General features: G+C 69.5%; 51 protein-coding genes, 1 tRNA gene and 3 rRNA genes (1 of these 55 cut by a window edge). 15 read left to right on the top strand and 40 right to left on the bottom strand.

Going from position 1 to position 56,747, the window contains the following annotated elements; translation table 11 throughout:
- Positions 1–177: 177 nt before the first annotated feature.
- On the top strand, positions 178–1,215 hold the full coding sequence (locus tag OOJ98_RS20790) for an LLM class flavin-dependent oxidoreductase (protein ID WP_267056432.1): 1,038 nt from the start codon (positions 178–180) through the stop codon (positions 1,213–1,215).
- A 94-nt stretch (positions 1,216–1,309) separates the two neighbouring features.
- Here OOJ98_RS20790 and OOJ98_RS20785 read toward each other — a convergent pair whose 3' ends face one another.
- Positions 1,310–1,702, bottom strand: a complete 393-nt coding sequence (locus OOJ98_RS20785) for an SCO5389 family protein (RefSeq protein ID WP_100577461.1) — start codon at positions 1,700–1,702, stop codon at positions 1,310–1,312.
- Positions 1,703–1,930: 228 nt separating this feature from the next.
- Here OOJ98_RS20785 and nucS point away from each other — a divergent pair, with 228 nt between their 5' ends.
- Complete coding sequence (gene nucS, locus OOJ98_RS20780) at positions 1,931–2,602, top strand: endonuclease NucS (protein WP_267056431.1); 672 nt, start codon at positions 1,931–1,933, stop codon at positions 2,600–2,602.
- Positions 2,603–2,719: 117 nt separating this feature from the next.
- On the opposite strand, the gene OOJ98_RS20775 is transcribed toward nucS, so the two are convergent.
- The 4 genes from OOJ98_RS20775 to OOJ98_RS20760 all read right to left on the bottom strand — a co-directional run bounded on the left by OOJ98_RS20775 (position 2,720) and on the right by OOJ98_RS20760 (position 7,688).
- Complete coding sequence (locus tag OOJ98_RS20775) at positions 2,720–5,305, bottom strand: ATP-binding protein (protein ID WP_267056430.1); 2,586 nt, start codon at positions 5,303–5,305, stop codon at positions 2,720–2,722.
- Between the two features lie 295 nt (positions 5,306–5,600).
- A complete protein-coding gene (locus OOJ98_RS20770) occupies positions 5,601–5,924 on the bottom strand; it encodes an STAS domain-containing protein (RefSeq protein WP_100577458.1) in 324 nt (107 codons plus the stop codon).
- Between the two features lie 138 nt (positions 5,925–6,062).
- Positions 6,063–6,911, bottom strand: coding sequence for a 3-hydroxyacyl-CoA dehydrogenase family protein (locus OOJ98_RS20765; protein WP_267056429.1), 849 nt, complete (start codon positions 6,909–6,911; stop codon positions 6,063–6,065).
- 135 nt (positions 6,912–7,046) lie between these two features.
- Complete coding sequence (locus OOJ98_RS20760) at positions 7,047–7,688, bottom strand: TetR/AcrR family transcriptional regulator (protein WP_267056428.1); 642 nt, start codon at positions 7,686–7,688, stop codon at positions 7,047–7,049.
- A gap of 82 nt (positions 7,689–7,770) precedes the next feature.
- Here OOJ98_RS20760 and OOJ98_RS20755 point away from each other — a divergent pair, with 82 nt between their 5' ends.
- Genes OOJ98_RS20755 through OOJ98_RS20745 form a run of 3 tightly spaced genes read left to right on the top strand, consistent with a single transcriptional unit; the run spans position 7,771 to position 9,910 of the window.
- Positions 7,771–8,553, top strand: a complete 783-nt coding sequence (locus OOJ98_RS20755) for an ABC transporter ATP-binding protein (protein ID WP_267056427.1) — start codon at positions 7,771–7,773, stop codon at positions 8,551–8,553.
- A gap of 9 nt (positions 8,554–8,562) precedes the next feature.
- Positions 8,563–9,324: an ABC transporter permease gene (locus tag OOJ98_RS20750; protein ID WP_267056426.1), complete on the top strand. Its 762-nt coding sequence runs from the start codon at positions 8,563–8,565 to the stop codon at positions 9,322–9,324.
- Between the two features lie 13 nt (positions 9,325–9,337).
- Positions 9,338–9,910, top strand: coding sequence for a cob(I)yrinic acid a,c-diamide adenosyltransferase (locus OOJ98_RS20745; RefSeq protein WP_267056425.1), 573 nt, complete (start codon positions 9,338–9,340; stop codon positions 9,908–9,910).
- 547 nt (positions 9,911–10,457) lie between these two features.
- Here the strand turns inward: OOJ98_RS20745 and OOJ98_RS20740 are convergent.
- The 5 genes from OOJ98_RS20740 to OOJ98_RS20720 are packed head-to-tail and all read right to left on the bottom strand — an operon-like array spanning position 10,458 to position 14,011.
- The gene (locus OOJ98_RS20740) at positions 10,458–10,646 is read right to left on the bottom strand and encodes a hypothetical protein (RefSeq protein WP_267056424.1); all 189 of its coding nucleotides are present in this window, start codon (positions 10,644–10,646) and stop codon (positions 10,458–10,460) included.
- A 29-nt stretch (positions 10,647–10,675) separates the two neighbouring features.
- The gene (locus OOJ98_RS20735) at positions 10,676–11,140 is read right to left on the bottom strand and encodes a hypothetical protein (RefSeq protein ID WP_267056423.1); all 465 of its coding nucleotides are present in this window, start codon (positions 11,138–11,140) and stop codon (positions 10,676–10,678) included.
- A gap of 41 nt (positions 11,141–11,181) precedes the next feature.
- Entirely contained in the window at positions 11,182–12,645 is a 1,464-nt protein-coding gene (locus OOJ98_RS20730; protein WP_267056422.1) for a HAMP domain-containing sensor histidine kinase, read from the bottom strand.
- On the bottom strand, positions 12,642–13,337 hold the full coding sequence (locus OOJ98_RS20725) for a response regulator transcription factor (protein WP_267056421.1): 696 nt from the start codon (positions 13,335–13,337) through the stop codon (positions 12,642–12,644). Before OOJ98_RS20725 ends, OOJ98_RS20730 begins: the two co-directional genes overlap by 4 nt.
- Before the next feature lie 23 nt (positions 13,338–13,360).
- On the bottom strand, positions 13,361–14,011 hold the full coding sequence (locus OOJ98_RS20720; protein WP_267056420.1) for a hypothetical protein: 651 nt from the start codon (positions 14,009–14,011) through the stop codon (positions 13,361–13,363).
- Between the two features lie 153 nt (positions 14,012–14,164).
- On the opposite strand from OOJ98_RS20720, the gene OOJ98_RS20715 reads away from it, so the two are divergent.
- The 3 genes from OOJ98_RS20715 (at position 14,165) to OOJ98_RS20705 (ending at position 18,010) form a co-directional block, all read left to right on the top strand.
- Positions 14,165–15,355, top strand: a complete 1,191-nt coding sequence (locus OOJ98_RS20715; RefSeq protein WP_267057044.1) for a sensor histidine kinase — start codon at positions 14,165–14,167, stop codon at positions 15,353–15,355.
- The gene (locus OOJ98_RS20710; protein ID WP_267056419.1) at positions 15,352–15,990 is read left to right on the top strand and encodes a response regulator transcription factor; all 639 of its coding nucleotides are present in this window, start codon (positions 15,352–15,354) and stop codon (positions 15,988–15,990) included. The genes OOJ98_RS20715 and OOJ98_RS20710 overlap by 4 nt, the downstream gene beginning before the upstream one ends.
- Positions 15,991–16,156: 166 nt before the next feature.
- Positions 16,157–18,010, top strand: coding sequence for a glycoside hydrolase family 18 chitinase (locus OOJ98_RS20705; RefSeq protein WP_267056418.1), 1,854 nt, complete (start codon positions 16,157–16,159; stop codon positions 18,008–18,010).
- 161 nt (positions 18,011–18,171) lie between these two features.
- Here OOJ98_RS20705 and OOJ98_RS20700 read toward each other — a convergent pair whose 3' ends face one another.
- The 25 genes from OOJ98_RS20700 to OOJ98_RS20580 all read right to left on the bottom strand — a co-directional run bounded on the left by OOJ98_RS20700 (position 18,172) and on the right by OOJ98_RS20580 (position 44,263).
- Positions 18,172–18,618 (bottom strand): DUF2550 domain-containing protein, encoded by a 447-nt coding sequence (locus tag OOJ98_RS20700; RefSeq protein ID WP_114038179.1) that lies wholly within the window; start codon positions 18,616–18,618, stop codon positions 18,172–18,174.
- A gap of 127 nt (positions 18,619–18,745) precedes the next feature.
- Positions 18,746–19,120 (bottom strand): F0F1 ATP synthase subunit epsilon, encoded by a 375-nt coding sequence (locus tag OOJ98_RS20695; protein ID WP_267056417.1) that lies wholly within the window; start codon positions 19,118–19,120, stop codon positions 18,746–18,748.
- Between the two features lie 121 nt (positions 19,121–19,241).
- The gene (gene atpD / locus OOJ98_RS20690) at positions 19,242–20,684 is read right to left on the bottom strand and encodes a F0F1 ATP synthase subunit beta (RefSeq protein WP_267056416.1); all 1,443 of its coding nucleotides are present in this window, start codon (positions 20,682–20,684) and stop codon (positions 19,242–19,244) included.
- Positions 20,684–21,601, bottom strand: coding sequence for a F0F1 ATP synthase subunit gamma (locus OOJ98_RS20685; RefSeq protein ID WP_267056415.1), 918 nt, complete (start codon positions 21,599–21,601; stop codon positions 20,684–20,686). The genes atpD and OOJ98_RS20685 overlap by 1 nt, the downstream gene beginning before the upstream one ends.
- 23 nt (positions 21,602–21,624) lie before the next feature.
- Positions 21,625–23,223, bottom strand: coding sequence for a F0F1 ATP synthase subunit alpha (gene atpA / locus OOJ98_RS20680; RefSeq protein WP_267056414.1), 1,599 nt, complete (start codon positions 23,221–23,223; stop codon positions 21,625–21,627).
- A 139-nt stretch (positions 23,224–23,362) separates the two neighbouring features.
- Positions 23,363–24,178, bottom strand: coding sequence for a F0F1 ATP synthase subunit delta (locus OOJ98_RS20675; RefSeq protein ID WP_267056413.1), 816 nt, complete (start codon positions 24,176–24,178; stop codon positions 23,363–23,365).
- The gene (locus OOJ98_RS20670; protein WP_267056412.1) at positions 24,175–24,711 is read right to left on the bottom strand and encodes a F0F1 ATP synthase subunit B; all 537 of its coding nucleotides are present in this window, start codon (positions 24,709–24,711) and stop codon (positions 24,175–24,177) included. Before OOJ98_RS20670 ends, OOJ98_RS20675 begins: the two co-directional genes overlap by 4 nt.
- Positions 24,712–24,762: 51 nt before the next feature.
- Complete coding sequence (gene atpE, locus OOJ98_RS20665) at positions 24,763–24,996, bottom strand: ATP synthase F0 subunit C (protein WP_053726990.1); 234 nt, start codon at positions 24,994–24,996, stop codon at positions 24,763–24,765.
- 76 nt (positions 24,997–25,072) lie between these two features.
- A complete protein-coding gene (gene atpB, locus OOJ98_RS20660; RefSeq protein WP_267056411.1) occupies positions 25,073–25,897 on the bottom strand; it encodes a F0F1 ATP synthase subunit A in 825 nt (274 codons plus the stop codon).
- Between the two features lie 225 nt (positions 25,898–26,122).
- Entirely contained in the window at positions 26,123–26,560 is a 438-nt protein-coding gene (locus OOJ98_RS20655) for a hypothetical protein (protein ID WP_267056410.1), read from the bottom strand.
- A gap of 265 nt (positions 26,561–26,825) precedes the next feature.
- Positions 26,826–28,172, bottom strand: a complete 1,347-nt coding sequence (locus OOJ98_RS20650) for an MraY family glycosyltransferase (protein ID WP_267057043.1) — start codon at positions 28,170–28,172, stop codon at positions 26,826–26,828.
- 192 nt (positions 28,173–28,364) lie between these two features.
- Positions 28,365–29,603 carry a serine hydroxymethyltransferase gene (gene glyA / locus OOJ98_RS20645; RefSeq protein WP_267056409.1) on the bottom strand — a complete coding sequence of 413 codons (1,239 nt, stop codon included), beginning with the start codon at positions 29,601–29,603 and terminating at the stop codon, positions 28,365–28,367.
- Positions 29,604–29,654: 51 nt separating this feature from the next.
- Complete coding sequence (locus OOJ98_RS20640; protein WP_267056408.1) at positions 29,655–30,305, bottom strand: protein-tyrosine-phosphatase; 651 nt, start codon at positions 30,303–30,305, stop codon at positions 29,655–29,657.
- A complete protein-coding gene (locus OOJ98_RS20635) occupies positions 30,302–30,949 on the bottom strand; it encodes an L-threonylcarbamoyladenylate synthase (RefSeq protein ID WP_267056407.1) in 648 nt (215 codons plus the stop codon). Before OOJ98_RS20635 ends, OOJ98_RS20640 begins: the two co-directional genes overlap by 4 nt.
- Positions 30,950–30,995: 46 nt before the next feature.
- Positions 30,996–31,877 (bottom strand): peptide chain release factor N(5)-glutamine methyltransferase, encoded by an 882-nt coding sequence (prmC, locus tag OOJ98_RS20630; RefSeq protein WP_267056406.1) that lies wholly within the window; start codon positions 31,875–31,877, stop codon positions 30,996–30,998.
- A gap of 30 nt (positions 31,878–31,907) precedes the next feature.
- Entirely contained in the window at positions 31,908–32,987 is a 1,080-nt protein-coding gene (prfA, locus tag OOJ98_RS20625) for a peptide chain release factor 1 (protein ID WP_267056405.1), read from the bottom strand.
- A 102-nt stretch (positions 32,988–33,089) separates the two neighbouring features.
- Positions 33,090–33,317: a 50S ribosomal protein L31 gene (gene rpmE, locus OOJ98_RS20620; protein ID WP_267056404.1), complete on the bottom strand. Its 228-nt coding sequence runs from the start codon at positions 33,315–33,317 to the stop codon at positions 33,090–33,092.
- Positions 33,318–33,485: 168 nt separating this feature from the next.
- Positions 33,486–34,595, bottom strand: a complete 1,110-nt coding sequence (locus OOJ98_RS20615; protein WP_267056403.1) for an LCP family protein — start codon at positions 34,593–34,595, stop codon at positions 33,486–33,488.
- Positions 34,596–34,983: 388 nt separating this feature from the next.
- Complete coding sequence (gene rho / locus OOJ98_RS20610; RefSeq protein WP_267056402.1) at positions 34,984–37,074, bottom strand: transcription termination factor Rho; 2,091 nt, start codon at positions 37,072–37,074, stop codon at positions 34,984–34,986.
- Between the two features lie 402 nt (positions 37,075–37,476).
- The gene (gene thrB, locus OOJ98_RS20605) at positions 37,477–38,394 is read right to left on the bottom strand and encodes a homoserine kinase (RefSeq protein ID WP_267056401.1); all 918 of its coding nucleotides are present in this window, start codon (positions 38,392–38,394) and stop codon (positions 37,477–37,479) included.
- Positions 38,395–38,674: 280 nt separating this feature from the next.
- Positions 38,675–39,733, bottom strand: coding sequence for a threonine synthase (gene thrC, locus OOJ98_RS20600; RefSeq protein ID WP_267056400.1), 1,059 nt, complete (start codon positions 39,731–39,733; stop codon positions 38,675–38,677).
- A 6-nt stretch (positions 39,734–39,739) separates the two neighbouring features.
- Entirely contained in the window at positions 39,740–41,032 is a 1,293-nt protein-coding gene (locus OOJ98_RS20595) for a homoserine dehydrogenase (RefSeq protein ID WP_267056399.1), read from the bottom strand.
- A gap of 98 nt (positions 41,033–41,130) precedes the next feature.
- On the bottom strand, positions 41,131–42,522 hold the full coding sequence (gene lysA, locus OOJ98_RS20590) for a diaminopimelate decarboxylase (RefSeq protein ID WP_267056398.1): 1,392 nt from the start codon (positions 42,520–42,522) through the stop codon (positions 41,131–41,133).
- Positions 42,523–42,649: 127 nt separating this feature from the next.
- On the bottom strand, positions 42,650–43,669 hold the full coding sequence (gene nrtL / locus OOJ98_RS20585; protein ID WP_267056397.1) for an ArgS-related anticodon-binding protein NrtL: 1,020 nt from the start codon (positions 43,667–43,669) through the stop codon (positions 42,650–42,652).
- Positions 43,670–43,828: 159 nt separating this feature from the next.
- Positions 43,829–44,263: a response regulator gene (locus OOJ98_RS20580; RefSeq protein ID WP_267056396.1), complete on the bottom strand. Its 435-nt coding sequence runs from the start codon at positions 44,261–44,263 to the stop codon at positions 43,829–43,831.
- Positions 44,264–44,420: 157 nt separating this feature from the next.
- Here OOJ98_RS20580 and OOJ98_RS20575 point away from each other — a divergent pair.
- Positions 44,421–44,492: transfer RNA gene (locus tag OOJ98_RS20575), tRNA-Arg, on the top strand.
- A 93-nt stretch (positions 44,493–44,585) separates the two neighbouring features.
- Here OOJ98_RS20575 and OOJ98_RS20570 read toward each other — a convergent pair.
- Both OOJ98_RS20570 and OOJ98_RS20565 read right to left on the bottom strand, forming a co-directional pair.
- A complete protein-coding gene (locus tag OOJ98_RS20570) occupies positions 44,586–44,966 on the bottom strand; it encodes a DUF6083 domain-containing protein (protein WP_267056395.1) in 381 nt (126 codons plus the stop codon).
- A 226-nt stretch (positions 44,967–45,192) separates the two neighbouring features.
- Positions 45,193–45,918, bottom strand: coding sequence for an SDR family oxidoreductase (locus tag OOJ98_RS20565; RefSeq protein WP_267056394.1), 726 nt, complete (start codon positions 45,916–45,918; stop codon positions 45,193–45,195).
- Positions 45,919–46,021: 103 nt separating this feature from the next.
- Here OOJ98_RS20565 and OOJ98_RS20560 point away from each other — a divergent pair, with 103 nt between their 5' ends.
- Positions 46,022–46,870 carry a LysR family transcriptional regulator gene (locus OOJ98_RS20560; RefSeq protein ID WP_267056393.1) on the top strand — a complete coding sequence of 283 codons (849 nt, stop codon included), beginning with the start codon at positions 46,022–46,024 and terminating at the stop codon, positions 46,868–46,870.
- Positions 46,871–46,961: 91 nt separating this feature from the next.
- Here the strand turns inward: OOJ98_RS20560 and rrf are convergent.
- From rrf to OOJ98_RS20545, 3 genes are all read right to left on the bottom strand, one after another.
- Positions 46,962–47,078 (bottom strand): 5S ribosomal RNA (gene rrf, locus OOJ98_RS20555).
- A gap of 89 nt (positions 47,079–47,167) precedes the next feature.
- Positions 47,168–50,292 (bottom strand): 23S ribosomal RNA (locus OOJ98_RS20550).
- A 284-nt stretch (positions 50,293–50,576) separates the two neighbouring features.
- Positions 50,577–52,102: ribosomal RNA gene (locus OOJ98_RS20545) — 16S ribosomal RNA — on the bottom strand.
- The 16S, 23S and 5S rRNA genes sit together here, the layout of an rRNA operon.
- Positions 52,103–52,843: 741 nt before the next feature.
- Here OOJ98_RS20545 and OOJ98_RS20540 point away from each other — a divergent pair.
- The 5 genes from OOJ98_RS20540 to OOJ98_RS20520 all read left to right on the top strand — a co-directional run.
- The gene (locus OOJ98_RS20540; RefSeq protein WP_267056392.1) at positions 52,844–53,608 is read left to right on the top strand and encodes a MerR family transcriptional regulator; all 765 of its coding nucleotides are present in this window, start codon (positions 52,844–52,846) and stop codon (positions 53,606–53,608) included.
- Between the two features lie 450 nt (positions 53,609–54,058).
- The gene (locus tag OOJ98_RS20535; RefSeq protein ID WP_267056391.1) at positions 54,059–54,394 is read left to right on the top strand and encodes a hypothetical protein; all 336 of its coding nucleotides are present in this window, start codon (positions 54,059–54,061) and stop codon (positions 54,392–54,394) included.
- Positions 54,395–54,411: 17 nt separating this feature from the next.
- A complete protein-coding gene (locus OOJ98_RS20530) occupies positions 54,412–54,723 on the top strand; it encodes a pore-forming ESAT-6 family protein (protein WP_267056390.1) in 312 nt (103 codons plus the stop codon).
- 96 nt (positions 54,724–54,819) lie between these two features.
- Positions 54,820–55,236: a DUF6507 family protein gene (locus OOJ98_RS20525; RefSeq protein ID WP_267056389.1), complete on the top strand. Its 417-nt coding sequence runs from the start codon at positions 54,820–54,822 to the stop codon at positions 55,234–55,236.
- Positions 55,233–56,747, top strand: the 5' portion of a protein-coding gene (locus OOJ98_RS20520; RefSeq protein WP_267056388.1) for a hypothetical protein. 1,401 nt of this gene lie beyond the right edge of the window; only the first 1,515 of its 2,916 coding nucleotides appear in the window; the start codon lies at positions 55,233–55,235; its stop codon lies off the right edge, out of view. Before OOJ98_RS20525 ends, OOJ98_RS20520 begins: the two co-directional genes overlap by 4 nt.

Raw genomic sequence — 56,747 nt, 5'->3', positions numbered from 1 at the left:
CTAGGCCCACGCGGTCGGGGTACCCGTCCGGGGAGGGAGGGCAGGCCGTCACCCGTTCGAGGGACTCTTAGCGGACAATCGCAAAAAGTTGGCGGCTGCCCGTGCCTTTGGCACTTGTCAGACGTTCTTGCCATGACGAGGGGGAGAGCCGCGTCGGCCGCAAGGAGGCACAAGGCGATGCGTGTGGGCACTTTTGTACTGGCGGCCCAGTTTCCGGGCCAGGGGCAGGGAGAAACGCTCCATCGAGCGGTCAGGTCCGCCGAGGTGGCCGAGGAGGCCGGGCTCGACGCGGTCTGGCTCGCCGAACACCACTTCGTACCGTACGGCGTGTGTCCGTCCGCCGTGACGCTGGCGGCGCTATTGCTCGGGCGCACCCGGCGGATCAGGGTCGGCACCGCGGTGAGCGTGCTGCCGACCGGGCACCCCGTGGCGCTCGGCGAGCAGGCCGCGCTGCTGCACCTCACCTCCGGCGGGCGCTTCTCGCTCGGCGTCGGGCGGGGTGGCCCCTGGGTCGACCTGGAGGTGTTCGGCTCGGGCCTCGCGGCGTACGAGGAGGGCTTCCCGGAATCGCTCGACCTGCTCCTGCGCTGGCTGCGCGAGCCCCGCGTCGGCGCGCAGGGGGAACGATTCACCTTCCGCGAGGTCCCGGTCGTGCCGCGCCCGGCGGAGATCCTGGACGGCGGTCCCGAGGACGCCTGCCCGGAGGTGATCGTGGCCTGCACATCGCCGCGGAGCGTGAAGCTGGCCGCGGAGCGCGGGCTCCCGATGCTGCTCGGGATGCACTGCGGCGACGAGGAGAAGGCGGAGATGGTCGCACTGTGGCGCGGCGAGGCGCTCGCCGCGGGCCACACGCCGGAGCGGGTGGCGGCCGCGGGCCATGTGTCGGCCGGGGTCGCCCAGATCGCCGACCGCGGGGCCGATGCCGCGGAGACGCTCCTGAAGGCCATGCCGGGCTGGCTGAAGCAGGGCCTTGACGCCCATGTGACGGTCGACGGCCGGCGCCGTGCGATGCGCGACCCGGTGGCGTACACCGAACTCCTCTGCGGTCTGCACCCGGTGGGCACGCCCCGGCTCGCCGCGGACCGGCTCGCCGCCACGTCCGAGCGCACCGGCATCACCCGCTTCGCGCTGCTCGTCGAGGGCTCGGGCGACCTCGCGGCCACCGAGGAGAACGTATGGAGGCTGGGCACGGAGGTGCTGCCCCTGCTGACCTGACACCTGCCGTACGGGCCGGGCCGGGCCGGCCCGGCAACTGGCCACCGCTCCGCGTCAGTTGCACCTCCCGCGACGCGGAGCGGCAGCGAAGCCGTCAGCAGTCCCGAAGCTCCGGAGACTGGTTGAGCAACTGACCCCTGATCGAGGTGAAGCGGGCGAGCCGCTCATCGGACGAGGGGTCCAGAGGGAACACCGCGACACGGTGGCAGTTCTGGAACGCCAGGCGGACACCGAAGTGCCGCTGGAGCGCACCGCGTATGGCGTCACTCGCAAGAGCACGCAGCAGCTGGCCGCGCGCCTGCTCGTCCGGCGGGGGCGTCTGGTTGTCGGCGAAGGCTCCGCCGTCGACCTTCAGCTGGGCCACCAGAGAGCTGATCATCTCCCACGCGTAGGGCAGGGAGGTCCGGACGCAGTCGACGAAGGCGGCTTCGTCGACCTCGCCTCGCTCGGCCTGTTCGAGTAGGGCCGGTGAGACGTCGAGCGACATGGTTTCTCCTCTCGCGACCCCGGAGAGCGGGGCCTTACGGGCAGGGAAAGGGAGCATGACGGCCGTCTCTCCCGACAACGCAGCGTGCGCGGCCGACAACCTCCCGCTTCCACGGTAGGCGCGATGTCGGGCCCATGGCAGGTACTTGGCACATAACCGGCCAATAACGAACAGTGCACTCCAGGGCGAATCGCGTTCCCCGGGGGGAGTCGAGTAGCGTTGCGCCCCATGCGTCTCGTCATCGCCCGCTGCTCCGTCGACTATGCGGGCCGGCTCACCGCCCATCTCCCCTCCGCCCCCCGTCTCATCCTGGTGAAGGCGGACGGCAGCGTGTCCATCCACGCTGACGACCGGGCCTACAAGCCCCTCAACTGGATGTCGCCGCCCTGCACCCTCAAGGAGGGGACCGGGGAGACCGAGGGCGTCTGGACGGTCATCAACAAGGCGGGCGAGAAGCTCATCATCACGATGGAGGAGATCCTCCACGACTCCGCGCACGAACTCGGTGTGGACCCTGGCCTGATCAAGGACGGCGTGGAAGCGCACCTCCAGGAGCTGCTCGCCGACCGCATCGAGACCCTCGGCGACGGATACACCCTGATCCGCCGCGAATACCCGACGGCGATCGGCCCGGTCGACATCCTGTGCCGGGACGGCGACGGGAAGACCGTGGCGATCGAGATCAAGCGGCGCGGCGAGATCGACGGCGTGGAGCAGCTGACCCGCTATCTGGAGCTGCTCAACCGCGACCCGCACCTCGCCCCGGTCCAGGGCGTCTTCGCGGCGCAGGAGATCAAGCCCCAGGCGCGGGTGCTCGCCACCGACCGCGGCATCGGCTGTGTGGTGCTCGACTACGACGCGCTGCGCGGCATCGAGGACGACAAGCTCCGCCTGTTCTGAGCTCGTTGGGTACGCGCCGTCCCCCCGGATGCGTACGGAAACCGTGCACCAGGTGTACGAGAAGGGGCCCGCGGAGTGCCGCGGGCCCCTTCTCGTGTGCTGCGGGGGAAATCGCCGTCACGCCTGGTGACGGCTGGGTGTGGTCGACGTCGTCGGCGGCGTGGATCCGGCCCGCGCGGTGGACGTCGGGGAGCTGGAGGCCGAGCTCGTCGCGGGCGGCGGCTTGGTGGTGGGGTCGGGCGGGCCGCTGCCACTGCTGCCTCCGGCGCCTCCGCTGCCGCCCGGCGACGACGAGGCCGGTGACGACGGCGTGTCCGTCGGCGGGGCGGTCTTGGTGGGCGGTGTGCCGGTCGGCGTGGACTTCGTGGGCGAGGCCGGGCCCGAGGGCTTGCCCGGCGTCGAGGACTTGGGGCCGCCCGGGGTCGAGGCCCCCGTCGAGGGGTGGCCCGTGGTGCCCGGGGAGCTCGGGGTTCCGCTGGTGCCCGGCACCGGCTGCCCGGAGGTGCCGGGCCTGGGGGTGGCACCCGGCTTGGCGGCGCTCGTGGGTCCGCCGCCCTTGTTGTCGCCCGGTGTGGCGCCGTCGCTGGGGTCGGCGCTCGCGCCGCTGCCGTCGTCGCCCTCGTCGCCGGTCGACTGCTGCTGTTGCTTGACGTCGTTGTCGGGGCTGTCGCCGGTGTTGTTGGAGGTCGCGCCGAGCGTGACCACGGTGCCGAGGACCGCGGCGAGCAGGGCGCCCGCGCCGGCCGCGACGAGGTTGCGCCGAGCGCCGCCGAACAGGGTGCGCCGCGCCTTGGGCATGGCGGCCCCGACCGGGATGTCCCGCCGGGTGATCAACGCCCCTTCGGCGCCCGGGAGTTGGGCGGTCACGACGGCCGAGGGCGCGCCCACGGGCGGCGTCCGGAGCTCCTCGTGGCGGGCGGCGGGCGGCGCGTCCGCGGCCGGGGTGCGCCCGCCCGGCAGCAGCCCGCCGGAGCGGTCCTCGACCAGGGCGAGGGCGCGGCGCCCGGCGACGGTGCCGCGCTTGTCGGAGAGCGCGCCGCGCAGCCCGATGGAGGCCTCCAGCTCGGCGCGGGCCCGGTCGAGGCCGCCGTTGCAGAGCGCGAGGACACCCAACTCGTGGTGGAAGTACGCCTCTTCGGCCACCTCGCCGGTGCGCCGGGCCGCCTCGGAGCCCACCCTGAGGGCGCGCTCCCACGCGCCCCAGTGGAGCCCCGCGGCGAAGACGGGCGCGGCGGTGCGGGCCAGCTCGACCGCGGCGGCGGGGCGGTCGGGCTCGTCGCCGGGGAGCAGGGCGCTCATCGAGGCGAGCACCCCGTCCGCCTCGGCTGCGGCGCGCTCGGGCGTGACCGAGGGGTGCCCGGTCCACCAGGTGTAGTGCCGGGCGGCGGTGTGGGCGAGCTCGCCCGCGTCGGTCGCGTATCCGGAGTTCTCCAGCTGGGTGAGCACGCCCGCGGCGAGGCGGTAGCGGGCGCCGGCCGGCGAGAGGAGGCCGCAGTCGAGGAGTTCGCCGAGGCTGGCGTCGGCGTGGGTGTCGCCGGTGAGGGCCGGCAGGTGGGCCTGGTGCGGTACTTCGCCGCCGAGGGCGACGGCGAACCGCAGGGTGGCGCGGGCGGCCTCGCTCAGCCGGGAGGCGAGCAGCGCCGCGGGGGCCGCGCCCTCGCCGAGCGTGGGCAGCGGAACCTCGCGGCCCTCGCCCGAGAACACCGAGGCCCCGGCGGGCTCTTCCACCGGGAAGCCGTAGGGATCGAGGGAGTTGGCCTCGCCGCGCAGCCGGTCCCGCTGGCGCAGCAGGGCGCCGGCCTGGACGAAGCGCAGCGGCAGCCCTTCGGACTCGAACCACAGGTCGCCCGCCCAGTTGGCCTCCTCGTCGGTGAGCGGCCGGTCGACGGCCTGCTCCAGGAGTTCGAGGGAGGCGTTGCGGCCGAGGCCGGAGAGGAAGACCTCTTCGACGTGGGACTCGACGTGCGGGGCCTGCACATCGGGGGTGGCGGCGAGCAGATAGGCGCACTCGGGGGTGGCCAGGAGCAGCTCTTCGAGGGTGGCCCCGCCGAATTCGAGGTCGTCGAGGACGACGACGGCGCCGATCTCGTGGACCCGGTCGAGGAGGGTGGCCCGGTCGGGCCGGTGCCGGGGCGCGTGGAAGACCGTGGCGTACAGCTCGTGCAGCAGCTCGGTGGGGGTGCGCCGGAGGCCGGAGAGGCGTACGACGCCGTCGGGGGCGAGTTCGGCGCAGTCGCCGGCGACGGCGTCGAGCAGGGCGCTGCGTCCGGAGCCGGCGGGACCGGTGAGCCGTACGGAGCGGCCGCGGCCGAGGAGGCGCAGGAGCCTGGCGCGTTCTTCCTGCCGTTCGAGCAGGGCGGGGGTGGGCACCATGAGGCCGGGCGGGAGCGGCGGCAGGGCGGCTCTCTGGTACTCGGCGCGGTCGGTGGCGCCGCGCCGCACGGCGCGCGCGGGTATGTCGCCGGGCGGGCAGTTCTCGATCTCGCTGCCGTCGACCGGGTTGACGGTGAGGAGGAAGTCGCCGGCGACGAGCTGGACGGTGCGGGCGAGTCCGGCCGCGCGCTGTCCGAAGTCGGCGGTGGTGGGCTCCTTGTCGCGCGGCGGGCGGTGCGGCGCGGCGCCCGTTTCCGTGTGTGCGCCCGCAACGCCGACCGCGTCGTCGGCATGGTTGAACTCTTCCGGTCCCCGGCTCATCGGGTCCATGGTGAAAGCCCCCCAGATGCGTGGTGCGTAAGGAATGCCCCTCCCGGCCCTTACGCACTTCGCTCTTCGCTGTCGCTTCTGGTCCGGTGCCCGCCGTGTGGGTTCGTCGATCGGCGGGAAGCCGAACCCTAGACCTCCGGACAGTATCTACGAACAGGCGGGGTGCCACCCCGCCCGGGACGTCACAGTCTCATGAGGATTGCGCGCGGAGTCCGATTCCCGCACTCCTGTCCCGACAACACCCGTCCTGGGAAGCCGTGTACGGGCTTCACCGCTGCCGGGACGCCTGTGCGGGCTACACGCGCGGCAGGGCCTCCGCCACGATGCCGCCCTCGATCGCGAGGATGCGGTGCAGGCGGGTGGCGACCAGGAGGCGCTGCATCTGGGGCGGCACGCCGCGCAGCACGAGGCGCCGGCCGCACCGGCCGGCCCGGCGGTGTGCCCCCATGATCACGCCGAGTCCGGTGGCGTCCCACGAGTCCAGTTCGGTGAGGTCGAGCACGAGGTCACCGGCCCCGTCGTCGACCGCCGAGTGCAGGGCCGTACGGGCGTCCGCCGCGCTGCGGACGTCGAGGCGGCCCCCGACGACCAGCTCGACGTGGTCGCCCCTGATGTGCATATGCGCTCCCGAGAGTGCTCTGGCTTTGCCGACAACCGACTCAACAACTGACTGCCCCACGGCCACAGAAGTTGCCGCCCGTGAGCGAACCGATACCCAATTCACCCCATGGAGTGAGGTCCGGGGGCGGTCGGCGGTTCAGTGCTTGTAGAAGCCCTGCCCGCTCTTGCGACCGATGTCACCCGCGTCCACCATCCGGCGCATCAGCTCCGGCGGGGCGAACTTCTCGTCCTGGGACTCGGTGTAGATGTTGCTGGTGGCGTGCAGCAGGATGTCCACGCCGGTGAGGTCGGCGGTGGCGAGCGGGCCCATCGCGTGGCCGAAGCCCAGCTTGCAGGCGAGGTCGATGTCCTCGGCGCTGGCCACGCCCGACTCGTACAGCTTGGCCGCCTCGACGACGAGCGCCGAGATGAGGCGGGTGGTGACGAAGCCGGCCACGTCGCGGTTGACGACGATGCAGGTCTTGCCGACCGACTCGGCGAACTCGCGCGCGGCGGCCAGGGTTTCGTCGCTGGTCTTGTAGCCGCGCACCAGCTCGCACAGCTGCATCATCGGGACCGGCGAGAAGAAGTGGACGCCGACGACCCGCTCGGGGTGCTCGGTGGCCGCCGCGATCTTGGTGATCGGGATGGCGGAGGTGTTGGAGGCGAGCACGGTCTCCGGGCGCACGATCTTGTCGAGCGTGCGGAAGATCTCGTGCTTGACCTCCAGCTTCTCGAAGACGGCCTCGACGACGATGTCGGCGTCGGCGGCGGCGTCCAGATCGGTGGTCGTGGTGATGCGGGCGAGCGCGGCCTCGGCGTCCTCGGCGGCCAGCCTGCCCTTGCTCACGAACCGGTCGTACGAGGCCTTGATGCCGTCGGTGCCCCGCGTGAGGGCCTCGTCGGTGACGTCGCGCAGGACGACGTCCCAGCCCGCCTGGGCAGAGACCTGCGCGATACCGGACCCCATGAGTCCGGCTCCGATGACGGCGAGCTTCCTGGCCACGACACTTCCCTCCAACAGGTTTCCACCCAAGCCTTCTTGGCGGAGGCTATCGGCAGGGCGGCCTTCTGGGAGGGCTAAGAGATGCGCGTCACGTCTCAGATGACGGACATCACACCGGGCGGCGTGAGGTGGGTCTCAGCGGGCGCCCCGTACGGCGTAGTTGAGCACCTCGTCTCCCAGGAGCCCCTCCATCGCGTCGATCAGGACGAGCACCTCGCGGGAGACGGCCCTCGGGTCGCGGCCGGCCATCATCTCGCGGCCGATGGCGGCCATGGCCGTCTGGTGGACCCAGTTGATCTGACCCGCGATCAGCGCGGGCAGGGTGTCGCCGGGGTCCGCGCCGGTCTCCTCGCGCAGGGTCGTCTCCAGGTTGGCGAGGACCTCCTGGCCGACGGCCCAGAGCCGGGCCTTGAGCGCGGGTGAGGCGTCGATGACGGCCATGAACCGGCTGTAGCCCTCCATCAGGCCGACCCGCGGCGAGACCGACTCGACCTCGCCGCGCAGCTCGCGCAGGACCGCCCCGGCGGCCGACTCGCCGTCGTCACGGCCGCGCACCCAGCGCGTGAGCCGGTCGACGATGCCCTTGCTGCGGTCGAGGAACAGGTCCTCCTTGGCGGGGAAGTAGTTGTAGACGGTGTTCACCGACACGTCGGCCACCTCGGCGATCTCGGCGATCGTGACCGCCTCGAAGCCGCGCTCCATGAAGAGCCCGGTGGCCAGGTCCGAGATCCGCTGCCTGGTCTCGCGCTTCTTCCGCTCCCTGAGCCCCTCTGCCATGGCACCAGCGTAAGCGATTCGTGCGCACTCTTAAATTTTGGAGGCATTGCAATTTTGGGGAGGCCCTGTTTTTCTTACGGGCATGGCAATCATCAGCACGGCCGGGCTGGCCCGGACGTTCCAGAGCAAGGCGGGCCCGGTCGAGGCGGTGCGGGGCATCGACCTGACGGTCCGGGCCGGCGAGATCCTCGGCTTCCTCGGCCCCAACGGCGCGGGCAAGACCACGACCCTGCGCATGCTCACCACCCTGCTCCCGCCGACCGGCGGCGCCGCGACCGTGGCCGGCCACGACCTGCTGCGCGACCCCGCCGCCGTACGTCGGGCCTGCGGTTACGTGCCGCAGTCCGGGGGCGTCGACCCGACGCTCTCGGTGCGCGAGGAGCTGGCCACCCAGGGCCGCCTCTACCGCCTGACCAGGACCCAAGCGGCCGCTCGCGCACGGGAGTTGGCGGACGACCTCGGCCTGGCCGGCCTCCTGGACCGCAAGACGTCGACGCTCTCGGGCGGACAGCGGCGCCGCCTCGACATCGCGATGGGCCTCACCCACCGGCCCGAGGTGCTCTTCCTCGACGAGCCGACCACCGGCCTCGACCCGGGCAGCCGCGCCGACCTGTGGGAGCTGGTCCGGCGGATCCGCGCCGAGCACGGCACCACCGTCTTCCTCACCACCCACTACCTCGACGAGGCCGACGCGCTCGCCGACCGCCTCGTCGTCGTCGACCGTGGCGTGGTCGTGGCCGAGGGCACCCCGGACGACCTCAAGACCCGGTACGCGGGCGGCACCGGCGCTTCGCTCCAGGACGCCTTCCTCGCGATCACCGGCCGCAGTGCCACCCCGCAGGAATCCACCCCCGTAGCCGTCTAGGACTCCCCCATGACCGCCTCACCCCTGCTCTGCGACACCGCGCTGATCTTCGGCAGGTACGCCCGCCAGACCCTGCGCTCGAAGTTCCAGATCCTCTTCGGCGTCCTGATGCCGCTGCTCTACCTGCTCTTCTTCGGCCCACTCCTGACGGGCATGCCGCTGGCCTCCCGGGGCAGCTCCTGGCAGATCCTCGTCCCCGGCCTCCTCCTCCAACTCGGCCTGTTCGGCGCCTCGTTCGCGGGCTTCTCGATCATCATCGAGAACAGCTGGGGCGTCGTGGAGCGGATGCGCGTGACCCCGGTCTCGCGTCTCGCGCTGCTCCTGGGGCGGGTGCTGCGGGACGCCGCGCTCTTCGTCTTCCAGGCGGTGCTGCTCGTCCTCGCCGCGCTGGTGATGGGCCTGCGGGCGCCGCTCGCCGGCATCCTGATCGGCTTCGCCTTCGTGGCCGTGCTGGCGCTGTCCCTGGCGTCCCTGTCGTACGCGCTCGCCATGAAGGTGCGTACGCCGCAGGGGTTCGGCCCGGCGGTCAACGCCCTCACCATGCCGTCGATGCTGCTCTCCGGCCTGATGCTCCCGATGACGCTCGCGCCGGCCTGGCTGAACGTGCTGTCCCACTTCATGCCGTTCCGCTACCTGGTGGACGCGGTGCGCTCCGCCTATCTCGGCGCGTACGCCACGCCGACCGTGCTGTACGGGGCCCTGGTGGCGGCGGGTTTCGCGGTACTCGCCGTGACGGTGGGCACACGCGTCTTCCGGACGGCCGGAGCGTAACTACTCTGGCGGCATGGTCAATCTGACGCGCATCTACACCCGCACCGGCGACCAGGGCACGACCGCCCTCGGAGACATGAGCCGGACCGCCAAGACCGATCTGCGGATCGCGGCGTACGCCGACGCCAACGAGGCCAATGCCGTCATCGGCACGGCCGTCGCGCTCGGGCAGCTGTCCGAGGAGGTCGTGAAGGTGCTGGTCCGGGTCCAGAACGACCTCTTCGACGTCGGCGCGGACCTCGCGACGCCGGTCGTCGAGAACCCGGAGTACCCGCCGCTGCGGGTGGAGCAGTCGTACGTCGACAAGCTGGAGGCGGACTGCGACCGGTTCCTGGAGGACCTGGAGAAGCTCCGCAGCTTCATCCTGCCGGGCGGCACGCCGGGCGCGGCGCTGCTGCACCAGGCGTGCACGGTGGTGCGGCGCGCGGAGCGCTCGACGTGGGCGGCGCTCGAGGTCCACGGCGAGGTGATGAACGCCCTCACGGCGACGTACCTGAACCGGCTGTCCGACCTCCTGTTCATCCTGGCGCGGACGGCGAATGTGGGGGTGGGGGACGTGTTGTGGGTGCCGGGTGGGGAGCGGTGAGACGCGGGTCGCCCTAGCAGCCCCCAGGTGGGCCGGCCTTGGCGGCATGCCCACCCCGGGCCACCTCAGCCCGTCCGGCGTTTGAGGACGAGCGCCGTTCAGGCGCGGCACGGGGTCTGGGGCAGAGCCCCAGGCAACCCCGCTTTCGGGTGCGGACCGTGCCCGCTTCTCGCGCAGTTCCCCGCGCCCCCAGGTGGGTTGCCCTTGGCAGGGTGCCCAGTCTCGGCACCCTCAGCCCGTCCGGCGATTGAGGACGAGCGCCTTTCGGGCGCGAACGGGGTCTGGGGCGGAGCCCCAGCAACCCCGCCTACGTCTGCGGACCGTGCCCGCGTCTCGCGCAGTTCCCCGCGCCCCTAGCGGGGTTGGCCTGGGCGGCATGCCCACCCCAGGCCACCTCAGCCCGTCCGGCGATTGAGGACGAGCGCCCTCAAGGCGCGAACGGGGTCTGGGGCGGAGCCCCAGGACACCCCGCTTACGGCTGCGGACCGTGCCCGCGCCCCTGTAGGGCAACCGGCATCCCCAGCCCGGCCGGCGGTTGGGGGCGGGGTCACTGGTTGGACTTGGTGTCCTCGTCCGCCGCCGCCGCAGCGGACTCCGCGTCGCTCACCTTCTTCTCCATCTGCTGCTCCGTCCCGGAGGAAGAGGAGGTGGAAGAGGTGGAAGAGGAGGAGGGGGCGGGCTCGGAGGGCGCTCTGTGCGATCCGCACCCCGTCATCAGCACCGCCGTCACGGCCACGCCCACCCCCCAGGCCCCGACCCGCCCCATCACTTCGCCCCGTTGCCGTTCGCCGCGCACCAGGACGCCACGTCCTTGAGGTCCTTCTGACGCTGCTGGAGGGTGGTCACCAAGCCCTTGCGATAGGTGAGCTTGTGGTCGAGGAGCGTGGCGACCGCCGTGTGGCCCTCCTTCTTCGCGTTGTCCAGGCGCTGCTGCATCCGCGCCACCGAGCCCACCGTCGTGACGCCCCCGTCGAGCCGGTTCAGGGCGCGCTCGATGCGCTTGTCCGCCTTGGGTTCCCGCTTGCAGATCCCCTTCGCGCCGTCGGAGGTGGGCGCGGGCGCCGTGTCGCCTGCCGACGGCTTGGCGGACGCGGGCGCGGGCGCGGAGTCCGCGAAGGCGCTGGGCGCGGTGACGGTCAGGACCGCCGCAGCGGCGAGCGCGGCCGCCGCGACCCGGCGACGGGTCGTCATCGTCGTGACCGAGGTGCTCGGGCTGATCGGGTTGTACATGGCGCTGCCTCCCGGCGGTGAGTACGGCTACGCCCCGGAGGCTAGGAAGGCTCTTTGTGGGAACCTTGTGACCGCTCCGCGGTGACCGTCAACCAGTCCCGCCGAGCGGGCAGTTCACCCTCCCGCACCGTGGCCCCGACCGGCAGCCGCACCGTGCACCGCGTGCCCGTCCCGCCCGGCCCCTCCCCCAGCTCGACGCTCCCCCGGTGCAGCGCCGCCTGCTGGGCGACCAGGGTGAGCCCGAGCCCCGACCCGCTGCTCGCCGGTCCCCGGTGGAAGCGGCGGAACACGTCCCGGCGGGCGCCCGGCGCGACGCCGGGCCCCCGGTCGTCGACGGTGATCAGCACCTCTCCCCCGGCCGCCGCGACCGCGACCGCGATCAGGGCGCGGCCCTCGGCGTCCCTGCCGTGGGCGAGGGCGTTGCCCAGCAGGTTGTCGAGCAGGATGCGGATGCCCGGCTCCCAGCCGTGCAGCGGCGCGGGCTCCGCGCTCAGGGTGATGTGGGCGTCCGGTGCGCGCCGGCGGGCCTCGGCGACCGCGGCGTCGGCGACCTCCGCCACGTCGAGCACCCGGAACGCGTCGGCCTCCACGAGGTCCCCGCGGCCCAGTTCGCGCAGCGCCACCAGCATGCCGAGCAGCCGCCCGTGCTCGCGCCGCAGATCCTCGACGACCTCCGCGCGCTCGGCGCCGGGCAGCCCGGGGTGGGCCAGGACGTCGAGGTTCGTCCCCATGCTCATCAGCGGGTTGCGCAGTTCGTGCGAGGCGGCCGCGGAGAAGGAGCGTGCGGTGTCGAGCGCCTCGGCGGTGCGGGCGGCCTGCTCGTCGTAGCGGGCGAGGACCGTCCGGAGGGTGGCGGCCAGGTCGTCGACCTCGACGACCCGCGTCCGCCGGTGTTCCAGCCGTGCCGAGGTGGTGCGCGGGTCGAGCCCGGCCGCCGCCCGGCGCAGCCGGCCGAGCGGTCGGGTCGCGGCGCTCGCGACGGCCCAGGCGAGCAGCGCGGAGAGCGGGGCCGCGAGCAGCGCGGTGGTCGTCACGCGATGACGCACCAGGGTGATCTGCGCGCGGCTCGCGGTGTCCGGCTCGAACACCCACAGGGTGCCGGAGACCTGCGCCCCGGTCACGGGCAGCGCGTACGCCCGCCAGCTGCGGCCCCCGCCGCGCACGGTGACCGGCGCCCTGGTGGCGGCGGGCAGCGCCACCGAGGGGTCGGGCTGGGGGCCGCCGCTGAACGTGCCGTCGGGCCCGACGAGCCGTACACCGACGTCCAACGCGGCGTTGAACAGGCGGCGTTGACGGTTCTCCTCCGCGGTCGGCCGGTCGTTGGCGGCGGCCCGCAGCAGGGTGCGCGCGTCCTGCGCGATGGCGGTGGCCCGGGACCGCAGATGGCTGTCCTCGGCGCGGTGCAGATCGCGGCCGACCAGGGCGAGCAGCAGCCAGCCGCTGGCGAGGACCAGGAGCGGGACGGTGACGCCGACGGCGAGCGCGATCCGGGTGGCGAGCTTCACGGCCGCTCCCGCAGGACGAAGCCGACGCCGCGCACGGTGTGCACGAGCCGGGGCGCCCCGCCGGCCTCCAGTTTGCGGCGCAGATAGCTGACGAAGGTGTCGACGGCGTCGGTGCGTACGTCGACGTCGTAGCCCCAGACCCGTTCGAGCAGCTGGTCGCGGCTGAGGACGATCCCGGCGTTGCGGGCGAGCACGTCGAGGAGTTCGTACTCGCGCCGGGTGAGGTCGAGGGCGCGTCCGTCGCGGTGCGCGGTGCGGGCCGCCGGGTCGATGACGAGGCCGCAGGCGCGGACCACGTCGTCCTCGGCGGGCGGACGCCGGCGCAGCAACGCGTGCAGTCGCAGGACGAGCTCCTGCAGGGCGAAGGGTTTGACCAGGTAGTCGTCGCCGCCCGCCTGGAGTCCGGCGATGCGGTCGGCGGTCTCATCGAGCGCCGAGAGCATCAGGACGGGGAGGTCGTGCCCGTCCCGCCGCAGGGCGGTGCACACCTCGATGCCGCTCATGCCGGGCATGGACACATCGAGGACGAGGACGTCGGGCGGGCGCCGGGCGATCGCGGCGAGCGCGGCGGGGCCGCCGTCGGCGGTGCGGACCTGGAAGCCGCTCAGCCGCAGCCCCCGGTCGAGCGAGCGGCGCACCGCGTCGTCGTCGTCCACGACCAGGACGTCTCCGGTCCGGCTCGGCCCGCTCATCGGCGCTCCCTCACGTCGTCCGGCTACCGCCGGGTCAGCGTACGGTCCCCGTCTGTGTGCTCCCGGGGGCCGCGGTCGGAGGCGGGCCTGAGCAGCCGGTCGAGCGGCGAGGTCCTGCCCTTCGCCCCGGCCGGCTTCGCCTGTCCGGCCGCCTTCGGGAAGACGCTGTAGCTCAGCGCGATGACCACGTTGATGCCGATCACGACCAGCATCCGCCCCTGCCACGCCCGCAGCGACGCGGTGGCGCCGTCCCCGCCCACGTACCAGATCGCGGCCTGGAGCAGGGCGATCGCGATCACGGATGCCGCGGTGAAGCGGCCCGCGGTCCGCCATTCGTACGCCGTCCTGGCCGCGCCGCCCCTGGGCGCCCCGGCGGGCCGGGGGCCGCCGGCGAAACGGTAGGCGACCCAGGCGTCGGCGCGGGTCACCAGGTGGTGGCCCATCGCGGCCGAGAAGCCGATGTAGACGGCGGCGAGGCCGTGCTTCCAGTCGGGCTGCGCGCCGTTCTTGAGGTCGATGGCGGTGACCACGAGCAGCACCACTTCGAGGAGCGGCTCGCACAGCAGCACCGCCACGCTCGTGCGTGGCATCCCGGCGAGGTAGCGCAGGGCGAGGCCCGCGGCGAGCAGGACCCAGAATCCGGCCTCGCAGGCGATGATCAGCGTGACGATCACGGTGGTCTCCTCTCGTACCCCTCAAGGCTGGCCCGCGCCGGGCGGCGGATCGTCGTCGCGAGTGACGAGACGGGACTGCATCCTTCGATGTAGCGCCGGTTCACCCGGTACGAGGAGGACGGGCGCCCGGCGGCCGTGTTGGATGGGAGGGTGATCCTTGCGCGCCGCCCCCACCGCGACGACGTCCTCATCGCCCTGGCCGGGCTGCTCGGCGGAACCGTGCTGTGGGGTGTCGGGCTGCACACCCAGGGCGGCCGCCTCCTGGGCGACGCGTGGGTCCTGCTGCCCCTGGTGGGCACGGCCGGCCTGGAGCTGGTGCGCCGCACCGCCCCGCAGACCGCTCTGACGCTCGGCACGCTCCTGCTGGTGCTCGACCAGTTCACGCCGGGCAGCCTGGCCACGGTCGTCATGTTCACGGACCTGGTGTACGCGGCCGTCGTGTACGGCACCCCCGCGGCCGCGCGCCGCATCCCGGTCTCCACGGGCCTGATCACGATCGCCGTGACGATCGGCTTCCTCGCCTGGTTCCACCGGCCGGAGGCGCTGCTCATCGGGGTGGTGACCGGTCTGGTCTCGTTCGTGCCCGCGACCACCGGCGCGCTGGTGCGCAACCACCGCGACGCCGCGGACGGCGCCCGGCTGCGGGCCGAACAGACGGCGCTCCTCGCCGAGATGGACCGCAGCCAGGCCGTGGTCGCCGAGCGCGCACGGATGGCCCGCGAGCTGCACGACATGGTCGCCAACCACCTCTCGGCGATCGCCATCCACTCCACGGCCGCGCTCTCCCTGGACGATCCGGCCACCACCCGCCAGGCCCTGTCGGTCATCCGCGAGAACAGTGTGGACGGGCTCGCCGAGATGCGCCGTCTCATCGGGCTGCTCCGCGACACCGGCGGCCACGAAGGGCCGACGGCCGCGCCCACCCTCGCCGGGCTCGACGCGCTGATCGCCCAGGCTCGCGTCAACGGGGCGGACAGCGGGCTCGACGTCGTCCTCGACGACCGCCGCCGCGAGGACGGCCGGCTGCCCGCGCCGGTGGAGCTCGCGGCGTACCGGATCGTGCAGGAGTCCCTCACCAACGCGCTCAAGCACGCGGCGCCCGGCACCGTCGAGGTGACGCTCACCCGCGCGGACGGGCTGCTCACCGTGGCCGTCACCAGCCCGTACGGCGACCGGGATGGGCCGCGCGCGCCGGGTTCCGGCGCGGGGCTCATCGGGATGCGCGAACGGGCCGACCTGCTGGACGGCACGTTCGCCGCGGGTCCCGGAACGACGCCGGACGGCGCCGCGATCTGGCACGTGCGGGCCCATCTGCCCACCGATGAAAGGGAGTTGTACGCATGACGATCCGGGTGGTGGTCGCCGAGGACCAGTCAGCGGTACGGGCCGGGCTCGTCCTGATCCTCTCCAGCGCCCCCGACATCGAGGTGGTGGGCGAGGCCGCGGACGGCGAGCGGGCGGTGGCGCTCGCGCGGGAACTGCGCCCCGACCTGGTCCTGATGGACGTCCAGATGCCGAAGCTGGACGGGGTCGCGGCGACCGCGCAGGTGACCGGTGAGCGGCTCGCCGACGTCCTGGTCCTGACCACCTTCGACCTCGACGCGTACGTGTTCGGTGCGCTGCGCGCGGGCGCCGCGGGCTTCCTGCTGAAGAACACCGACGCGAGGGATCTGATCGAGGCGGTCCGTACGGTGGGGCGCGGCGAGGGCCTGATCGCCCCGGCCGTCACCCGGCGCCTCATCGCGGAGTTCGCCTCGGCTCCGGCCGCCCCGCTGCGCCCGGCCGCGCTCGACACCCTGACCCGGCGCGAGGGCGAGGTCCTGTCGTGTCTGGGCCGGGGCCTGTCCAACGCGCAGATCGCGGTACGTCTCGACATGGCGGAGGCCACCGTGAAGACGCACGTCAGCAGAGTCCTGGGGAAGTTGAAACTGCGCAGCAGGGTCCAAGCGGCGGTGCTGGCGCAGGAGTTGGGGATCTGAGGCGCCGGGCTCCATCGGAGGTCTGGACCTCTTGACGGTTGGTCCAGACCTTTCTACGCTCACCGCACACTGCTGTGGTGGGCATGCCATCCCTGGCGCTTGAGGCACGCTCACCGGACGGAGCAGGGTTCCACCCCCACCACCGTCGCACCATTCGGGAGCAGCCTTGAGTACCGCACGTCGCATCCGTACGGGCTTCAGATCAAGAGCCGCAGCGGCCCTGACCGCACTCGCCCTCCCCGTGGCCGCCCTCGTCGGCCTCGCCTCCCCGGCCCAGGCCGCCACGTCGGCCACCGCCACCTACGCCAAGTCCTCCGACTGGGGCTCCGGCTTCGGAGCCGCCTGGACCATCAAGAACACCGGCACCACGGCGCTGAGTTCCTGGACCGTGGAGTGGGACTACCCCTCGGGTACGTCCGTGACCTCGGCCTGGGACGCGGACGTCACCAGCTCCGGCACCCACTGGACCGCCAAGAACAAGTCGTACAACGGCGCCATCGCCCCCGGCGCCAGCGTCAGCTTCGGCTTCAACGGCGCCGGCTCCGGATCACCCACGGGGTGCAAGCTGAACGGCGGCTCCTGTGACGGGAGTTCGACACCGCCGACCGGTGACGCCCCGCCCTCGGCCCCCGGCACCCCGACCACCAGCAACGTCACCGACACCGGTGTCTCGCTGTCCTGGACGGCGGCGACCGACGACAAGGGCGTCAAGAACTACGACGTCTACCGGGGCTCGGCGAAGATCGCCACCGTCACCGGCACGACGTACGCCGACTCGGGCCTGACCAAGGGCACGACGTACACCTACAGCGTGACCGCGCGCGACACCGCCGACCAGACCGGGCCCTCCTCGGGTTCGGTCACCGTGACGACCACCGGCGGAGGCGGCGGCCCCGCGCCCGGCGGCGACAAGGTGCGGCTCGGCTACTTCACCGACTGGGGCATCTACCAGCGCAACTACCAGGTGAAGAACATCGTCACCTCGGGCTCGGCGAGCAAGCTGACCCACATCAACTACGCGTTCGGCAACGTCACCAACGGGCAGTGCGCGATCGGTGACGCCTACGCCGACTACCAGAAGACGTACGACGCGTCCTCCAGCGTCGACGGCACCGCCGACACGTGGGACCAGCCGGTCGCGGGCAACATCAACCAGCTCCGCGAGCTGAAGAAGAAGTACCCCGGCATCAAGATCCTGTGGTCCTTCGGCGGCTGGACGTGGTCCGGCGGCTTCGGCGCGGCCGCGGCCAACCCGACCGCCTTCGCCAACTCCTGCTACTCGCTGGTCAAGGACCCCCGCTGGGCCGATGTCTTCGACGGCATCGACATCGACTGGGAGTACCCCAACGCGTGCGGCCTGTCCTGTGACACCAGCGGTCCCGACGCCCTGAAGAACGTCCTCGCGGCGCTGCGCACCAAGTTCGGCAGCTCGGCGCTGGTCACGGCCGCGGTCACCGCCGACGGTTCGACCGGCGGCAAGATGGACGCGGCGGACTACGGCGGCGCGGCGAGCTACGTCGACTGGTACAACGTGATGACGTACGACTTCTTCGGCGCGTGGGACGCCAAGGGCCCGACCGCCCCGCACTCCCCGCTCACCTCGTACAACGGCATCCCGATCGCGGGCTTCAACACGGACGCGGCGATCCAGAAGTACCTGGGCAAGGGCGTCCCCGCGAGCAAGCTCAACCTCGGTATCGGTTTCTACGGCCGCGGCTGGACCGGTGTCACCCAGGACGCGCCGGGCGGCACCGCGACGGGGCCGGCGCCGGGCACGTACGAGCAGGGCATCGAGGACTACAAGGTCCTGAAGTCGTCCTGCCCCGTGACCGGCACGGTGGCGGGCACGGCGTACGCCCACTGCGGGACGAACTGGTGGAGCTATGACACGCCGTCGACGATCACCGGGAAGATGAGCTACGTGAAGAACCAGGGCCTTCGGGGCGCGTTCTTCTGGGAGTTCAGCGGGGACACGTCGAACGGGGAGCTGCTGAGCGCGATGGACTCGGGCCTGAAGTAACCCCCCCCACCCCCAGCACCCCGGCCATGCGGGCCCGTCCCCCGCCGCCGGGGTGCTGTCGGTACCCGACCCCGCGCAGTTCCCCGCGCCCCCAGCTGGGTCGGCCTGGGCGGCAAGCCATCCCGAGCCACCTCAGCCCGTCCGGCGATTGAGGACGAGGGCTAGGCGACGTTGACGCGTTGGCCGGGGGGCGCCGCTTCCAGCCAGGCCAGAAAACCCGTCAACGCATCCTCGCTCATCGCGAGCTCAAGCCGCGTACCCCGATGGGTGCACCCCAGAATGATCGCGTCGGACAGGAGCGCCAGCTCCTCCTCGCCCTCGGGGAGGCGACGCGACACCACGTCGATCGCGGACCGCTCAAGAACGCGGCGCGGCCTCGGCGCGTACGAGAAGACCCGGAACCACTCGATCCGGTCGCCGTTGTAGCGGGCCACCCCGTACACCCAGCCCTTGCCGCTGGTGTCCGGCGTCTCCGGAAGCCCCCAGCGCAGACTGCAGTCGAACGTCCCGCCGGAACGCTGGATCAGCCGCCGGCGCAGACCGAAGACGAAGAGTCCCACCAGTACCAGCGCGACGACCAGACCACACACAAGCAGAGCGAGGGTCATCTACACCGACCTCCTCGCTCAACCAGTAATCCAGCAACGGAAAAATCTGCCTGCATCGCCTCAGCCGCGACCGGCTCCGGAAACTTCCGGACCGAGCCGCGGCTGAGGAAAATCACGGGCGAGGGTGCTAGCCCTTCGCCACCGCACGCAGTCGTACGTCGGCACGGCGCTCGGCCGCGGCATCCGACTCCGACTTCGCACTCTCCAGCGCACGCTCGGCACGCTGGACATCGATCTCGTCCGCCAGCTCGGCAACCTCGGCGAGCAGCGACAGCTTGTTGTCGGCGAAGGAGATGAAACCACCGTGCACCGCCGCGACGACGGTGCCGCCCTCGCTCGTGCGGATCATCACCGGGCCCGACTCCAGCACACCAAGGAGCGGCTGGTGACCGGGCATGACGCCGATGTCGCCGGACGTGGTGCGCGCGACGACCAGGGTGGCCTCGCCGGACCAGACACTGCGGTCCGCGGCGACGAGCTCGACGTGCAGCTCAGTAGCCATGGTTGGCTCCTTGGGTCACCACCCGGCGGTTCGGCCGGGTGTTGGGTCGATTCTAGTCAGTTCTCAGCAGGCGATACGCAGAGGGGCGGGACGCGCCCGCCCCTCCACGCGGTCGGGCGCGTCAGGAGACGCCCAGCTCCTTGGCGTTGGCCTTGAGGTCTTCCAGGCCACCGCACATGAAGAACGCCTGCTCGGGGAAGTGGTCGTACTCGCCGTCGCAGATCTGGTTGAACGCCGTGATCGACTCTTCCAGCGGGACGTCCGAACCGTCGACGCCGGTGAACTGCTTGGCGACGTGCGTGTTCTGCGACAGGAAGCGCTCCACGCGGCGGGCGCGGTGCACGACCAGCTTGTCCTCTTCGCCGAGCTCGTCGATGCCGAGAATGGCGATGATGTCCTGGAGGTCCTTGTACTTCTGCAGGATCGTCTTGACGCGCATGGCGGCGTCGTAGTGCTCCTGCGCGATGTAGCGCGGGTCCAGGATCCGGGACGTGGAGTCCAGCGGGTCCACGGCCGGGTAGATGCCCTTCTCGGAGATCGGACGGGAGAGAACCGTCGTCGCGTCGAGGTGGGCGAAGGTGGTGGCCGGGGCCGGGTCGGTCAGGTCGTCCGCGGGGACGTAGATCGCCTGCATCGAGGTGATCGAGTGACCACGGGTCGAGGTGATGCGCTCCTGGAGGAGACCCATCTCGTCGGCCAGGTTCGGCTGGTAACCCACCGCGGAGGGCATACGACCGAGCAGGGTCGACACCTCGGAACCCGCCTGGGTGTACCGGAAGATGTTGTCGATGAAGAAGAGGACGTCCTGCTTCTGGACGTCACGGAAGTACTCCGCCATCGTCAGACCGGCCAGCGCGACGCGCAGACGCGTGCCCGGCGGCTCGTCCATCTGACCGAAGACAAGGGCGGTCTTGTCGATGACGCCCGAGTCCTGCATTTCCTCGATGAGGTCGTTGCCCTCACGGGTGCGCTCACCGACGCCGGCGAACACCGACACACCGTCGTGGTTGTTGGCCACGCGGTAGATCATTTCCTGGATCAGCACGGTCTTGCCGACACCGGCACCACCGAACAGACCGATCTTTCCACCCTTGACGTACGGGGTGAGAAGGTCGATGACCTTGACGCCGGTCTCGAACATCTCGGTCTTGGACTCGAGCTGGTCGAAGTTGGGCGCCTTGCGGTGGATCGCCCAGCGCTCGCCGATGTTGGCGTTCTCCTCGGGCTTGTTCAGCACCTCGCCGAGGGTGTTGAACACCTTGCCCTTGGTGAAGTCGCCGACCGGCACCATGATGCCGTTGCCCGTGTCGGTCACCGGGGCCTGGCGGACCAGACCGTCGGTGGGCTGCATCGAGATCGCGCGGACGATGCCGTCACCCAGGTGCTGGGCGACTTCGAGCGTCAGCGTCTTGAGCTTGCCGTCCTCGGCCGGGTCGGCCACCTGGACGTGCAGCGCGTTGTAGATCTCCGGCATCGCGTCGACGGGGAACTCCACGTCGACGACCGGGCCGATGACCCGGGCGACGCGGCCCGTGGCAACGGCCGTCTCAACAGTGGTCGTCATTACTTGTCACTCCCCGCGGTCGCGTCGGCCAGCGCACTGGAGCCACCGACGATCTCGCTGATTTCCTGGGTGATTTCGGCCTGGCGGGCCGCGTTGGCAAGCCGGGAGAGGCTCTTGATGAGCTCTCCGGCGTTGTCGGTGGCCGACTTCATCGCACGGCGACGGGCGGCGTGCTCGGAAGCGGCCGACTGAAGCAGCGCGTTGTAGATGCGGCTTTCGACGTAGCGCGGCAGCAGGGCGTCGAGGACGTCCTCCGCCGACGGCTCGAAGTCGAAGAGCGGAAGGATCTGGTCCTTCGTGCCCGTCTCTTCCTGAACCTTCTCCAGCGACAACGGCAGCATCCGGTTGTCGACCGGCGTCTGCGTCATCATCGACACGAACTCCGTGAAGACGATGTGCAGTTCGTCCGCTCCGCCCTCGGCCGTCTCCGTCTGGATGGCCTCGATCAGCGGTGCGGCCACCTGCTTGGCGTCCGCGTAGGTCGGGCTGTCGGTGAAGCCGGTCCACGACTGCGCGACCTTGCGCTCACGGAAGCCGTAGTAGGCGACACCCTTGCGGCCGACGATGTACGTGTCGACCTCCTTGCCCTCGCCGCGCAGCCGCTCCGTCAGCCTCTCCGCGGCCTTGATGGCGTTGGAGGAGTAGCCGCCGGCCAGACCGCGGTCGCTCGTGATGAGCAGGACCGCGGCACGGCCCGGGGCCTCGGCCTCGGTGGTGAGCGGGTGGTTGGTGGTGGAGCCGGTCGCCACCGCGGTCACCGCACGGGTGAGCTCGGTCGCGTACGGCGTGGAGGCCGCCACCTGGCGCTGCGCCTTGACGATGCGCGAGGCGGCGATCATCTCCATCGCCTTGGTGATCTTCTTGGTCGCGGTGACGGATCGGATGCGACGCTTGTAGACCCGGAGCTGCGCTCCCATGAGTCAGGTCCCTTCCGTCGTCGTCACTTGCTGGTGCTGACCGGTGCCGGCGTGTCGTCACCGAGGAGCTTGCCGTCCGAGGTCTCGAACTGACGCTTGAAGCCCGCGATGGCGTCGCCCACGGACTGCAGGGTGTCGTCCGACATCTTCGCGCCCTCGGCGATCGAGGTGAGGAGGTCCTTGCGCTCGCGGCGCAGGTACTCCAGCAGCTCGGCCTCGAAGCGGCGGATGTCCTCGACCGGCACGTCGTCCATCTTGCCGGTGGTGCCGGCCCAGATGGAGACGACCTGCTCCTCGACCGGGTACGGCGAGTACTGGGGCTGCTTCAGGAGCTCCACCATGCGCTTGCCGCGCTCAAGGGAGGCCTTGGAAGCCGCGTCCAGGTCGGAACCGAAGGCGGCGAACGCCTCCAGCTCGCGGTACTGGGCGAGGTCGACACGGAGTCGGCCGGACACCTGGCGCATCGCCTTGTGCTGCGCGGAACCACCGACTCGGGAGACGGAGATACCGACGTTGAGCGCGGGGCGCTGACCGGCGTTGAACAGGTCCGACTCCAGGAAGCACTGGCCGTCGGTGATGGAGATGACGTTGGTCGGGATGAACGCCGACACGTCGTTTGCCTTGGTCTCGACGATCGGGAGACCCGTCATCGAGCCGGCGCCCATCTCGTCCGACAGCTTCGCGCAGCGCTCGAGCAGACGCGAGTGCAGGTAGAAGACGTCGCCCGGGTAGGCCTCGCGGCCCGGCGGACGGCGCAGCAGCAGGGACACGGCGCGGTAGGCGTCGGCCTGCTTCGACAGGTCGTCGAAGATGATGAGGACGTGCTTGCCGTCGTACATCCAGTGCTGGCCGATGGCCGAACCGGTGTACGGGGCGAGGTACTTGAAGCCGGCCGGGTCGGACGCGGGCGCGGCGACGATCGTCGTGTACTCCAGCGCGCCGGCCTCTTCCAGGGCGCCACGCACGGAGGCGATGGTCGAGCCCTTCTGGCCGATGGCGACGTAGATGCAGCGGACCTGCTTCTTCGGGTCGCCCGAGCGCCAGTTGTCGCGCTGGTTGATGATCGTGTCGACGGCCAGAGCGGTCTTGCCGGTCTGACGGTCACCAATGATCAGCTGACGCTGGCCACGGCCGATCGGCACCATCGCGTCGACGGCCTTGTAACCGGTCGCCATCGGCTCGTGCACCGACTTACGGACCATGACGCCCGGAGCCTGCAGCTCCAGGGCGCGGCGGCCGTCGGTGTCGATCTCGCCGAGGCCGTCGATCGGGTTGCCGAGCGGGTCGACGACGCGGCCGAGGTAACCCTCGCCTACGCCGACCGAGAGCACCTCACCGGTGCGCTGCACCGGCTGGCCCTCTTCGATTCCGCTGAACTCGCCGAGGACGATCGCACCGATCTCGCGCTCCTCGAGGTTGAGGGCGAGACCAAGGGTTCCGTCCTCGAACCGCAGCAGCTCGTTCGCCATGGCCGAGGGAAGACCCTCGACCTTCGCGATGCCGTCGCCGGCAACGCTGACCGTACCGACCTCCTCGCGCGAGGCCGCGTCCGGCTGGTACGACTGGACAAAGGTCTCCAGCGCATCCCGGATCTCCTCCGGCCGGATCGTGAGCTCCGCCATCTGGGTTCCCTGCTCTCCTTGTTGGGCCCGAAGTTTCTAAGGGGGTCTGGGGGCCGACCCCCAGGAATCTTCTGCAATTTCTGCACGGCCCAACCGGGCCGCTGGTGTTGCTAATTCAGGTGGTGCGCCGACCGTGAGGTCAGCCCGCCAGCCGCCGGTTCGCCTCTTCGAGGCGCTCCGCGATGGTGCCTTCGATGACCTCGTCGCCGACACGCACCGAGATCCCGCCGAGGACCTCGGGGTCCACGTCGAGGTTCAGGTGCATCTGACGGCCGTAGATCTTCGCCAGGGCCGCGCCGAGGCGCGACTTCTGGAGGTCGGTCAGCGGCACCGCCGAGGTGACCACCGCGACCATCCGGTCCCGGCGTCCCGCGGCGAGCTTGGAGAGGGACTCGAGGCCCGCTTCCAGGCTACGTCCACGCGGCCGGGTCACGAGACGGGCGACCAGGCGCTCGGTGACGGGGTTCGCCCTGCCACCGAGCAGACTGCGCAGCAGCTCGCTCTTGGCCGCGACCGTGGCGGTGCGGCTGGTGAGCGCGGAGCGCAGCCCGGTGCTGCCGGTGACGATGCGGCCGAACCGGAACAGCTCGTCCTCTACGTCGTCCAGCGCGCCCGACTGCTGCGCGGCGGTGAGGTCGGCGGTGCTCGCCAGTTCCTCGAGCGAGTCCACCAGGTCACGCGACTGCGACCAGCGGGAGCGGACCATGCCGCCCAGCAGGTCGGCCGTCTCGCCGCCCACCTGGCCGCCGAACAGGCGCGCGGCCAGTTCGGCCCTGGCCTCGCCGGCCTGCGCCGGGTCGGTGAGGACCCGACGCAGCGAGACCTCGCGGTCGAGCAGCGTGGTGACGGCGGCCAGCTCGTCGCCGAGCTTCGCCGCGTCGACGGACGGGCGGTCCATCAGCGCGTCGAGACGCTCTCGTGCGGCGGCCAGTGCCTCGCGGCTCGCGCCGTTCATCGGACGGCCTCGGCCTTCTCCTCGAGCTCGCCGAGGAAACGGTCGATGGTGCGGCTCTGGCGGGCGTGGTCCTCAAGGGACTCGCCGACCAGCTTGCCGGCCAGGTCGGTCGCCAGCTTGCCCACGTCCTGACGGAGCGAGTGCGCGGCGGCCTTGCGGTCGGCCTCGATCTGGGCGTGGCCGGCAGCGATGATCTCCTCACGCTGCCGCTGGCCTTCCGCCCTCATCTCCTGGATGAGCACGGTGCCCTGCTCGGTCGCCTCCTGGCGCAGGCGGGCAGCCTCGTGGCGGGCCTCGGCGAGCTGAGCCTTGTACTGCTCAAGGACGCTCTGGGCCTCGGTCTGAGCGGCTTCGGCCTTCTCCATCCCGCCTTCGATGGCCTCGCGACGCTCGTCCAGAACCTTGTTGATGTTCGGGAGGAGCTTCTTGGCGAGGAAGCCGAAGACGATGACGAAGGCGATGAGGCCGATGACGAGCTCAGGCCACGGCGGAACGAGGGGGTTTTCCTTGCCCTCGGCCGCCAGCTGAACCATGGTGAGGTTCACATCAGTGCCTTTCGTCGGTCGGTCTGGTCGTGGTTCGTCTTAGTAGACGAACGGCATGACGAGGCCGATCAGGGCCAGCGCCTCACAGAACGCGAAACCGAGAATCTGGTTGGCGCGGATCAGGCCGGCCGCTTCGGGCTGACGGGCAAGAGCCTGCGTGCCGTTACCGAAGATGATGCCGACGCCGACGCCGGGGCCGATCGCGGCGAGGCCGTAACCGATGGAGCTGAGCGAGCCGGTGACGCCATCGGAGGCAGCGAGGATCTGGGACATGCCAGTTCTTCCTTCTCTTTCACGGACCGGTGGGGGTTGGCCACCGGACGACTGGGGGTATGGAGGGTGCGGGCGGTCAGTGGTGCTCGGCGACGGCGCCCTGGAGGTAGCTGCACGCCAGGAGTACGAACACGTAGGCCTGGACGGCCTGGATGAAGAGCTCGAAGCCGGTCATCACGATGACCATCACGAACGAGACGCCGGAGTACGCGATGCCGATGCCGTTGAGCATGTACCAGCTGGCGATCGTGAACAGCAGCAGCAGGGTGTGACCGGCGAACATGTTCGCGAAGAGTCGCACCGCGTGCGTGAAGGGACGGACCAGCACGTTCGAGAAGAACTCGATGGTCATGACCATCGGCAGGACCGCGCCGAGCGACTTGTCATAGCCGGTGAGGTTCTTGAAGCCGCCCACGAAACCGTGACGCTTGAAGGTGACGCTCATCCAGCAGAGGTAGACGACCAGGGCGAGAACGGCCGGGTACGCGATGATCGACGTGACCGGGAACTGGGCGACCGGGACGATCGACCAGAGGTTCATCATCCAGACGAAGAAGAAGAGCGTCACCATGAGGGGGACCCACTTCTCGCCCTCCTTCTTGCCCATCGTCTCGTAGACGATGCCGCGGCGTACGAAGTCGTACGCGGCCTCGGCGACCATCTGCATCTTGCCGGGGACGATCTTCGGCTTGCGGAAGGCGGCCCAGAAGAACGCGACGATGATCAGCGAGCCCAGCAGGGCGAGCAGCATCGGCTTGTTGAAGTACACCCCGTCGGTGTCGCCCCAGAGCGGCTCGAAGAGGAACGAGTGCAGGCCGGGACCCTCGAAGCCACAGCCGTTCGACTGGAAGATGTGGCAGCTCGGATCGAAGGCGAGCACCTGCGTCGGGTCAGCACTCACCGCGGGCTCCTTCAGCGTGGCGCATAGGTACGGCAACCTCGTTGTGTCGGCGCGGCGCGCAGCCGCGGTTCGGCACTGGACTGGTGTTTCGGATGATGGGGCGGCGGTCGGGCATCAAGCCTCGCGATTGAGCAGGCGTCAGCTCAGATGCCCGCGCCCGCAGTGCCGCAGTTGGCACCGGACGATAGCAGGGTCCTGAACTCGCATTTATTCCGGCCCTACCGTTCACGCCGACGGCCCCGTCTTTTCGGGCTTGGAGCCCTCTGCGGTATCCGGTTCGACGTAAAGGATCTTCGCCTTCATGTGTGCACGCGCCTGTGCGCCGATCCAGACGAGGGTCAGCGCGACGAGGGTTGCTGCGAAGCATTTGGGGTTGAACAGCGTCGTGTTCTTGAAGACCGCGACAAAGATGAAGAGCAGGAGCAACTGCGCGGTGTACAGCATCAGTCCCATGGCCTGGAAGAGATGCGGAAGCGATTTGGCAGTGCGCTCCAGGACGACGAGTCCGATGCCCATGAAGAGGATCACGACCAGCGTCGCGACGATGGCACCCACTGCCCCCTTGCCGCCCGCGACCACTCCGCTCACGAGGGTCGCAACAGCGCCCGCGGCAGCGGTGGGTAGGGCGGTCGGGAGAAGAGTGCGTGCGTCGTTGGACGGCATGGCGGCAGCTCCGCTTGCTGGTGGGGGCAAAGTGGTGTCGTCATGGACGAGCGTAAGACCCGGGCCGAGTTGGAACCTCGGGCCAACGGACCGTCGCACTACGGTCCTTCGGCTCTGGCGCCGGGTCTCGTGAACCGTATCACAAACTATTTGATGAGGTCTTTACCATGGAAGTGTGATGGGCAGCACACTTGAGAGTGATGCCGCGCGTTTGTGCACAACGGGCGGCGAGATGTCTGGTATTGGGCATCGACGCGGCAAATCGTCAGCGCGATGCCCCGGTCTTCCGTCGGTCGGGGAAGCGCGAACGGGGGCCGATCGCTGTCGCTCCGTTGACGCCGGAGACTCCGGCGGCCACCGCGGGGCGCTCGCCGCGCACCTCGTCGTCCAGCTCGTCCGTCGCCGGGGCGTGCTGCGCCTCCGGCTCCGGCTTGGTACGCCGGTAGCGCGGCGGTACGAACCGCTCGGCCCACCGCGGGGCCCGCGGGTCGAACCGCGGGAGCAGCAGCAGGACGAGTCCGACCGCGCTCAGCGCGACGATCAGGAGCACGATCCACATCGACGCCGAGTGCACCGAGTAGGCCACCGCGCCGAAGGCGATGAGCGCCGACCAGAAGTACATGATCAGCACCGCCCTGCTGTGCGAGTGCCCGATCTCCAGGAGCCGGTGGTGCAGGTGCCCGCGGTCCGCGGCGAACGGCGACTGGCCGTTCCAGGTCCTGCGGACGATCGCGAGCACCAGGTCGGCCATCGGGATCGCGATGATCGTCAGCGGCATGAGCAGCGGGATGAAGACCGGGAGCATCGCGTGCGTGGCATCGCGGGTGCCGCCGAAGTTCAGCTTCATCGCGTCCGGGTCGACCTGGCCGGTGATGGAGATGGCGCCCGCCGCGAGGACCAGCCCGATCAGCATCGAGCCGGAGTCGCCCATGAAGATCCGCGCCGGGTGCATGTTGTGCGGCAGGAAGCCCACGCACATGCCCATGAGGATGGCGGCGAAGAGGGTGGCCGGGGCGGCCGCCTCGATCCCGTACCCGTACCAGAGCCGGTAGGCGTACATGAAGAACGCCGCCGACGCGATGCACACCATGCCGGCGGCGAGGCCGTCGAGGCCGTCCACGAAGTTGACCGCGTTGATGGTGATCACGACGAGCGCGACCGTCAGGAGCGTGCCCTGCCACGAGGTCAGGGAGACCGAGCCGATGCCGGGGATCGGCAGCCACAGGATGGTCAGACCCTGCATGACCATGACGCCCGCGGCGATCATCTGCCCGCCGAGCTTGATCAGGGCGTCGATCTCGAACTTGTCGTCGAGGACGCCGATCAGCCAGATCAGGGCGGCGCCGGAGAGCAGCGCCCGCGGCTCGTTGGACTGGCTGAAGACGGCGTTGAGCCCGTCGAGGTGGTCGGCGACGAGGAGCCCCGCGCACAGGCCGCCGAACATGGCGATGCCGCCGAGTCTCGGTGTCGGCTCCCGGTGCACGTCGCGCGCACGGATCGCCGGCATCGCGCCCACGGCGATGGCGAACTTCCGCACCGGCCCGGTGAGCAGATAGGTCACCGCGGCCGTGACGCAGAGCGTCAGCAGGTATTCACGCACGGGCTGCCCCAGAGGTATCGCTGGCCATCTCAGCCCCACACCCTAGCTTCGCGCGCATGTGGTTGAGGACATCCGGATCCGGCAGATGGTTGCAGGTACCCCGCCGAAGCGGGGATAAGCCTGCATTTTTCCCGTATGCGAACCCTGTGAGTATGGGCCGACCGTGCGTTCCGGTCCTCTTTCACGCCGTTTTCGACGCCCCTCTCAAGGAGGAGGGAATCGCTTCGCCAGTTCCCTCACTTCCGCCCGCGTTCTCGGATCCTCGCGCATCGCCATCGCGAAGAGCACCGCGATCCTGGCCATCTCGGTCTCGCCCATGCCCTGCGTGGTGACGGCCGCCGTGCCCAGGCGGATGCCGCGGGCCTCGGAGTGCGGCAGGGCGCAGCTGTCCAGGACGAGCCCGGCACCCGCCAGGCGGCCCCGCGCGGTGCGCCCGTCGACGCCGAACGGTGCCGGGTCGGCGAGGATCAGGTGGGTGTCGGTGCCGCCGGTGGCCACCCCGAACCCCTCGGCGAGCAGCCCCTCCGCGAGGATGCGGGCATTGCCGACCACCTGATGGGCGTACCCGGTGAACGCCGGGGTGGACGCCTCACCGAAGGCGATCGCCTTGGCGGCGATGGTGTGCATCTGGGCGCCGCCCTGCGTGAAGGGGAAGACGGCGCGGTCGATGCGCTGGGCGAGGTCGGCGCCGCACAGGATCAGGCCGCCGCGCGGTCCGCGCAGCACCTTGTGGGTGGTGGCGCACACGACGTCCGCGTACGGGACCGGGCTCGGCGCCGCTCCCCCGGCGATCAGGCCCATGGGGTGCGCGGTGTCCGCGATGAGGTACGCGCCCACGTCGTCGGCGATCTCCCGGAACGCGCGGTAGTCCGGATGGCGGGGGTAGGCGATGGAGCCGCACACGATCGCCCGTGGCCGGTGCTCGATCGCCAGGTCCCACACCTCGCCGTAGTCGATGAGCCCGGTGTCCGGCTCAACGCCGTACCCGACGAAGTCGAACCAGCGTCCCGAGAAGTTGGCGGGCGAGCCGTGCGTGAGGTGTCCGCCGGAGGGCAGCCCCATCGCCAGGACGGTGTCACCGGGCTTCAGGAGCGCCGCGTAGGCCGCGAGCACCGCCGAAGTGCCCGAATGCGTCTGGACGTTGGCGTGGGCCGCCCCGAAGAGGGCTTTGGCGCGTTCGACGGCGACGCGCTCGGCGACGTCCACGACCTCGCAGCCGCCGTGGTGGCGGGCGCCGGGGTAGCCCTCGGCGTACTTGTTGCCCAGCTGCGAGCCGAGGGCGGCCCGCACGGCCGCCGAGGTGAAGTTCTCGGCCGCGATCAGCTGGAGCGAGGTGGCCTGGCGCTCGGCCTCGCCGAGCAGCACGTCGGCCATGTCGGGGTCCTGCCGCCTGACGGCGTCGAGCCCCGCGGGTTCAGTGCCAACTGCGGAGGTGACGGACATGCGTCCAGCGTAGGTCCCGGCCGCCCCGCGCGCCCGGTGTGATGGCGCGTCTCAGTGGTGGGTGGGCACGCCCGTGAGGGCGGTGACGACCGGGTCGAGCGCCTGGTTGATCTCGTCGCCGATGGAGCGGAAGAAGGTGATGGGTGCGCCGTAGGGGTCGTTGACCTCGTCGGCCTCGGCGCTCGGCGCGAGCAGCCAGCCGCGCAGCGCCGCCGCGGCCCGCACCAGGGCCCTCGCGCGCTCGACCATGCCCTCCTGGAGGGGGTCGGGCAGGGTGGCCGGGTCTATGGCCCGTACGAGCCGGGTGAACTCCTTCAGGGTGAAGGTGCGCAGGCCCGCCGAGTGGCCCATCGAGATGACCTGGGCGCGGTGGTCCCGGGTCGCGGTGAGGACCAGGTCGGCGGTGATGACGTGCTCGTCGAGGAGCTCGCGGCCGGTGAAGCCGGTGGCGTCCGCGCCGAAGTCGGCGAGCACCGCGGCGGCGTTGGCCTCCATCGGAGCGCCCTCGTGCCCCCAGGTGCCGGCGCTCTCCACGATGAGGCCGCCCGTGAACGGGTCCCCGAGCCGGTCGCTCAGGGCATGGCGGGTCAGCCGCTCGGTGATCGGCGAGCGGCAGACGTTGCCGGTGCTGACGTGGAGGATGCGGAACGAGTCCACCGTGTGGTGGACCGTGCCTATGCCACGCCCCTCAGGGGCGGTCAATTGGCCACCTCGAGGTCGGGTACCACCTTGCGCAGCTCGTCCGCGTCGAGCGCGCCGGCGCGCAGCAGTACCGGGACCTTGCCGGTCACGTCGACGATGGAGGAGGGGACGATGCCCGGGGTGGGGCCGCCGTCCAGGTACACGGAGACGGAGTCGCCGAGCATGCCCTGGGCCGCGTCGCAGTCCTCGGGCGAGGGGTGTCCGGTGAGGTTGGCGGAGGAGACGGCCATCGGGCCGACCTCGGTGAGCAGCTCGATGGCGACGGGGTGCAGCGGCATCCGGATGGCGACGGTGCCCCGGGTGTCGCCGAGGTCCCACTGCAGGGACGGCTGGTGGCGCGTGACCAGGGTGAGAGCGCCGGGCCAGAACGCGTCGACGAGCTCCCAGGCCTGCTCGGTGAAGTCGGTGACCAGGCCGTGCAGGGTGTTGGGCGAGCCGATGAGGACGGGCGTGGGCATGTTGCGGCCCCGGCCCTTGGCGTCGAGGAGGTCGTTGACGGCCTGCGAGTTGAAGGCGTCCGCGCCGATGCCGTACACGGTGTCCGTGGGCAGCACCACGAGCTCGCCGCGGCGGACGGCGGACGCGGCTTCGCGCAGACCGGTCGTGCGGTCGGTCGCGTCGTTGCAGTCGTATCGCCGAGCCATTAGCGGGCCTCCTCGTACACGTACACGGTCAGGGTGCTGATGCTGGTCACGGCGTCGCCTTGCGGGCCGTGGCGAAGCGCGGGCGGTTGTTCAGGTCGGGGTGGTCGGCCGCGTCCGCCCAGCCGGCCTCCTCGTTGAAGATCCACGGCACCTGGCCGCCCTGGGTGTCGGCGTGCTCGATGACGACGAGCCCGCCGGGCCGCAGGAGGCGGTGCGCGGTCCTCTCGATGCCCCGGATGGTGTCGAGACCGTCCTCACCGGAGAACAGCGCGAGCTCGGGGTCGTGGTCGCGCGCCTCGGGGGCGACGTACTCCCACTCGGTGAGCGGGATGTACGGCGGGTTCGAGATGACCAGGTCGACCTGGCCGTCGAGCTCGGGCAGCGCGGTGAGCGCGTCGCCCTGATGGAGAACGACGCGGGACCCCTCGACGTTCTTCCGCGTCCATGCCAGGGCGTCCTCGGACAGCTCCACGGCGTGCACGCGCGAGCGCGGGACCTCCTGCGCCATGGCGAGCGCGATGGCGCCCGAGCCGGTGCACAGGTCGACGATGAGCGGCTCCACGACGTCCATCGCGCGGACGGCGTCTATGGCCCAGCCGACCACCGACTCCGTCTCCGGGCGGGGCACGAACACCCCTGGCCCGACGTGGAGTTCGAGGTAGCGGAAGAAGGCGCGGCCAGTGATGTGCTGGAGCGGCTCACGCGCCTCGCGGCGGGCGATCGCCTCCCAGTAGCGGGCGTCGAAGTCGACGTCCTTGACGTTGTGCAGCTCTCCCCGCTTCACACCGTGGATGTGCGCGGCGAGCTCCTCCGCGTCGAACCGCGGCGAGGGCACACCGGCGTCGGCCAGCCGCCGGGTGGCCTGGGCCACCTCGGCAAGCAGCACGCTTCGGGGGCCTGGGGGTCGCCCCCCAGAGTTTTGCTGCACGCTGGTCCTCCGGCAGTCGTACGGGGGTGATTACTGGGCGGCCGCGAGCTTGGCGGCGGAGTCCGCGTCGACACAGGCCTGGATCATGGCGTCCAGGTCGCCGTCGAGGACCTGGTCCAAGTTGTACGCCTTGAAGCCGACCCGGTGGTCCGAGATGCGGTTTTCCGGGAAGTTGTACGTCCGGATCTTCTCGGAGCGGTCGACGGTGCGCACCTGGCTGCGGCGGGCGTCGGCGGCCTCCTGCTCGGCGGCCTCCTGGGCGGCGGCGAGCAGCCGGGAGCGCAGGATGCGCATGGCCTGCTCCTTGTTCTGGAGCTGGCTCTTCTCGTTCTGACAGGAGGCGACGACGCCGGTGGGGACGTGCGTGATGCGCACGGCGGAGTCGGTGGTGTTGACAGACTGGCCGCCGGGGCCCGAGGAGCGGTACACGTCGATGCGGAGGTCGTTCATGTTGATCTCGACGTCGACCTCCTCGGCCTCGGGCGTGACGAGCACGCCGGCGGCGGAGGTGTGGATGCGGCCCGCCGACTCGGTCGCGGGCACGCGCTGCACGCGGTGCACACCGCCCTCGTACTTCATCCGCGCCCAGACGCCCTGGCCGGGCTCGGTCGCGCCGTTGCCGCCCTTGGTCTTCACGGCGACCTGGACGTCCTTGTAGCCGCCCTGGTCGGACTCGGTGGAGTCGATGATCTCGGTCTTCCAGCCGACGCGCTCGGCGTAGCGCAGGTACATGCGCAGGAGGTCGCCGGCGAACAGGGCAGACTCGTCGCCGCCCGCGCCCGCCTTGATCTCCAGGAGCACGTCCTTGTCGTCGCTGGGGTCGCGCGGGACCAGGAGCAGGCGGAGCTTCTCGGTGAGCTCGTCGCGCTGCGCGGTCAGGTCCTTGACCTCGGCGGCGAAGTCGGGGTCGTCGGCGGCGAACTCCCGGGCGGTCACGATGTCCTCGCCCGTCTGCTTCCAGGCGCGGTACGTCCCGACGATCGGCGTCAGCTCGGCGTAGCGCTTGTTCAGCTTGCGCGCGTTGGCCTGGTCGGCGTGGACCGAAGGGTCGGCGAGCTTCGTCTCGAGGTCGGCGTGCTCGCCGATCAGGTCCTCGACCGCTTCGAACATCGGATGCTCCTGGGGTTCAAACGAAGAAGTAGGTCTTGACGGCAAAGCGCCGGTCGCGGCGCCCCCGGAACGGAGGCGCCGCGGACCGGCGCAGTTGGCTCGCTACTTCTGGGCGGAGCCGGCAGCGGCCTTGCCGAAGCGGGCCTCGAAGCGGGCCACGCGGCCACCGGTGTCCATGATCTTCTGCTTGCCCGTGTAGAACGGGTGGCACTCGGAGCAGATTTCGGCGCGGATGGAGCCGGCGCCGATCGTGCTACGGGTGGTGAAAGCCGCGCCACAGGTGCAGCTGACCTGGGTCTCGACGTACTCGGGGTGGATGTCGCGCTTCAAGGTGTCTCCTAGGTTCGGGAGGGCGCCGGGTCGTAGACGCGGATTGCGCATACGTGAACCGGGGCCGACGTACCAGTCTGCCAGGACTGGGCGCATCTCCCAAAACCGGGGTGGAGGCGGAACTATTCCCCCACACCCGCCGATGGTGTTCCGGCCCGGCCGCAGACGCTACTGACCGGCGACGTAGCCGCCCGCGGTGCCCTTGTCGCCCGCCGAGTCGGCGGTCGCGGACGCCGGGATCGGCTGGTCCTTGGAGAGGGCGTCCCAGACCTGCCGGGACTGCTCTTCGAGGGGGCTGACGCGGTTGGGGTCGAGCTTGTCGTACTGCACCGGCAGCGTGATCATCTTGACGTTCGAGGCGTCCAGGCCCTTGAGGCCGCTCGCGAAGCCGATGAGCGAGTTGACCGAGCTCAGTTCGGAGTCGGTGGTGATCGCCTTGGTGGCCGCGTCGGCGAGACCGTACAGCTTGGCCGGGTTGCTGAACACGCCGACGCTCTTGACCTGCCCGATCAGCGCCTTGATGAAGGCCTGCTGGAGCTGGATGCGGCCGAGGTCGCTGCCGTCGCCGACGACGCCGTGGCGGGTCCGCACGAGGCCGAGCGACTGCTCGCCGTTGAGGGTGTGCTTGCCGGCCGGCAGGTCGAGGTGGCTCTTGTCGTCCTTGATCGGCTTGTTGGTGGTGACGGGCACCCCGCCGAGCTGGTCGATGAGCTTCTTGAAGCCGGTGAAGTCGACCTCGATGTAGTGGTCCATGCGGATGCCGGACATCTGCTCGACGGTCTTGACGGCGCAGGCCGGGCCGCCGACCTCGTACGCCGTGTTGAACATCTGACGCTTGGCACCGGGGTCGCTCTTGCCGCCGTCCGTGGTGCAGGAGGGGCGGGTGACCAGGGTGTCGCGCGGGATGGAGACCACGCTCGCGCTCTTGTGGCCCTGGTAGACGTGGATGATCATCGCGGTGTCGGACCGGGCGCCGCCCTCGTCCGCGCCGTACTCCTTGTTGGCGCCGGCCCGCGAGTCGGAGCCGAGGACCAGGATGTCCATCGAGCCGTTGTCGACGTTCTGCGGGCGGTCGGTGCCGAGCTGGGCGTTGATGTCGACGCCCTTGAGGTTGCCGTTGAGCTTGAAGTACACGTAGCCGAGTCCGCCCCCGCCGACGAGCACCACGCCCGCCGCGGTCCACGCGGCTATCCGCAGGGCGCGACGGCGCCCGCTGGGCTGCTTGCGGCGCTTGCCGGCCCCGCGTATTCGGCTGGTGCGTGTGCCCTGCTCGGTCATGGTCTCCTCAGTTCTCGGTGCTCCTCCGATTACCCCCTGCCCCGGTGTTCAGGCACGGATTGTCGACACTTGTCAGACGTCGAAGCACCAAGAAGGGTTGCACAGGGTTCTAAGAGGCCCCTAAGAGCGCGGCGGCCCCGCAGCTCGGTGCCGCGCGGCCCCCACGGCTCTCACCTGCGCGTTCGCGGAGGCCGTCGAGGGAGGTCCGCCCCGGGCGGGCCGTAGGGCGTGTGTCGAACGCCTCAGCGAGCGCGGGGACACGCACGGTGACCGCGCCGCCGTACGAGACGGAGGGCCGGGGCCCGCCGGAACGCCTCCGCACGCGAGAGCGCCCCCGGCACCGAAGTGCCGGGGGCGCTCTCAAGTGGCCCTGCGGGGCCGGGAGTTGCTAGTCGTTGCCGTTGCCCGGACCCGGAGTCGTCTTCTGGATCTGGAGCAGGAACTCGGCGTTCGACTTCGTCTGCTTCATCTTGTCGAGGAGCAGCTCGATGGCCTGCTGCTGGTCGAGGGCGTGGAGCACCCGGCGCAGCTTCCAGACGACCGCGAGCTCGTCGCTGCCGAGCAGGATCTCTTCCTTGCGGGTACCGGACGCGTCGACGTCCACCGCCGGGAAGATGCGCTTGTCGGCGAGCTTGCGGTCGAGCTTGAGCTCCATGTTGCCGGTGCCCTTGAACTCCTCGAAGATCACCTCGTCCATGCGCGAGCCGGTCTCCACGAGCGCGGTGGCGAGGATGGTCAGCGAGCCGCCGTCCTCGATGTTGCGCGCGGCACCGAAGAAGCGCTTCGGCGGGTAGAGCGCGGTCGAGTCGACACCACCGGACAGGATGCGGCCGGAGGCCGGGGCCGCCAGGTTGTAAGCACGGCCCAGACGGGTGATCGAGTCGAGAAGGACGACCACGTCGTGACCGAGCTCGACGAGACGCTTGGCGCGCTCGATGGCCAGCTCGGCGACGGTGGTGTGGTCCTCGGCGGGACGGTCGAAGGTCGAGGAGATGACCTCGCCCTTCACCGACCGCTGCATGTCGGTGACCTCTTCCGGACGCTCGTCGACCAGGACGACCATCAGGTGGCACTCGGGGTTGTTGTGGGTGATCGCGTTGGCGACCGCCTGCATGATCATGGTCTTGCCGGTCTTCGGCGGGGCCACGATCAGGCCTCGCTGGCCCTTGCCGATCGGCGACACGAGGTCGATGATCCGCGTCGTCAGGATGCCCGGGTCGGTCTCCAGACGGAGCCGGTCCTGGGGGTAGAGCGGGGTCAGCTTGTTGAACTCCGGGCGCCCGCGGCCCGAGTCCGCGGCCATGCCGTTGGAGGAGTCCAGACGCACCAGGGCGTTGAACTTCTCGCGGCGCTCGCCGTCCTTGGGCTGGCGCACGGCACCGGTGACGTGGTCACCCTTGCGCAGGCCGTTCTTGCGGACCTGGGCGAGCGAGACGTACACGTCGTTCGGGCCCGGCAGGTAGCCGGAGGTCCGGATGAACGCGTAGTTGTCGAGGATGTCGAGGATGCCCGCGACGGGGATCAGGACGTCGTCGTCGGCGACCTGCGGCTCGGCGCCGAACTCCTCGCGGCCACCGCGGCGGCCACGGCGGTCGCGGTAGCGTCCGCGACGGCCACGGCGGCTGCCGTCGTCGTCGAAGTCGTCCTGCGGGCCGTTGTTCTGCTGCTGGCTCTGCTGGCCGCCCTGCCCGCCCTGGCGCTCCTTGCGCTGGCCGCCCTGCTGGTCGTCGGCCTTGCCGCGGTCACCGCGCTGACGGTCACCGCGGTCACCTCGCTCGCCACGGTCGCCACCGCGGTCGCCGCCGCGCTCACCGCGCTGCTGGCGGTCCCGGCGGTCGCCGCGCTCACCGCGGTCGCGGCGCTCCCGGCGGCCCTCGGCGGTGTCGACGGCCTCGGTGGCCTTCGCCTCGCCACGGTCCGCCGTCTCGGCGGTCTTGACGTCGGCCTTGGCCTCCGTCTTGGTGGCGGTCTCGACCGCCGCCGAGGCGGACTCGGGGCTTCCGGACGGCGCGGTGGCACGGCGGCGGCGACGCTCGCCGGCGGGCTGCTCGTCGCCGGCACCCTGGTCGGAGGCCTTGGCGGACGGCTGGCCCGGAATGTCGATCTGCTGCTGCGCGGCCTGCTTGTCGGCGGCGGGAGCGGCGGCCTCGTCGCCCGTACGGGCCTTGGAGGTGGCGCGGCGCTTCGGCTTGGTCTCGGCGCCTGCGGCCGACGCGGAGGCCTTGGCGGGAGCCGCGGAACCGCCGCCGGCCTGCGCCTCCTTGATGACCTCGATCAGCTGGCTCTTGCGCATGCGCGCGGTGCCCCGGATGCCGAGGCCGGACGCGACCTGCTGCAGCTCGGCCAGGACCATGCCGTCGAGGCCGGTGCCGGAGCGGCGGCGCCGTGCGGTGGTGCCGGAGGCAGCACCTGCGGCGGGCGCGGCATTGTCGACAGAGTTGTCGGCAGTCACGCCCATCAGATCGGTGGTGTCGCTCACGAAGGGTCCTTCCCTGGAGCGGACGTCGGCCTGTCTGGCTCGGCGACCGGTTGTGCTGTCCGGCTGCGGCCCGTGATCGTGTGGATCACTGATCGTGCCGGGGCGGTGGTCCGCCGCGTACGGCGGAGAGACAAAGTGCGTGGGTTCCGGCCCGAGATCCCCCTGCTCGGCCCCTGCCGGGAATGAGCGTGGGGTGTCGTGCCGGTTCCGGAGCGTGCTCGCAACTGCTCAGGCAGGCTGCGCAGGCAGTTGGGGAGGCTCTCGGAAGAAAGGCGGTCCCTGAAGGGGACACGAAGCACCGCGCCACGAAGACGACCGATGCAGACTTGAGGTTAACACTACCGGATCCAACAAACATTCCCCCTCTCGTTCACCGGCAAGCCGTGCTTCCTGCGCCCGTACCTACGATCCGAGCGGCAGGACGCTCGCGCCCGCGGCGTCGAGACTGAGCCGGTTGGCGGCCCACCCCTCCCCCGCAAGGCGTGCGACCTTGTCGGCCGCACCGTCCCCGACCAGCGCGAGCACCGTGGGCCCGGCGCCGGAGATGACCGCGGGGACACCGTCCGCGCGCAGCCGGTTGACCAGTGCCACGCTCTCCGGCATCGCCGGTGCGCGGTACTCCTGGTGGAGCCGGTCCTCGGTGCCGGCGAGCAGCAGCTCGGGACGCCTGGTCAGGGCCTCCACGAGCAGGGCAGCGCGGCCCGCGTTGGCCGCGGCGTCGACGTGCGGCACGGTGCGCGGGAGCAGCCCGCGGGCCGTCTCCGTCAGGACCGCCTTGCCCGGCACGAAGACCACCGGAACGATGGAATCCGCCGGGTCCATCCTGATCGCGCGGGCCGCTCCGCCGTCCATCCAGGAGAGCGTGAATCCGCCGAGCAGACAGGCCGCGACGTTGTCGGGGTGGCCCTCGATCTCGGTCGCGAGCTCCAGGAGCGCCGCGTCGTCGAGCCGGGCGTCGCCGCCTATGGTCACGGCGCGCGCGGCGACGATGCCGGCGCAGATGGCGGCGGAGGAGGAGCCGAGGCCGCGGCCGTGCGGGATGCGGTTGGCGCAGACGACCTCGAGGCCGCGCGGCTGCCCGCCGAGCAGGTCGAACGCGGTGCGCAGGGACCGTACGAGCAGGTGGCTCTCGTCGCGGGGCAGCGTCTGGGCGCCCTCGCCGGCGATGTCGATGCCGAGGCCGGAGTCGGCGACGCGGACGACCACGTCGTCGTAGAGCCCCAGTGACAGGCCGAGGGAGTCGAAACCCGGGCCGAGGTTGGCACTGGTGGCGGGGACGCGCACCCGTACGGCGGCGGCGCGGAATGCGGGACCGGCCATCGCTCTGATGACTCCTTGTGAGGCTGCTGCTGGGGTCTGCTGCGAGGTTTTTCGAAGACGTACTGAACACCCGAGGGCCACGTGGGCAACTGCACCACGGCATATGCGGCGGGGCGGGTTGGGTACAGCCTATCGAAGGAAGGTTCCGTGGCGACATAGGGCGCACAGGAGGCGCACGATGCGTGTCGCAAGCCCCCTGTGCCCCTACGTACGGGCTTGTCCGGTTTTACGTACGCGTCCTCACGGGACCGGACGCGTACGCAACCGCTGCGGCCAGGTGTTACGCGAGGCCGAGGCGCTCGGCGGCGGCCGCCGCGTCCACCGGGACGGTGACGGGCTGCGGCGCCCCGGCGACGGCCCAGTCGGGGTCCTTGAGGCCGTTTCCGGTCACCGTGCACACGATCTTCTGGCCCGGGTCGACGAGACCGCGCTCGGCGGCCTTGAGCAGCCCGGCCACCGAAGCGGCGGAGGCGGGCTCCACGAAGACGCCCTCCTGGGAGGCGAGCAGCCGGTACGCGCGCAGGATCTCACGGTCCGTCACTTCGTCGATGAAACCGCCGGATTCGTCGCGCGCGGCGAGTGCGAACTGCCACGAGGCCGGGTTGCCGATGCGGATCGCGGTGGCGATCGTCGACGGGTCCTTGACGACCTCGCCGCGCACGATCGGCGCCGAACCCGACGCCTGGAAGCCCCACATGCGCGGCGCGTGCGTCGAGACGCCGTCGGCGGCGTACTCCGTGTAGCCCTTCCAGTACGCCGTGATGTTGCCGGCGTTGCCCACGGGCAGGACGTGGATGTCGGGGGCGTCGCCCAGCGCGTCCACGATCTCGAAGGCGGCGGTCTTCTGGCCCTCGATGCGGACCGGGTTGACCGAATTGACCAGCGCCACCGGGTAGTTGTCGGAGAGCGAGCGGGCCAGCGTGAGGCAGTCGTCGAAGTTGCCGTCGACCTGGAGGATCTTGGCGCCGTGGATGAGCGCCTGGCCCATCTTGCCGAGCGCGATCTTGCCCTGCGGCACGAGGACCGCGCACACCATGCCGGCCCGCACCGCGTAGGCGGCGGCGGAGGCCGAGGTGTTGCCGGTGGAGGCGCAGATGACCGCCTTGGCGCCCTCCTCCTTCGCGCGGGTGATCGCCATCGTCATGCCGCGGTCCTTGAAGGACCCGGTCGGGTTGGCGCCCTCGACCTTGAGGTGGACCTCGCAGCCCGTGCGCTCGGAGAGCACCTGCGCCGGCACGAGCGGCGTGCCGCCCTCGCGGAGGCTGACGACCGGCGTCGTGGCGGAGACGGGGAGCCGGTTCCGGTACTCCTCGATGATTCCGCGCCATTGGTGGGTCATTGCTGGTTACTCCCCTTCAACACGCATGATGCTGGCGACACCACGCACGGTGTCGAGCTTGCGCAGGGCGTCCACGGTCCCGGTGAGGGCCGCGTCGGCCGCGCGGTGGGTGACGACGACGAGGGAGGCCTCGCCGTCCTTGCCGGACTGCCGCACGGTGTCGATGGACACCCCGTGCTCGGCGAAGACCGTCGCCACCTGGGCGAGGACGCCCGGCTTGTCGGCCACATCGAGGCTGATGTGGTAGCGGGTCACGACGTCGCCCATGGGGCTCACGGGCAGCCGCGTGTACGCGGAATCGCCCGGCCCGGTCGATCCGGCGAGCTTGTTGCGGCAGACCGCGACCAGGTCGCCGAGGACGGCGGACGCGGTCGGGGCGCCGCCCGCGCCGGGCCCGTAGAACATCAGCTGTCCGGCGGCCTCCGCCTCGACGAACACCGCGTTGTAGGCGCCCCGCACGGAGGCCAGCGGGTGGTCGAGCGGGATCATCGCCGGGTGGACCCGGGCCATCACCGAGCCGCCGTCGGCGGCCCGCTCGCAGATGGCGAGCAGCTTGATGGTGCAGCCCATCTCCTTCGCCGACGCGAAGTCGGCGGAGGTCACCTCGGTCATGCCCTCGCGGTACACGTCGTCGAGGCGGACGCGGGTGTGGAAGGCGATCCCGGCGAGGATGGCGGCCTTGGCGGCGGCGTCGAAGCCCTCGACGTCGGCGGTCGGGTCGGCTTCGGCGTAACCGAGCGCGGTGGCCTCGTCGAGGGCCTCCTGGTAGCCGGCGCCCGTCGAGTCCATCTTGTCGAGGATGAAGTTGGTGGTGCCGTTGACGATGCCGAGCACCCGGTTGACCTTGTCGCCGGCGAGGGACTCGCGCAGCGGCCGGATCAGCGGGATGGCGCCGGCGACGGCCGCCTCGTAGTACAGGTCACGGCCGTGCTCGACGGCTGCCGCGTGCAGCGCCGCACCGTCCTGGGCGAGCAGCGCCTTGTTCGCGGAGACGACGGAGGCGCCGTGCTCGAAGGCGGTGGTGATGAGGGTGCGGGCGGGCTCGATGCCGCCGATGACCTCGACGACGACGTCGATGTCGCCGCGTTTGACGAGGGCGGTGGCGTCGGTGGTGACCAGGGCGGGGTCGATGCCCTCACGCACCTTGGAGGGCCGGCGGACGGCGACCCCGGCGAGCTCCACGGGGGCGCCGATACGCGCCGTGAGGTCGTCGGCGTGCGTCGTCATGATGCGCGCCACCTCTGAGCCGACCACTCCACAGCCCAGCAGCGCCACCTTCAGCGGACGCGTACGCATCATCCGACCTCGTTTCCTCTTCAAACCTGGAATACGAACCAGTCTCACTCACCGGACGGGGGTTTCTGCCCCTCGTCCGGATCCTGAGACAACTATTTCATTTATCCGACATCGAGACGCAGGAGATCTTCCTCCGTCTCGCGCCGCACGATCACCCGCGCCGCACCGTCGCGCACGGCGACGACCGGCGGGCGGAGCGCGTGGTTGTAATTGCTGGCCATGGAGCGGCAGTACGCGCCGGTGGCCGGCACGGCAATCAGATCACCCGGCGCGAGGTCGGCGGGCAGGAACGCGTCACGCACCACGATGTCACCGCTCTCGCAGTGCTTGCCGACGACCCTGACCAGCATCGGCTCGGCGTCCGACGTGCGCGAGACGAGCGCGACCGAGTACTCGGCGTCGTACAGCGCGGTACGGATGTTGTCGGACATGCCGCCGTCGACGCTCACATACGTCCGCAGCCCTTCGAGCGGCTTGATGGTGCCGACCTCGTACAGCGTGAACGCGGTCGGGCCGACGATCGCGCGGCCCGGCTCGACGGAGATGCGGGGCGCGCGCAGGCCCGCCGCGTCGCACTCGCGCGCGACGATCTCGCTCAGCGCCTTCGCGATCTCGTGCGGCTCGCTCGGGTCGTCGTCGGAGGTGTACGCGATACCGAGGCCGCCGCCGAGGTCGATCTCGGGCAGCTCGACGCCGTGCTCGTCGCGCACCTCGGCGAGCAGCTGCACGACGCGCCGCGCGGACACCTCGAAGCCGGCCATGTCGAAGATCTGCGAGCCGATGTGCGAGTGGATGCCGGTCAGTTCGAGCCCGTCGAGCTTGAGGGCGCGGCGCACGGCCTCGGCGGCCTGGCCGCCGGCGAGCGCGATGCCGAACTTCTGGTCCTCGTGCGCGGTGGCGATGAACTCGTGGGTGTGGGCCTCGACGCCGACGGTGACGCGGATGAAGGCCTTCTGCACCGTGCCGAGCTCCTGGGCGATGTGCGCGACGCGCACGATCTCCTGGAAGGAGTCGAGCACGATCCGCCCGACCCCGGCCTCGACGGCGCGGCGGATCTCGGCCTCGCTCTTGTTGTTGCCGTGGAAGGCGATGCGCTCGGCGGGCATCCCCGCGTCGAGGGCGGTGGCGAGTTCGGTACCGGAGCACACGTCGAGGTTGAGCCCCTCTTCGTGCAGCCAGCGCACGACGGCCCGCGAGAGGAACGCCTTGCCGGCGTAGAACACATCGGCGTCGCGGCCGAACGCGTCGGCCCAGGCGCGGCACCGCTCCCGGAAGTCGGTCTCGTCGAGGAAGTAGGCGGGCGTCCCGAACTCCTCGGCCAGCCGCGCCACTTGGAGCCCGCCGACGGTGAGCGCGCCGTCCTCGTCACGGGCCACGGTGCTCGACCAGACCTTCGGGTCGAGGGAGTTGAGGTCGGCGGGCGGCGCGGAGTAGTGGCCTTCGGGAAGCACGTCGGCGTGGCGGGGGCCGGCGGGGTGCGCGGAGCGGCTCATGTTCGTACGTCTCTTCTCTTACGCGTCGTACACGTCGTACACGTCTGGGGGCATGACAGCGGCTGACGCCGGAGCGGGTTCCGCGGCTGTCCGCGGACGTCCGCGGGCGTCTCTGCGCGTCCGCATGTCACAGGAATTCGGGGGCGTCGATGCCGAGCAGGGACAGGCCGCCGGCCAGCACCGTCCCGGCGGCCTCGGCGAGGGCGAGCCGTGAGCGGTGGGCGGCCGAGGGTTTCTCGTCACCGCGCGGCAGCACCGCGTGCTGGAAGCGGAGCAGTTCGTCGGCGACGGCTTCGAGGTGCCGGGCCAGGCGGTCGGGCGCGTGGTGCCGGGCGGCGCCTTCGAGCACCGCGGGATGATCGCCGAGGAGCGCGAGCAGCGGCCCGCCCTCGGACACGGCCCCTGGCTCGGACGCGAACCCGAGCTCGGCGGCGTTGCGCGTGAGGGCGCGGCTGCGGGAGTGGGCGTACCGCACCCGGAAGAGGGAGTTGCTCTCGCGCTGCGCCAGCAGCTCCTCGACGTCGGTACGCGGCCGGTCGTGCCGGGCGGCGCGGAGCAGGGCCCAGCGGGCGGCGTCGACGCCGACGAGGACGGCGAGGGGGGCCGGCGGCGGGCCCTGCGGCCCGGCGGGGCGCGGCGCGGCGCACGCCACGACGGGAAGCTCCGCTCCCCCCTCCTGGACGACCCGGGCGAGGGCGCCCTGCGCTTCGAGCAGCCGCACCACGACCTCGACGACGACCGCCGCCCGCTCCTCGCCGGGGCCGGCGAACTCGAAGCGCTGCCCGCGCAGCGCGTCCCCGTACCCGTACCGGAGCCCCGCGTCGCGCACCTGCCGTACGACGTCGTCCTGGGCGGCGCGGTCAAGGGTGATGTTGAGGAAGCCGGGCCCGCTGATCTCGACGAGCGCGATGCCGGGCTGCCCGGCCATCCGCGTGCGCAGCACTTCGGCGACCGCGCGGGGCGGCAGCCCGGCCGCGGCGGCGAGCTTGAGCGCGATCCCGCTGGCGTAGTCCCCCCGCCCCCCGGGCCTGGGCCGCTCGACCTTGACCACGAGGTCACCCCGCAGCGGCGCGAGATCGAGGGCGCCCTCATCAACCGCGCTGCGCACGACGCGCACGACGGTACGGGAGAGCTCGGAGGGGGTCACGGGACCAGCGTAGGCGAGAGGGGCCCCCCTTCCGCGAACCGGTTTCGCCATGTGGGCGGGCCGGGCGGCCGCGGGGTCGCCGCGCGGGCGGGGCGAGCCGGGCGGCGGGGCCGGGCGGAGCGACTGGAGGCAGGCGAACATCACCGGCAGGGAATGGGCTCAGCCCCGGGTGCTGCGGGCTCGGCCGGGCTCCCTGCTGCCGTCGGAAGACGGCGGAGCCTCCCGGTGCAGCAACTGCCGTACGAGCCGGACCAGGTCCGCGGGCTCGAACGGCTTCGCGAGGAAGGCGTCGACACCGGCCGCGAACCCGGTCTCCACCTCGTACTGGTTGCACGCACTGATGATGGCCACGGGCAGCCGGCTGGTCCGCGGATCGGAGCGCAGCCGAGCAGCCGTACGCAGCCCGTCGAGCCGGGGCATCATGACGTCCAGGGTGATCACATCGGGGCTCACCTGGTGCACGACTTCCAGGCACTCGGCACCATCGGCCGCGGTCACGACCTCGAAGCCCTCCAGCTCGAGGTTGACCCTGATCAGCTGCCGGATGACCTTGTTGTCGTCCACAACAAGAACCCGGCCGGACGCGCCTGGCACACCTTGAGGTTAGGTCCGAGGAGGGCACCGCGTCCGGGTTTTCCCGACTTCCGCCCCACCCGGGGGACACGGCCCGCACCAGCGCCGGAAATACCTGTTCACAGCCACCCCGGGAGAGCTGGTAGTGTTCAACCCGTCGCCGCCGAACGCGGCACGCGCCCCCGTAGCTCAGGGGATAGAGCAACGGCCTCCGGAGCCGTGTGCGCAGGTTCGAATCCTGCCGGGGGCACTTACTGTGTAAGTGTCACAAGACCCCGCCGTCAGCAGAGATGCTGAGGACGGGGTCTTCGCGTATGTCCGGGCCCGAGCCTGGGCGCAACTCTCAGCCCGCGTCCGGCCATTGGGCTGGAGCCGGAGGCGGCTCGGCCCCCTCGCGCTCCGCGTGGCGTGCGTTCTCGCCCCTCAGGGCCGACAGCCACGGCCACAGATCGGGCAGGGGCTGTGCCGGGCAGGCCAGGATGTGCTCGATGCGGCATCGCTGCGACGGGTCGGGGGGACAGACCCCGTAGACCGTCACCCGGCCGTCGGACAGCTCGATCCAGCGATGGTCCGGCGGCACGGTGTGGGCCGGGGGCATCATGTCCGGTTCCAGCATGACCCAGTCACGCTCGGCCGTCGCCACCCGGTCCTGTGGCAGGCCGCAGCACGGGCAGCGTGACTGTCCGCCGCCCAGCCTGCGTGGTGTGCCCTTCGACGCCCCCATAGGGCGAGGGTCGGCATTCTGAGCGGCCATGCGTAGCGCCGAACCGGACAACGCTCCTGAGCCGGGTGGGTTTCGAGACCGCCAAAGACGACACGGCAGGCGCCTTCCGCGTCCTGCGCATGAGTAATCACGGCCGAGACATGACTCGTTGCGGGTACGGAGCCACTCGGCGAAGTCAAGTGAGCTGTGCGCTAAGGGAGTTGGTGCACTCCGGCGCCGACCCGGGTCACCACGGCACCTCCCCCGCGTCGTCGAAGAAGCGGCCCGTCGGGCCGTCGTCGGGGAGGGTGGCCAGGTGGAGGGCGATGGCCGCGCCCTGTGTCGGGGTGCGGACGCCTCGGAAGCCGTTCAGGTCGGTCGCGCAGTAACCGGGGCAGCCCGCGTTGATCAGGATGTCGGTGTCGTGGAGCTCCCTGGCGTACTGGACGGTGACGGCGTTCAGGAACGTCTTCGACGGCGAGTACGCGGCCGAGATCGGGCCCACTTCGGCGCCGGGCGTGGTCTGCAGGGTCAGCGAGCCGACGGAGCTGGACATGTTCACGATCCGCGGTGACGCCGAGCGGCGCAGCAACGGCAGCATCGCGTTGGTGACGCGAATGACACCGATCACGTTCGTCTCCACCGCCGCCCGTACCGTCTCCACGCCGACCGTGGTCGGCATCTGCGGCGCGTTCCCCGTCGTCCCCGCGTTGTTGACGAGCACGTCCAGGCGGCCGCTCTCTCCCTCGATCCGCCGGGCCGCCTCGGCCACGCTCGCGTCGTCGGTCACGTCCAGCGGTACGCCGAACGCGTCCACCCCGGCCGCCCGCAGCTTCGCCACCGCGGTCTCGCGTCGCTCGTGGTCGCGCGCGCCGACACCGACCTTCCAGCCGAGGGCGCCGAGTCCGGCCGCGATCTCGTATCCGATGCCCTTGTTCGCGCCGGTCACCAGCGCGATGGTTTGTTCCCTCATGTCGTCGATCCTGGTCGAGCCGAGCGGTCCCACGCCAACACCGCCTCGGTACGGATCAATACCGCCCGAGTATCGATCCAGCTCGGAGCAGTACGCTGGCCGCGTGGAGACGAGGGAGCTGCGGTATTACGTCGCCGTCGCGGAGGAGCTGCATTTCGGTCGGGCCGCCGAGCGGCTCGGGATCGCGCAGCCGCCGCTGTCCCGGGCCATCCGTCAGCTCGAACGACGCCTGGCGGCAACCCTGTTGGAGCGCTCCAGCCGCGCGGTCACGCTGACGGAGGCCGGCGCTGTCCTCCTCCGCGAGGCCCGCGCGGCGCTCGACGCGATCGAGGCCGCGGAACGCCGCACCCGCCGAGCCGCCCTCGCCGCGTCCGGCCGGCCCGACGTGGTCCTGGCCACCAAGGCGGGCGCCTCCGGCGAACTGCTGGCGAAGCTCCTCGACACCTACGCCGCCGAACCCGATGCCGTCACCGTCGATCTGCTCCTCTGCGGCATCGGCGAGCAGGAACGCATGCTGCGCGACGGCCGAGCCGACGTCGCCCTGCTGCACCTCCCCCACGACAGCACCGCCGGCTTCGACACCGAGGAACTCCGCACGGAGGGACAGGTGTTGCTGCTCCCGATCACGCATCCCCTCGCCGACCGTCCGCATGTACGCATGGCCGACGTCACCGACCTCGTCGGTCTGCCCATGCCGCGCTGGCCCGGCCCGGATGGCTCGTACGCGGACGGCCCCGGCCCGCAGGCCCGCGATCATGCACAGTTGCTCCAGCTGATCGCGTTGGGCCGCGCCTGCTGCATCGCACCGGAGTCGTGCCGGGAGCAGCTACGCATGGACCTTGCCGTCGTTCCCGTGCTGGACGCTCCGGCCATCACCACGGTGATCGCCTGGCCACCCCACAGCCGGTCCCGCGCCGTCGCCGGCCTCGTCCGCACCGCTGCACGTATCTGAGCACCGGGCTGCACGACATCCGCGAACGCGAAAAAGCCCCGCACCGTGACCCGTGTAAACGGATCTGGTGCGGGGCTTTCCCCTAAAATTTGTTCGGCGGCGTCCTACTCTCCCACAGGGTCCCCCCTGCAGTACCATCGGCGCTGAAAGGCTTAGCTTCCGGGTTCGGAATGTAACCGGGCGTTTCCCTAACGCTATGACCACCGAAACACTATGAAGTTGAACTCGACCAGCACACACCCAAAGGGCATGCGGGAGTTCATTGCTTCAGAACAAACACAGTGGACGCGAGCAACTGAGGACAAGCCCTCGGCCTATTAGTACCAGTCAGCTCCACCCGTTACCGGGCTTCCACATCTGGCCTATCAACCCAGTCGTCTACTGGGAGCCTTACCCTCTCAAGGAGGTGGGAACACTCATCTCGAAGCAGGCTTCCCGCTTAGATGCTTTCAGCGGTTATCCTTTCCGAACGTAGCCAACCAGCCATGCCCTTGGCAGGACAACTGGCACACCAGAGGTTCGTCCGTCCCGGTCCTCTCGTACTAGGGACAGCCCTTCTCAATGTTCCTGCGCGCGCAGCGGATAGGGACCGAACTGTCTCACGACGTTCTAAACCCAGCTCGCGTACCGCTTTAATGGGCGAACAGCCCAACCCTTGGGACCGACTCCAGCCCCAGGATGCGACGAGCCGACATCGAGGTGCCAAACCATCCCGTCGATATGGACTCTTGGGGAAGATCAGCCTGTTATCCCCGGGGTACCTTTTATCCGTTGAGCGACGGCGCTTCCACAAGCCACCGCCGGATCACTAGTCCCGACTTTCGTCCCTGCTCGACCCGTCGGTCTCACAGTCAAGCTCCCTTGTGCACTTACACTCAACACCTGATTGCCAACCAGGCTGAGGGAACCTTTGGGCGCCTCCGTTACTCTTTAGGAGGCAACCGCCCCAGTTAAACTACCCATCAGACACTGTCCCTGATCCGGATCACGGACCGAGGTTAGACATCCAGCACGACCAGAGTGGTATTTCAACGACGACTCCACAACCACTGGCGTGGCCGCTTCAAAGTCTCCCACCTATCCTACACAAGCCGAACCGAACACCAATATCAAACTGTAGTAAAGGTCCCGGGGTCTTTCCGTCCTGCTGCGCGAAACGAGCATCTTTACTCGTAGTGCAATTTCACCGGGCCTATGGTTGAGACAGTCGAGAAGTCGTTACGCCATTCGTGCAGGTCGGAACTTACCCGACAAGGAATTTCGCTACCTTAGGATGGTTATAGTTACCACCGCCGTTTACTGGCGCTTAAGTTCTCAGCTTCGCAACCCCGAAAGGTCACTAACCGGTCCCCTTAACGTTCCAGCACCGGGCAGGCGTCAGTCCGTATACATCGCCTTACGGCTTCGCACGGACCTGTGTTTTTAGTAAACAGTCGCTTCTCGCTGGTCTCTGCGGCCACCCCCAGCTCAGAGAGTAAATCTCATCACCGGTGATGGCCCCCCTTCTCCCGAAGTTACGGGGGCATTTTGCCGAGTTCCTTAACCATAGTTCACCCGAACGCCTCGGTATTCTCTACCTGACCACCTGAGTCGGTTTAGGGTACGGGCCGCCATGAAACTCGCTAGAGGCTTTTCTCGACAGCATAGGATCATCCACTTCACCACAATCGGCTCGGCATCAGGTCTCAGCCTTAATGTGCGACGGATTTGCCTACCGCACGGCCTACACCCTTACCCCGGGACAACCACCGCCCGGGTTGGACTACCTTCCTGCGTCACCCCATCGCTTACCTACTACAAGTCTGGGTCACCGGCTCCACCACTTTCCTTTCCCCGAAGGGTCCGGAACGGCTTCACGGGCTTAGCATCGCCTGATTCAGTATTGGGCGTTTCAAAGCGGGTACCGGAATATCAACCGGTTGTCCATCGACTACGCCTGTCGGCCTCGCCTTAGGTCCCGACTTACCCTGGGCAGATCAGCTTGACCCAGGAACCCTTAGTCAATCGGCGCACACGTTTCTCACGTGTGTATCGCTACTCATGCCTGCATTCTCACTCGTGAACCGTCCACCACTAGCTTCCGCTGCAGCTTCACCCGGCACACGACGCTCCCCTACCCATCCCAGCAGGCGTTGGCCGTATATGCTGGAATGACACGACTTCGGCGGTACGCTTGAGCCCCGCTACATTGTCGGCGCGGAATCACTTGACCAGTGAGCTATTACGCACTCTTTCAAGGGTGGCTGCTTCTAAGCCAACCTCCTGGTTGTCTCTGCGACTCCACATCCTTTCCCACTTAGCGTACGCTTAGGGGCCTTAGTCGATGCTCTGGGCTGTTTCCCTCTCGACCATGGAGCTTATCCCCCACAGTCTCACTGCCGTGCTCTCACTTACCGGCATTCGGAGTTTGGCTAAGGTCAGTAACCCGGTAGGGCCCATCGCCTATCCAGTGCTCTACCTCCGGCAAGAAACACACGACGCTGCACCTAAATGCATTTCGGGGAGAACCAGCTATCACGGAGTTTGATTGGCCTTTCACCCCTAACCACAGGTCATCCCCCAGGTTTTCAACCCTGGTGGGTTCGGTCCTCCACGACCTCTTACAGCCGCTTCAACCTGCCCATGGCTAGATCACTCCGCTTCGGGTCTAGAGCGTGCAACTATGTCGCCCTATTCGGACTCGCTTTCGCTACGGCTTCCCCACACGGGTTAACCTCGCTACACACCGCTAACTCGCAGGCTCATTCTTCAAAAGGCACGCAGTCACGACTGTATGTGCAAGCACAATGCAGCGACGCTCCCACGGCTTGTAGGCACACGGTTTCAGGTACTATTTCACTCCGCTCCCGCGGTACTTTTCACCATTCCCTCACGGTACTATCCGCTATCGGTCACCAGGGAATATTTAGGCTTAGCGGGTGGTCCCGCCAGATTCACACGGGATTTCTCGGGCCCCGTGCTACTTGGGTGTCTCTCAAACGAGCCGTTGATGTTTCAGCTACGGGGGTCTTACCCTCTACGCCGGACCTTTCGCATGTCCTTCGCCTACATCAACGGTTTCTGACTCGTCCTGTCGCCGGCAGACGACAGAAGAGAGATCCCACAACCCCGCATGCGCAACCCCTGCCGGGTATCACACGCATACGGTTTGGCCTCATCCGGTTTCGCTCGCCACTACTCCCGGAATCACGGTTGTTTTCTCTTCCTGAGGGTACTGAGATGTTTCACTTCCCCTCGTTCCCTCCACATACCCTATGTGTTCAGGTATGGGTGACAGCCCATGACGACTGCCGGGTTTCCCCATTCGGAAACCCCCGGATCAAAGCCTGGTTGACGGCTCCCCGGGGACTATCGTGGCCTCCCACGTCCTTCATCGGTTCCTGGTGCCAAGGCATCCACCGTGCGCCCTTAAAAACTTGGCCACAGATGCTCGCGTCCACTGTGCAGTTCTCAAACAACGACCAACCACCCATCACCCCCACCATTCAGTGGAGTTCACTGGGGCCGGCACTAGAAGGCAGCCTCTCGGCCGTACCTTCAGATACCCAACAGCGTGCCCGGCCCTCTCCATCGCCCCGATCCGATTTCCACGCTCCGAAGAGCAGTACTGGCGGCCCGAGTTGACCAAGAGTGCCGAATAGTCAACGTTCCACCCATGAGCTGACCGTGCAGAACATTTGTCTGCAGACGGTGCTGTGCTCCTTAGAAAGGAGGTGATCCAGCCGCACCTTCCGGTACGGCTACCTTGTTACGACTTCGTCCCAATCGCCAGTCCCACCTTCGACAGCTCCCTCCCACAAGGGGTTGGGCCACCGGCTTCGGGTGTTACCGACTTTCGTGACGTGACGGGCGGTGTGTACAAGGCCCGGGAACGTATTCACCGCAGCAATGCTGATCTGCGATTACTAGCAACTCCGACTTCATGGGGTCGAGTTGCAGACCCCAATCCGAACTGAGACCGGCTTTTTGAGATTCGCTCCGCCTCGCGGCATCGCAGCTCTTTGTACCGGCCATTGTAGCACGTGTGCAGCCCAAGACATAAGGGGCATGATGACTTGACGTCGTCCCCACCTTCCTCCGAGTTGACCCCGGCAGTCTCCTGTGAGTCCCCATCACCCCGAAGGGCATGCTGGCAACACAGAACAAGGGTTGCGCTCGTTGCGGGACTTAACCCAACATCTCACGACACGAGCTGACGACAGCCATGCACCACCTGTATACCGACCACAAGGGGGCGACTATCTCTAGCCGTTTCCGGTATATGTCAAGCCTTGGTAAGGTTCTTCGCGTTGCGTCGAATTAAGCCACATGCTCCGCTGCTTGTGCGGGCCCCCGTCAATTCCTTTGAGTTTTAGCCTTGCGGCCGTACTCCCCAGGCGGGGAACTTAATGCGTTAGCTGCGGCACCGACGACGTGGAATGTCGCCAACACCTAGTTCCCAACGTTTACGGCGTGGACTACCAGGGTATCTAATCCTGTTCGCTCCCCACGCTTTCGCTCCTCAGCGTCAGTAATGGCCCAGAGATCCGCCTTCGCCACCGGTGTTCCTCCTGATATCTGCGCATTTCACCGCTACACCAGGAATTCCGATCTCCCCTACCACACTCTAGCTAGCCCGTATCGAATGCAGACCCGGGGTTAAGCCCCGGGCTTTCACATCCGACGTGACAAGCCGCCTACGAGCTCTTTACGCCCAATAATTCCGGACAACGCTTGCGCCCTACGTATTACCGCGGCTGCTGGCACGTAGTTAGCCGGCGCTTCTTCTGCAGGTACCGTCACTTTCGCTTCTTCCCTGCTGAAAGAGGTTTACAACCCGAAGGCCGTCATCCCTCACGCGGCGTCGCTGCATCAGGCTTTCGCCCATTGTGCAATATTCCCCACTGCTGCCTCCCGTAGGAGTCTGGGCCGTGTCTCAGTCCCAGTGTGGCCGGTCGCCCTCTCAGGCCGGCTACCCGTCGTCGCCTTGGTAGGCCATTACCCCACCAACAAGCTGATAGGCCGCGGGCTCATCCTTCACCGCCGGAGCTTTTAACCCCTCAAGATGCCCTGAGGAGTGTTATCCGGTATTAGACCCCGTTTCCAGGGCTTGTCCCAGAGTGAAGGGCAGATTGCCCACGTGTTACTCACCCGTTCGCCACTAATCCACCCCGAAGGGCTTCATCGTTCGACTTGCATGTGTTAAGCACGCCGCCAGCGTTCGTCCTGAGCCAGGATCAAACTCTCCATGAATGTTTACCCGTAATCGGGTGCACACATCACGTAAGAGCGGGACGGAACCACCGGAATAAGGCGGCCCGTCCACAGCGTCCTCGCTGTGTAATTGCCTGCCCACCACAAGGGCGTGCAGGACTTTTCAAAGGAACCTCGTCCCACCGAAGTGGAGACGGGGTTGTCAATCTGGCGTTGACTTTTGGCACGCTGTTGAGTTCTCAAGGAACGGACGCTTCCTTTGTACTCACCCTCTCGGGCTTTCCTCCGGGCGCTTCCCTTCGGTATTTCGTGTTTCCGACTCTACCAGACTCTTTCGTGTCCGATTTCCTCGGTGCCTTCCAGGTTCTCCCTTGCGGGTTTCCCTTTCCGGCGGCTCCGACTCTATCAGATCCTTTCGGTCCTGATTCCCGGTCGAAATCGGGTTGTCTTCCCGGCTGTTGGGCCGTTCCGACGCTCCGAACTCTAGCGGATCCATCCGGTGATTCGTAATCGAGTCACCGGTCGACCGAAAGGAAATTCGGCATGCCGAATTGACCCCGGTCGGGGGTCGTGCTGAGTGGGGAGTGCCGCAGGAATCTGCGGCGGATGGTCGGCGCGGAACCGTCCCGGCTGCGCGACAACTCGGAGAACACTACACGAGGCCGCGGACTGCTCCGCGCGCTCCCCCGCCCGCCCCGTACGGCTTGCGGCTTCCGTTGCGTCAACTCCTAACGTCGTCATGGGGCCGGATCCGCCGGTCCCGCGATGGGAGGCACGGCCATGGCCTGGTCGATCGCGGAAGTGGCCCGGATGTCCGGCGTGACGTCCCGGACGCTGCGCCACTACGACGAGATCGGGCTGCTGTCGCCCGCGTGGATCGGGAGCAACGGCCACCGCTACTACGAGGAGGCCGATCTGTTGCGGCTGCAGCAGATCCTGCTCATGCGCGAGCTCGACGTGGGGCTCCGTGAGATCCGGGCGGTCCTCGACAGCCAGGTCGACCGCGTCGCGGTCCTGCGCGAGCACCACCGACGGCTGCTCACGGAACGGGACCGGCTCGCCACCCTGGCCCGCACGGTCGGGCGCACCATCGCCGAGCTGGAGGAAGCAGAGGAGAACGACGACATGACGACGATCAACCGCCCGGAGAACCTGTTCGAGGGGTTCGAGCCCTCGGAGGAGGAGAGCGAGAAGGTCCGCGAACGGTGGCCGAGCGCGTGGGAGGAGTCCCAGCGGGCCGTCGAGACGATGACCGCCGGGGACACCGAGCGCTGGCAGCGTGAGGTGACGGCGCACATGATCCGCGTCGCCGAGTTCATGGTGGCCGGCACGCCCGTCGACGACCCCGCGGTCCAGGCCGCGATGGACGAGCACTACCAGAGTGTCTGCCGGTTCTGGACGCCGAACGCAGCCGCGTACAAGGGGCTGTCCCGGACGTATGTCGAGGAGCCGCAGATGCGCGCCAACTTCGACAAGATCGCGGACGGCCTGGCCGTCTACCAGCGGGACGCGATGGTCGTCTACGCCGACGCCCGGCTGAGCTGACCCGACTCGGCTCCGCCCGGCCAGTTCGCCAGTTCGCCAAGTCGCCTAGTCGGCCAGAGCACCCGCCTCGGTCCCGCTGTCGCCCGGTCATCCAGACCCGGCCCCAACCGGACCGATCCGCCAACCATCCAGAACCACCCGGGGGGCTGCAGACCCCCGGCCAACACCGGTCCGAACTCCTCCGACCCGTGCCGCCCATCAGCCAATTCCGGCCTTTTGGTCGAACCGTGGAGCTTTGCCTCCAATGCCCTCCCTCCCGCTGTTCCAAGTTCGTAACCGTTGCCCGCGCTCCAGCGCTCCCAATTGACCAGGCACCAGGGAATACCGGGTTCCGGTCGGAGGCCCGGGGTGTGCACGTGCGTTGCGCGTGCAATCCGCATTGGGTAGACATGGACGGCGCGCCGCGTTGCGGGCGTGGTGTTCGTTTCGACGTTTTACGGGGGTATGTGCGTGAAGTTCGACATGGGGTCCACGACTCTGTCCGATCTGGGGAAGAGCACCGAGGGTTCGAGTGGTGATCTCGGTTCGTTGATCCGGCAGTTGATCGCCGCTGCGGATCCGTTGGAGGGGAAGTTCAACGGGGCCGGGAAGGTCGCGTTCGACTCGTTCAAGAACCATGCCGACGAGATCACCAACGACCTGAACGGGTCGCTCCAGGACATTCTGGGCGGTCAGTCCGGGATGGACGGCGCGTTCGGTGCCGGTGACCACGAGCAGGAGTCCAACGCCCACCAGAACATGGCGTCGGCCAACTTCGACGCGGCGCGCTTCGGCGCCCGTCACTAACTCGGGGGAGACAGATCATGGGTCAGAATCTGGACCGGCGCAGCTATGACACCGGCGCCTCGACCGAGGTGCAGGGCGGTCTCGCCGCGATCGTCGGGCACCTGGAGCGCGTCCTGAACGACCGCGACCGTGCCGTGAAGGCGGCCATGGCCGAGTTCACCGCCGACGGTGTGTCGGACGAGTACCACGGCAAGGAACTGCGCTGGAACAAGGCGGCCGGCGAGGTGCGCGAGATCATCCGCCTCGTCCGCAGCACGCTCGAACTCAACGACGGCACCGCCCACTCGACCCTGTCGAAGGCGAAGGCGGCCGTCGACGCCATCGGCTGAGCGGTTCAGTACCGCCTGAGGCGAGGGCAGCAGGCGGACGCAGTGACAGCGGTACGCAGTGTGTGCGGCAAGTGAGTTGGGAACGGGGGCCGCTTCGTGTCGGCGTGGGACATCAAACCGTCCGGGGTTTCGGGCGTGCTACAGAAGACGGGTACGGCGGCCGAGGCCATGTCGAAGGCCGGTACCGCCATGCAGGAGAGCTTGAAGTCGGCGGCGACGTCGGCGGGCACGATCTCGGGGCCGACCTGCGGTGAGGCCCCGATGGGCCCGGTGGGCGGCGCCCTCGGCGAGTTCATGCAGCACAAGGCGCAGGAGCTCGGCTACATCGCGGTGCGCACCCAGCACTCGCTCCAGGGCGCCTATGACGCGACGACGGAGTACGTGAAGGGCGACCTCGACATGGCCGCCAACAAGCAGAGCCAGGCCGTCAAGGAGCCCGTCGTCAACGACAAGGGCCAGGAACTCGGCCCCGACGGCAAACCGGTCGAACCCAAGCCGGAGGCCCACAAGTGAGCAAGGACGTCATCGAGCCCGGCGGCATCCCCATGTTCACCGGCAACCTGGAACAGCTCACCAAAGACGCCGCCGCCCTCACCAAACAGGCCGGCGACTTCCGCGACGGCGGCGCGAACGTACACAAGGAGTTCCAGGGACTGTCCGCCTGCTACCAGGCACCCGAGGCCGACCAGCTCTTCGCGACCACACTCCCCGTCAAGACGAAAGCCGACGACTTCGCCGACGACCTGGAGAAGGCCGCCACCGCGCTCACCGAGTACGAGACCCAAGTCCGCCCGCTCGTAACGAAGTTGCAGAACCTGCGCACCGAGGCGTTCGCCTTCACCGACAGCATCGCCGGGGACGACCACTGGCGCCGCGACCAGTCGAAGATCGACCACAACGAGCGCCTCATGAGCGATGTGGGCGCCACCATCGCCGCGTTCACCGACGCCGAGCGCGCCTGCCACGACAAGATCACCGCACTGGTCGGCGGCAGCAAGCTCACCGTCGACGACGGCAGCCACAAGCCCGGCATGTACGGCTACTCCGCCGACGCGCTCCAGCACGCCGAGGAGACCCCCTGGGGAGGGCACGCCGAGCGCGAGTACACCGGGCTCCGGTGGCTGTGGGAGCAGACCAAGTCGTTCGTGTGGGACGGGTTCATCGTCGACGGCATCTGGGGCACCATCAAGGGCCTCGGCACCCTCGTCGGCACCGACGGCTGGGACAAGGCGGGCCAGGCCTGGACCGGTCTGGCCAAGCTCGCCACCGGGCTCGCCATCTCGGCCACCCCCTTCGCCGCCGCGTACTGGGCCGTCCCCGACAAGAACCTCCCCAGCTGGCTGCGGGATTCGCGTACGGCGATGAAGGAGACCGGCAAGGCGCTGGTCGCCTGGGACGAGTGGGGCAAGAACCCCGCGCGGGCCGCGGGCGGCGTCACCTTCAACGTCCTGACCACCGTCTTCACCGGCGGCGCCGGCAGCGCGGCCAAGGGCGGCGCCGTCGCCAAGGTCCTCTCCGTCACCGGCAAGGTCGCCAAGGTCGTCGACCCCATGACGTACGTGGCGAAGGCCGGGAAGTTCGGCGTCATCAAGGTCGGCGACCTCTTCGGCAACCTCAAGAACATCACCAACGGCCACTACGCGGGCATCCTCGCCAACGGCGGCAAGTTCGACTTCGACGGTGCATACCCGAAAACCGCGGACGTCCCCGTCGTCAAGGGCAACTACATCGAGTGGCCCAGCGGCAGCCGGCTCAACCTCGACGACGGCAAGGTCTACAAGCCCGACGGCACCGTCTCGACCGCCAAGGTCGAACTCAGCGCGGACGACATCGCCCGCCTCAAGAGCACCCTGCCGCACGAGCCCGCCCTGGTGGGTGCCCACCCGGCCGAGCACGCCGGCGTCCACACGGGCGACACCACCGTGCCCGGCCGTGTCCCCGGCGCGGCCCACGACCTCGGGGCCACCGCGAGCCACGAGACCCCGGCAGGCCCGCACGGCACCGGCGGTCCGCAGAACTCCGTT

The organism is Streptomyces sp. NBC_00083 (assembly GCF_026343295.1).
Classification (GTDB): domain Bacteria; phylum Actinomycetota; class Actinomycetes; order Streptomycetales; family Streptomycetaceae; genus Streptomyces.
This window is presented reverse-complemented; position numbering and strand designations above follow the sequence as displayed.

Coding starts and splice junctions, on each gene's coding strand:
- atpD (WP_267056416.1), bottom strand. CDS start 20,684: ATGACGACCACTGTTGAGACGGCCGTTGCCACGGGCCGCGTCGCCCGG.
- nucS (WP_267056431.1), top strand. CDS start 1,931: ATGCGTCTCGTCATCGCCCGCTGCTCCGTCGACTATGCGGGCCGGCTC.
- OOJ98_RS20675 (WP_267056413.1), bottom strand. CDS start 24,178: ATGAACGGCGCGAGCCGCGAGGCACTGGCCGCCGCACGAGAGCGTCTC.
- OOJ98_RS20790 (WP_267056432.1), top strand. CDS start 178: ATGCGTGTGGGCACTTTTGTACTGGCGGCCCAGTTTCCGGGCCAGGGG.
- OOJ98_RS20785 (WP_100577461.1), bottom strand. CDS start 1,702: ATGTCGCTCGACGTCTCACCGGCCCTACTCGAACAGGCCGAGCGAGGC.
- OOJ98_RS20755 (WP_267056427.1), top strand. CDS start 7,771: ATGGCAATCATCAGCACGGCCGGGCTGGCCCGGACGTTCCAGAGCAAG.
- OOJ98_RS20565 (WP_267056394.1), bottom strand. CDS start 45,918: ATGAGGGAACAAACCATCGCGCTGGTGACCGGCGCGAACAAGGGCATC.
- OOJ98_RS20725 (WP_267056421.1), bottom strand. CDS start 13,337: ATGAGCGGGCCGAGCCGGACCGGAGACGTCCTGGTCGTGGACGACGAC.
- OOJ98_RS20760 (WP_267056428.1), bottom strand. CDS start 7,688: ATGGCAGAGGGGCTCAGGGAGCGGAAGAAGCGCGAGACCAGGCAGCGG.
- OOJ98_RS20570 (WP_267056395.1), bottom strand. CDS start 44,966: ATGGGGGCGTCGAAGGGCACACCACGCAGGCTGGGCGGCGGACAGTCA.
- lysA (WP_267056398.1), bottom strand. CDS start 42,522: ATGAGCCGCTCCGCGCACCCCGCCGGCCCCCGCCACGCCGACGTGCTT.
- prfA (WP_267056405.1), bottom strand. CDS start 32,987: ATGTTCGAAGCGGTCGAGGACCTGATCGGCGAGCACGCCGACCTCGAG.
- OOJ98_RS20745 (WP_267056425.1), top strand. CDS start 9,338: ATGGTCAATCTGACGCGCATCTACACCCGCACCGGCGACCAGGGCACG.
- thrC (WP_267056400.1), bottom strand. CDS start 39,733: ATGACCCACCAATGGCGCGGAATCATCGAGGAGTACCGGAACCGGCTC.
- OOJ98_RS20595 (WP_267056399.1), bottom strand. CDS start 41,032: ATGATGCGTACGCGTCCGCTGAAGGTGGCGCTGCTGGGCTGTGGAGTG.
- glyA (WP_267056409.1), bottom strand. CDS start 29,603: ATGTCCGTCACCTCCGCAGTTGGCACTGAACCCGCGGGGCTCGACGCC.
- OOJ98_RS20685 (WP_267056415.1), bottom strand. CDS start 21,601: ATGGGAGCGCAGCTCCGGGTCTACAAGCGTCGCATCCGATCCGTCACC.
- OOJ98_RS20655 (WP_267056410.1), bottom strand. CDS start 26,560: ATGCCGTCCAACGACGCACGCACTCTTCTCCCGACCGCCCTACCCACC.
- OOJ98_RS20530 (WP_267056390.1), top strand. CDS start 54,412: ATGGGTCAGAATCTGGACCGGCGCAGCTATGACACCGGCGCCTCGACC.
- OOJ98_RS20540 (WP_267056392.1), top strand. CDS start 52,844: ATGGCCTGGTCGATCGCGGAAGTGGCCCGGATGTCCGGCGTGACGTCC.
- OOJ98_RS20615 (WP_267056403.1), bottom strand. CDS start 34,595: ATGACCGAGCAGGGCACACGCACCAGCCGAATACGCGGGGCCGGCAAG.
- OOJ98_RS20710 (WP_267056419.1), top strand. CDS start 15,352: ATGACGATCCGGGTGGTGGTCGCCGAGGACCAGTCAGCGGTACGGGCC.
- OOJ98_RS20670 (WP_267056412.1), bottom strand. CDS start 24,711: ATGGTTCAGCTGGCGGCCGAGGGCAAGGAAAACCCCCTCGTTCCGCCG.
- OOJ98_RS20770 (WP_100577458.1), bottom strand. CDS start 5,924: ATGCACATCAGGGGCGACCACGTCGAGCTGGTCGTCGGGGGCCGCCTC.
- OOJ98_RS20775 (WP_267056430.1), bottom strand. CDS start 5,305: ATGGACCCGATGAGCCGGGGACCGGAAGAGTTCAACCATGCCGACGAC.
- OOJ98_RS20700 (WP_114038179.1), bottom strand. CDS start 18,618: ATGACCCTCGCTCTGCTTGTGTGTGGTCTGGTCGTCGCGCTGGTACTG.
- atpE (WP_053726990.1), bottom strand. CDS start 24,996: ATGTCCCAGATCCTCGCTGCCTCCGATGGCGTCACCGGCTCGCTCAGC.
- OOJ98_RS20695 (WP_267056417.1), bottom strand. CDS start 19,120: ATGGCTACTGAGCTGCACGTCGAGCTCGTCGCCGCGGACCGCAGTGTC.
- OOJ98_RS20635 (WP_267056407.1), bottom strand. CDS start 30,949: ATGGCTCGGCGATACGACTGCAACGACGCGACCGACCGCACGACCGGT.
- thrB (WP_267056401.1), bottom strand. CDS start 38,394: ATGGCCGGTCCCGCATTCCGCGCCGCCGCCGTACGGGTGCGCGTCCCC.
- OOJ98_RS20735 (WP_267056423.1), bottom strand. CDS start 11,140: ATGTACAACCCGATCAGCCCGAGCACCTCGGTCACGACGATGACGACC.
- atpA (WP_267056414.1), bottom strand. CDS start 23,223: ATGGCGGAGCTCACGATCCGGCCGGAGGAGATCCGGGATGCGCTGGAG.
- OOJ98_RS20750 (WP_267056426.1), top strand. CDS start 8,563: ATGACCGCCTCACCCCTGCTCTGCGACACCGCGCTGATCTTCGGCAGG.